The sequence below is a fragment of the Streptomyces sp. NPDC093225 genome, from assembly GCF_044753805.1.
In the GTDB taxonomy this organism is placed as follows: Bacteria; Actinomycetota; Actinomycetes; order Streptomycetales; family Streptomycetaceae; genus Streptomyces.
This window is the reverse complement of sequence record NZ_JBIVNX010000024.1, coordinates 1-56584: the sequence shown is the minus strand read 5'-3', so window position 1 is coordinate 56584 and position 56584 is coordinate 1. Positions and strand designations below refer to the sequence as shown.

Annotated in this window: 53 protein-coding genes, 1 pseudogene and 1 riboswitch (1 of these 55 cut by a window edge); of the genes and pseudogenes, 16 read left to right on the top strand and 38 right to left on the bottom strand. The window is 72.8% G+C overall.

From position 1 onward, the window contains the following. A protein-coding gene (locus tag ACIQCH_RS22125; RefSeq protein ID WP_402583303.1) for a gamma-aminobutyraldehyde dehydrogenase crosses the window boundary here: on the bottom strand, positions 1–286 show its beginning. 1229 nt of this gene lie to the left of the window's left edge; 286 of the gene's 1515 nt are visible here — the first part of the coding sequence; the start codon lies at positions 284–286; the stop codon falls past the left edge of the window. Positions 287–460: 174 nt separating this feature from the next. Here ACIQCH_RS22125 and ACIQCH_RS22120 point away from each other — a divergent pair, with 174 nt between their 5' ends. Continuing rightward, positions 461–1012 (top strand): NADAR family protein, encoded by a 552-nt coding sequence (locus ACIQCH_RS22120; RefSeq protein WP_402583301.1) that lies wholly within the window; start codon positions 461–463, stop codon positions 1010–1012. 472 nt (positions 1013–1484) lie between these two features. After that, positions 1485–3074, top strand: a complete 1590-nt coding sequence (locus ACIQCH_RS22115) for a TROVE domain-containing protein (RefSeq protein ID WP_402583299.1) — start codon at positions 1485–1487, stop codon at positions 3072–3074. Positions 3075–3129: 55 nt separating this feature from the next. Here ACIQCH_RS22115 and ACIQCH_RS22110 read toward each other — a convergent pair whose 3' ends face one another. Then, complete coding sequence (locus tag ACIQCH_RS22110) at positions 3130–3978, bottom strand: DUF4190 domain-containing protein (RefSeq protein ID WP_402583297.1); 849 nt, start codon at positions 3976–3978, stop codon at positions 3130–3132. A 110-nt stretch (positions 3979–4088) separates the two neighbouring features. On the opposite strand from ACIQCH_RS22110, the gene ACIQCH_RS22105 reads away from it, so the two are divergent. The 5 genes from ACIQCH_RS22105 (at position 4089) to ACIQCH_RS22085 (ending at position 9211) form a co-directional block, all read left to right on the top strand. After that, complete coding sequence (locus ACIQCH_RS22105; RefSeq protein ID WP_402583296.1) at positions 4089–5114, top strand: adenosine deaminase; 1026 nt, start codon at positions 4089–4091, stop codon at positions 5112–5114. 29 nt (positions 5115–5143) lie between these two features. Further along, the gene (locus ACIQCH_RS22100) at positions 5144–5869 is read left to right on the top strand and encodes a glycerophosphodiester phosphodiesterase (RefSeq protein WP_402583295.1); all 726 of its coding nucleotides are present in this window, start codon (positions 5144–5146) and stop codon (positions 5867–5869) included. Between the two features lie 53 nt (positions 5870–5922). Next, positions 5923–7131, top strand: a complete 1209-nt coding sequence (locus tag ACIQCH_RS22095; protein ID WP_402583394.1) for a sensor histidine kinase — start codon at positions 5923–5925, stop codon at positions 7129–7131. Next, positions 7128–7814 carry a response regulator gene (locus tag ACIQCH_RS22090; protein WP_402583294.1) on the top strand — a complete coding sequence of 229 codons (687 nt, stop codon included), beginning with the start codon at positions 7128–7130 and terminating at the stop codon, positions 7812–7814. Before ACIQCH_RS22095 ends, ACIQCH_RS22090 begins: the two co-directional genes overlap by 4 nt. 170 nt (positions 7815–7984) lie before the next feature. Continuing rightward, positions 7985–9211, top strand: a complete 1227-nt coding sequence (locus ACIQCH_RS22085; RefSeq protein WP_402583293.1) for a serine hydrolase domain-containing protein — start codon at positions 7985–7987, stop codon at positions 9209–9211. Here ACIQCH_RS22085 and ACIQCH_RS22080 read toward each other — a convergent pair. From ACIQCH_RS22080 to ACIQCH_RS22070, 3 genes are all read right to left on the bottom strand, one after another. Then, positions 9201–9722 carry a hypothetical protein gene (locus ACIQCH_RS22080; RefSeq protein ID WP_402583291.1) on the bottom strand — a complete coding sequence of 174 codons (522 nt, stop codon included), beginning with the start codon at positions 9720–9722 and terminating at the stop codon, positions 9201–9203. The two genes, ACIQCH_RS22085 and ACIQCH_RS22080, sit on opposite strands and share 11 nt — an antisense overlap. Before the next feature lie 100 nt (positions 9723–9822). Beyond that, the gene (locus ACIQCH_RS22075) at positions 9823–10986 is read right to left on the bottom strand and encodes a spermidine/putrescine ABC transporter substrate-binding protein (RefSeq protein ID WP_402583392.1); all 1164 of its coding nucleotides are present in this window, start codon (positions 10984–10986) and stop codon (positions 9823–9825) included. 152 nt (positions 10987–11138) lie between these two features. Next, entirely contained in the window at positions 11139–12578 is a 1440-nt protein-coding gene (locus tag ACIQCH_RS22070) for a gamma-aminobutyraldehyde dehydrogenase (RefSeq protein WP_402583289.1), read from the bottom strand. A 169-nt stretch (positions 12579–12747) separates the two neighbouring features. On the opposite strand from ACIQCH_RS22070, the gene ACIQCH_RS22065 reads away from it, so the two are divergent. The 6 genes from ACIQCH_RS22065 to ACIQCH_RS22040 all read left to right on the top strand — a co-directional run bounded on the left by ACIQCH_RS22065 (position 12748) and on the right by ACIQCH_RS22040 (position 18829). Continuing rightward, positions 12748–13251 carry an Lrp/AsnC family transcriptional regulator gene (locus ACIQCH_RS22065; RefSeq protein WP_030195238.1) on the top strand — a complete coding sequence of 168 codons (504 nt, stop codon included), beginning with the start codon at positions 12748–12750 and terminating at the stop codon, positions 13249–13251. Next, complete coding sequence (locus ACIQCH_RS22060; RefSeq protein WP_030195235.1) at positions 13236–14615, top strand: aspartate aminotransferase family protein; 1380 nt, start codon at positions 13236–13238, stop codon at positions 14613–14615. Before ACIQCH_RS22065 ends, ACIQCH_RS22060 begins: the two co-directional genes overlap by 16 nt. 249 nt (positions 14616–14864) lie before the next feature. Continuing rightward, complete coding sequence (locus ACIQCH_RS22055) at positions 14865–15647, top strand: ABC transporter ATP-binding protein (protein ID WP_402583286.1); 783 nt, start codon at positions 14865–14867, stop codon at positions 15645–15647. Next, on the top strand, positions 15629–16693 hold the full coding sequence (locus ACIQCH_RS22050) for a hypothetical protein (RefSeq protein ID WP_402583285.1): 1065 nt from the start codon (positions 15629–15631) through the stop codon (positions 16691–16693). Before ACIQCH_RS22055 ends, ACIQCH_RS22050 begins: the two co-directional genes overlap by 19 nt. Positions 16694–16719: 26 nt before the next feature. Then, positions 16720–17814, top strand: a complete 1095-nt coding sequence (locus tag ACIQCH_RS22045; protein WP_402583283.1) for an LOG family protein — start codon at positions 16720–16722, stop codon at positions 17812–17814. Between the two features lie 88 nt (positions 17815–17902). Beyond that, complete coding sequence (locus ACIQCH_RS22040; protein ID WP_402583281.1) at positions 17903–18829, top strand: hypothetical protein; 927 nt, start codon at positions 17903–17905, stop codon at positions 18827–18829. 21 nt (positions 18830–18850) lie between these two features. On the opposite strand, the gene ACIQCH_RS22035 is transcribed toward ACIQCH_RS22040, so the two are convergent. The 9 genes from ACIQCH_RS22035 to rpsB all read right to left on the bottom strand — a co-directional run bounded on the left by ACIQCH_RS22035 (position 18851) and on the right by rpsB (position 28565). Then, positions 18851–19882 carry an ABC transporter ATP-binding protein gene (locus tag ACIQCH_RS22035; RefSeq protein WP_402583279.1) on the bottom strand — a complete coding sequence of 344 codons (1032 nt, stop codon included), beginning with the start codon at positions 19880–19882 and terminating at the stop codon, positions 18851–18853. Further along, a complete protein-coding gene (locus ACIQCH_RS22030; RefSeq protein WP_402583390.1) occupies positions 19882–21495 on the bottom strand; it encodes an ABC transporter permease in 1614 nt (537 codons plus the stop codon). Before ACIQCH_RS22030 ends, ACIQCH_RS22035 begins: the two co-directional genes overlap by 1 nt. A 92-nt stretch (positions 21496–21587) precedes the next feature. After that, positions 21588–22694 (bottom strand): thiamine ABC transporter substrate binding subunit, encoded by a 1107-nt coding sequence (locus tag ACIQCH_RS22025; protein ID WP_402583277.1) that lies wholly within the window; start codon positions 22692–22694, stop codon positions 21588–21590. 77 nt (positions 22695–22771) lie between these two features. Beyond that, positions 22772–22881: riboswitch (TPP riboswitch) on the bottom strand. Positions 22882–22901: 20 nt separating this feature from the next. Continuing rightward, the gene (rlmN, locus tag ACIQCH_RS22020) at positions 22902–24014 is read right to left on the bottom strand and encodes a 23S rRNA (adenine(2503)-C(2))-methyltransferase RlmN (protein ID WP_030195201.1); all 1113 of its coding nucleotides are present in this window, start codon (positions 24012–24014) and stop codon (positions 22902–22904) included. Positions 24015–24088: 74 nt separating this feature from the next. Then, positions 24089–25165: a phosphatidate cytidylyltransferase gene (locus ACIQCH_RS22015; RefSeq protein ID WP_402583275.1), complete on the bottom strand. Its 1077-nt coding sequence runs from the start codon at positions 25163–25165 to the stop codon at positions 24089–24091. Next, a complete protein-coding gene (frr, locus tag ACIQCH_RS22010) occupies positions 25165–25722 on the bottom strand; it encodes a ribosome recycling factor (RefSeq protein WP_402583388.1) in 558 nt (185 codons plus the stop codon). Before frr ends, ACIQCH_RS22015 begins: the two co-directional genes overlap by 1 nt. Before the next feature lie 52 nt (positions 25723–25774). Beyond that, positions 25775–26557, bottom strand: coding sequence for a UMP kinase (gene pyrH / locus ACIQCH_RS22005; RefSeq protein WP_030195191.1), 783 nt, complete (start codon positions 26555–26557; stop codon positions 25775–25777). A 154-nt stretch (positions 26558–26711) separates the two neighbouring features. Then, positions 26712–27548 (bottom strand): translation elongation factor Ts, encoded by an 837-nt coding sequence (gene tsf, locus ACIQCH_RS22000; RefSeq protein ID WP_402583273.1) that lies wholly within the window; start codon positions 27546–27548, stop codon positions 26712–26714. Positions 27549–27680: 132 nt separating this feature from the next. Beyond that, on the bottom strand, positions 27681–28565 hold the full coding sequence (gene rpsB, locus ACIQCH_RS21995) for a 30S ribosomal protein S2 (protein WP_402583271.1): 885 nt from the start codon (positions 28563–28565) through the stop codon (positions 27681–27683). A 415-nt stretch (positions 28566–28980) separates the two neighbouring features. Here rpsB and ACIQCH_RS21990 point away from each other — a divergent pair, with 415 nt between their 5' ends. Then, complete coding sequence (locus tag ACIQCH_RS21990) at positions 28981–29823, top strand: murein hydrolase activator EnvC family protein (protein WP_402583269.1); 843 nt, start codon at positions 28981–28983, stop codon at positions 29821–29823. Here the strand turns inward: ACIQCH_RS21990 and ACIQCH_RS21985 are convergent. From ACIQCH_RS21985 to proS, 18 genes and pseudogenes are all read right to left on the bottom strand, one after another. Then, positions 29820–30359, bottom strand: a complete 540-nt coding sequence (locus tag ACIQCH_RS21985) for a TetR/AcrR family transcriptional regulator (protein ID WP_402583386.1) — start codon at positions 30357–30359, stop codon at positions 29820–29822. The genes ACIQCH_RS21990 and ACIQCH_RS21985 overlap by 4 nt on opposite strands. A gap of 81 nt (positions 30360–30440) precedes the next feature. Next, positions 30441–31277 carry an RNA polymerase sigma factor WhiG gene (gene whiG / locus ACIQCH_RS21980; protein WP_402583267.1) on the bottom strand — a complete coding sequence of 279 codons (837 nt, stop codon included), beginning with the start codon at positions 31275–31277 and terminating at the stop codon, positions 30441–30443. Positions 31278–31492: 215 nt separating this feature from the next. After that, positions 31493–32731, bottom strand: coding sequence for a DNA-processing protein DprA (dprA, locus tag ACIQCH_RS21975; RefSeq protein WP_402583265.1), 1239 nt, complete (start codon positions 32729–32731; stop codon positions 31493–31495). After that, a complete protein-coding gene (locus ACIQCH_RS21970) occupies positions 32728–34356 on the bottom strand; it encodes a YifB family Mg chelatase-like AAA ATPase (RefSeq protein ID WP_402583264.1) in 1629 nt (542 codons plus the stop codon). The genes dprA and ACIQCH_RS21970 overlap by 4 nt, the downstream gene beginning before the upstream one ends. A 1-nt stretch (position 34357) precedes the next feature. Then, positions 34358–34729 carry a YraN family protein gene (locus ACIQCH_RS21965; RefSeq protein WP_402583263.1) on the bottom strand — a complete coding sequence of 124 codons (372 nt, stop codon included), beginning with the start codon at positions 34727–34729 and terminating at the stop codon, positions 34358–34360. A gap of 107 nt (positions 34730–34836) precedes the next feature. Further along, positions 34837–35145 (bottom strand): DUF2469 domain-containing protein, encoded by a 309-nt coding sequence (locus ACIQCH_RS21960; RefSeq protein WP_005311352.1) that lies wholly within the window; start codon positions 35143–35145, stop codon positions 34837–34839. A 55-nt stretch (positions 35146–35200) separates the two neighbouring features. After that, positions 35201–35743 (bottom strand): NUDIX hydrolase, encoded by a 543-nt coding sequence (locus ACIQCH_RS21955; protein ID WP_402583261.1) that lies wholly within the window; start codon positions 35741–35743, stop codon positions 35201–35203. Beyond that, positions 35733–36500, bottom strand: a complete 768-nt coding sequence (gene lepB, locus ACIQCH_RS21950; RefSeq protein ID WP_402583259.1) for a signal peptidase I — start codon at positions 36498–36500, stop codon at positions 35733–35735. Before lepB (ACIQCH_RS21950) ends, ACIQCH_RS21955 begins: the two co-directional genes overlap by 11 nt. Before the next feature lie 44 nt (positions 36501–36544). Next, a complete protein-coding gene (gene lepB / locus ACIQCH_RS21945; protein WP_402583384.1) occupies positions 36545–37447 on the bottom strand; it encodes a signal peptidase I in 903 nt (300 codons plus the stop codon). Further along, a pseudogene (gene lepB, locus ACIQCH_RS21940) lies at positions 37356–38437 on the bottom strand (signal peptidase I). Before lepB (ACIQCH_RS21940) ends, lepB (ACIQCH_RS21945) begins: the two are co-directional and overlap by 92 nt. Before the next feature lie 175 nt (positions 38438–38612). Next, entirely contained in the window at positions 38613–39344 is a 732-nt protein-coding gene (gene lepB, locus ACIQCH_RS21935) for a signal peptidase I (RefSeq protein ID WP_402583257.1), read from the bottom strand. Positions 39345–39388: 44 nt separating this feature from the next. Next, positions 39389–39739 (bottom strand): 50S ribosomal protein L19, encoded by a 351-nt coding sequence (gene rplS / locus ACIQCH_RS21930; protein WP_030195152.1) that lies wholly within the window; start codon positions 39737–39739, stop codon positions 39389–39391. 134 nt (positions 39740–39873) lie between these two features. Next, positions 39874–40695 carry a tRNA (guanosine(37)-N1)-methyltransferase TrmD gene (gene trmD, locus ACIQCH_RS21925; RefSeq protein WP_402583254.1) on the bottom strand — a complete coding sequence of 274 codons (822 nt, stop codon included), beginning with the start codon at positions 40693–40695 and terminating at the stop codon, positions 39874–39876. Continuing rightward, positions 40695–41261 (bottom strand): ribosome maturation factor RimM, encoded by a 567-nt coding sequence (rimM, locus tag ACIQCH_RS21920; RefSeq protein ID WP_402583252.1) that lies wholly within the window; start codon positions 41259–41261, stop codon positions 40695–40697. The genes trmD and rimM overlap by 1 nt, the downstream gene beginning before the upstream one ends. Before the next feature lie 146 nt (positions 41262–41407). Next, complete coding sequence (locus tag ACIQCH_RS21915) at positions 41408–41647, bottom strand: RNA-binding protein (protein WP_030011889.1); 240 nt, start codon at positions 41645–41647, stop codon at positions 41408–41410. A 2-nt stretch (positions 41648–41649) separates the two neighbouring features. After that, entirely contained in the window at positions 41650–42090 is a 441-nt protein-coding gene (gene rpsP / locus ACIQCH_RS21910) for a 30S ribosomal protein S16 (RefSeq protein WP_402583251.1), read from the bottom strand. Positions 42091–42328: 238 nt separating this feature from the next. After that, complete coding sequence (locus ACIQCH_RS21905) at positions 42329–42925, bottom strand: hypothetical protein (protein WP_402583249.1); 597 nt, start codon at positions 42923–42925, stop codon at positions 42329–42331. Positions 42926–43235: 310 nt separating this feature from the next. Further along, a complete protein-coding gene (gene proS / locus ACIQCH_RS21900; RefSeq protein WP_402583247.1) occupies positions 43236–44648 on the bottom strand; it encodes a proline--tRNA ligase in 1413 nt (470 codons plus the stop codon). A 134-nt stretch (positions 44649–44782) separates the two neighbouring features. On the opposite strand from proS, the gene ACIQCH_RS21895 reads away from it, so the two are divergent. Beyond that, on the top strand, positions 44783–45451 hold the full coding sequence (locus tag ACIQCH_RS21895) for a methyltransferase type 11 (protein WP_402583246.1): 669 nt from the start codon (positions 44783–44785) through the stop codon (positions 45449–45451). Positions 45452–45546: 95 nt separating this feature from the next. Here ACIQCH_RS21895 and ftsH read toward each other — a convergent pair whose 3' ends face one another. The 6 genes from ftsH to ACIQCH_RS21865 all read right to left on the bottom strand — a co-directional run bounded on the left by ftsH (position 45547) and on the right by ACIQCH_RS21865 (position 55353). Further along, positions 45547–47472, bottom strand: coding sequence for an ATP-dependent zinc metalloprotease FtsH (gene ftsH / locus ACIQCH_RS21890; RefSeq protein ID WP_402583244.1), 1926 nt, complete (start codon positions 47470–47472; stop codon positions 45547–45549). A 146-nt stretch (positions 47473–47618) separates the two neighbouring features. Beyond that, entirely contained in the window at positions 47619–49175 is a 1557-nt protein-coding gene (ffh, locus tag ACIQCH_RS21885) for a signal recognition particle protein (protein WP_402583242.1), read from the bottom strand. 159 nt (positions 49176–49334) lie between these two features. After that, entirely contained in the window at positions 49335–51770 is a 2436-nt protein-coding gene (locus ACIQCH_RS21880; protein WP_402583240.1) for a [protein-PII] uridylyltransferase, read from the bottom strand. Between the two features lie 46 nt (positions 51771–51816). After that, positions 51817–52155 carry a P-II family nitrogen regulator gene (locus tag ACIQCH_RS21875; RefSeq protein WP_402583238.1) on the bottom strand — a complete coding sequence of 113 codons (339 nt, stop codon included), beginning with the start codon at positions 52153–52155 and terminating at the stop codon, positions 51817–51819. Next, positions 52152–53498 carry an ammonium transporter gene (locus ACIQCH_RS21870; RefSeq protein WP_402583236.1) on the bottom strand — a complete coding sequence of 449 codons (1347 nt, stop codon included), beginning with the start codon at positions 53496–53498 and terminating at the stop codon, positions 52152–52154. The genes ACIQCH_RS21875 and ACIQCH_RS21870 overlap by 4 nt, the downstream gene beginning before the upstream one ends. A gap of 385 nt (positions 53499–53883) precedes the next feature. Next, positions 53884–55353 carry a hypothetical protein gene (locus ACIQCH_RS21865; RefSeq protein ID WP_402583234.1) on the bottom strand — a complete coding sequence of 490 codons (1470 nt, stop codon included), beginning with the start codon at positions 55351–55353 and terminating at the stop codon, positions 53884–53886. A gap of 383 nt (positions 55354–55736) precedes the next feature. Between ACIQCH_RS21865 and ACIQCH_RS21860 the strand changes: the two genes are divergently transcribed. Continuing rightward, complete coding sequence (locus ACIQCH_RS21860; RefSeq protein ID WP_402583232.1) at positions 55737–56405, top strand: bifunctional DNA primase/polymerase; 669 nt, start codon at positions 55737–55739, stop codon at positions 56403–56405. Positions 56406–56584: the final 179 nt, after the last annotated feature.

Genomic DNA, 56584 nt, shown 5'->3' with positions numbered 1-56584 from the left:
CGTACGCGAAGTCCTCGGCCTGCGCGGCGAGCACGGCGGCGAAGCGGTGCAGGGCGTCCGAGCGCTCGCCGGGGGTGGCGGCGGCCCAGGCCGGGAAGGCGGCCTTGGCGGCGGCGACGGCCGCGTCGACGTCCGCCGTGGACGCCAGCTCGTAGGTGAGGACCTCTTCTCCGGTGGCGGGGTTCACCACCGTGTGTGAGTGTCCGGAGGTACCGGACCGGAGACGGCCGCCGATGTACTGCGCGCCGTCGGCGAATCGGTCCTTAACCTGGAAGCGGTTGCCCATCACGCTCTCCGTAGCTCCAGCTCGAATTGAGTGCCGATCCTGACAGAGGCTTTTCCGTCCAACAAGTGATTCCGTCGTTTCCTTTTGGTTACGCGACGGAATCGGTCGACCATGTGTCGCGTCGGGGAGGAAATCCCGTACGAAGTGTCAGTGGCGAGTGTCAGACTCGCGTGCATGGAGAAGATCGACAAGTTGATCGAGCAGGTCAACCGGGGTGAGCCGGTGAAGTACCTGGCGTTCTGGGGACACCGGCCGCGGCCTGACGGCACGCTCGGCCCGAGCTGTCTGTCGCAGTGGTGGTCGGCTCCGTTCACGGTGGGTGACATCGGGTACGCGACCGCCGAGCACTGGATGATGGCCGAGAAGGCACGTCTGTTCGACGACGCCGACGCGCTGGCCGCGGTGCTCGCCTCGCGCACGCCGGCGGAGGCGAAGCAGCAGGGACGGCTGGTGCGCGGCTTCGACGACGCCGTCTGGAAGCGCGAGCGGTACCGGATCGTGGTCGAGGGCAGCGTGCACAAGTTCGGCTCCGACCCGGCGCTGCGGTCCTTCCTGCTGGGGACGGGCGGCCGGGTGCTGGTCGAGGCGAGCCCGATGGACCGGATCTGGGGCATCGGGCTGGGCGTGAACTCGCCGGACGCCCTGGTGCCGGCCCGCTGGCGCGGGCTGAACCTGTTGGGGTTCGCCCTGATGGAGGCGCGCGAGCAGCTGCGCACGGCGGCCTGAGGCACCGCCCGTCGCCGCCGAAATCCCGTGGCCCCCTCGGCCACGGGGCCCTAGGGTGAGGAACGTCCAGGTGCGCAGGCAGGACCTCCTTCGCCGGTTGCGGGTTCGAGTCCCGTCACCGCCCTCGCGGGCGGTGTAGCTCAATCGGTAGAGCAGTGGTCACACCGGTTCCGCCGCTCCGTCCTCTGGACCTCGCTCACGCACCTCCCGGTGCGCCCGGCTGCGGTTCCTTCTTTCGCAGAGAAACCCACACCGCCGCCACTTCTGATCTCGGGAGGCCGTGTGGGGGACGCCCGGTGCGCAGGCGACGGCTCCTTCGGACCGGGAGGTCGCGGGTTCGAATCCCGTCCGGCCACGGTCGGTGGAGCAGTTCGGAAGCTCGCCCGGCTATGCGCCGTCGCCGACCTCCGACCTCGGGCGTCCCCCGCGCGTCCGCCTCCCGCCGTCGTCACCGAATTCGGGGGGATTCACCATGTCGCGCTTCAACCTGCGCCGTGACAGGGCGGCCGCCGCGCACTCCGGCCCCGTCCGCACCACCGGCGCGGTCACCCGCAACCACCAGGGCGGCTCCGGCCACCTCCGCGACGCCCGCTCGGAGCTGTTCCTGCTGGCCGTGGCCAACTTCGTCACCCAGCGGACCTTCTACGAGGCCGGCGACGCCCGGGACGACCGGTACGCGGCGCTCGTGCGCGAGCTCGCGGTCACGGACCCGGAGTGGACCGCGGGCCTGCTCGGCTGGCTGCGCGCGGACGCCGGGATGCGGACCGCGTCCCTGGTCGGCGCCGCCGAGTACGTACGGGCCAGGCTGGCGGCCGGGAGCACCGGCGGGCCCGCCAACCGGCGGGTGGTCGACTCCGTCCTCCAGCGCCCCGACGAGCCCGGCGAGTTCCTCGCGTACTGGACCGGGCGGTACGGGCGGGCGCTCCCGCAGCCCGTCAAGCGGGGCGTCGCCGACGCGGTGCGCCGCCTCTACCACCCGCGCGGCCTGCTCAAGTACGACACGGCCGGCAAGGGCTTCCGCTTCGGCGACGTCCTGAACCTGACCCACGCCGCGCCGGACCCGGCCGCGCCGTGGCAGGGCGAGCTGTTCCGGTACGCGCTGGACCGCCGGCACCACCCGGAGACGGCCGTGCCGCCGGCCTCCTCCCCCGTACTGGTCGCGCACCGGGCGCTGACGGCGCTCCCGGTGGCCGAGCGGCGGGCGGCGGTGACCGGACCCGGCGGTGCCGAGCGGCTGGCCGCCGCGGGCATGACGTGGGAAGCGCTGGCCGGCTGGCTCCAGGGCCCGCTCGACGCCGCCGTCTGGGAGGCGGTGATCCCGTCCATGGGGGCGATGGCCCTGGTGCGCAACCTGCGCAACTTCGACCGGGCGGGCGTCTCGGACGAGGTCGCTGCGCGGGTGGGCGCGACGCTGTCCGATCCGGCGGTGGTGGCCGCCTCCCGGCAGTTCCCGTTCCGGTACCTCGCCGCGCACCGGCACGTGCCGTCGCTGCGCTGGGCCCACCCGCTGGAGCTCGCGCTCGGCCACTCGCTGGCGAACGTACCGGCGCTGCCCGGGCGGACCCTGGTCCTGGTGGACCGGTCCGGGTCCATGTGGGCGCCGCTGTCGGACCGGTCGGAGCTCGACCGGGCCGACGCCGCCGCGGTCTTCGGCACGGCGGTCGCGGTGCGGGCCGAGGCGGCGGACCTCGTGGAGTTCGGCACCACCAGCGCGGCCGTGCCGTTCCGGCCGGGCGAGTCGGTGCTGCGGGTGCTGGACCGCTTCCGCCATCTCGGCGGTACGGACACCACGGAGGCCGTGCGCCGGCACTACCGGGGGCACGACCGGGTCCTGATCGTCACCGACGAGCAGGCCTCGTACCACTCCCACGGGGACCCGACCGCGCAGGTGCCGCCCGACGTGCCGGTCTACACCTGGAACCTGGCGGGCTACCGGACCGGGCACGGGCCGTCCGGCGGGCCGAGCCGGCACACGTTCGGCGGGCTGACGGACGCGGCCTTCCGGATGGTTCCGCTGTTGGAGGGCGCGGCGAAGGCCGACTGGCCGTGGGCGACCGGCTGACGGCCTGACCGGCTGACCGGGACGGGGCCAGCCGACCGGAACCGCCGGCTCCGGGTCAGACGCGGGCGGGGAGGTCCTCCGGCGCCTCGACGACCAGACCGGTCTCGTAGGCCGGGGGGACCTCCTCGTGCTCGAAGTAGCCGTCGTCACCGTGGCTGCTGCCCCCGAACACCGCCCCGGCGATGATCACCACGAACACGACCGCGCCCAGCACGATCCCGACGGATCCCAGGATGATGCCGGCCAGTGCCTGGCCGGGGTTGGCCGCCTCGCCGCGCTTGGCCCGGCCGCGGCCGAGGACGCCGAAGACGACGGCGACGACGCCGATCAGGACGGCGAAGATGCTGGAGCAGAAGGCGACGACGGAGAGGATCCCGAGCGCCAGCGCCGCGATCCCGAACCCGTTGCGCGGCTCCGGCCGGCCCCAGCCGCCCATGTAGCCGGGGTGGCCGGCGTAACCGGGGTACCCGGGGTAGGCGGCGTAGCCGGGCTGTCCCGGGTACTCGGCGTAGGCGGGCTGCCCCGGGTACCCGGGCTGTCCCAGGTGCTCGGGCTGCCCCGGGTAGCCGTAGGCGGGACCGCCGGGCTCGGCGCCCGGGCCCGGTGCCCCGTAGGCCGGCGCACCGTACGCGGGACCGCCGGGCGGGGCGGCCGGGTGCGGTGCCGCGTACGCCGTGCCGCCACCGGGCGCGGCGAACCCCGCCCGCCCGTGCGCCACCGGCGCCGGGGGCACGGGCCCGGCCGGCGTCCCCGTCTTCTCCAGACTCGGGCGCACCGCGTCCGCGGGCGCGTCCCGCGGCACGACGGTCGGCGCGGCGGCGTCCTCCGGCGGCGCCCACGGGTCGCGCCGGGCGACCCGCGGGGCGGGCCCCGCCTGCCCCTGGTACGGCTCCGGCTCGGTCATGGCCATCCCCCCTCGCTTTCGGCGCCATGCTACGGGCCCCCGCCGACACCCCGGCAGCTGCCTACGATGAACCCCGACCGCCCGCACCCGTCGTCACCCCGGAGGACCCCGTGCCCGATCTCCACCCGTTCATCGCTGGGCTGCCCAAGGCGGAACTCCACGTGCACCACGTCGGCTCCGCCTCGCCCCGGATCGTCGCCGAGCTCGCCGCGCGCCACCCCGACTCCAAGGTGCCCACCGATCCCGAGGCGCTGGCCGACTACTTCACGTTCACCGACTTCGCCCACTTCATCGAGGTCTACCTCTCGGTCGTCGACCTCATCCGCACGCCCGAGGACGTCCGGCTGCTCACCTTCGAGGTGGCCCGCGACATGGCCCGCCAGAACATCCGCTACGCCGAGCTGACCATCACCCCCTACAGCTCCACGCGCCGCGGCATCGACGAGCGCGCGTTCATGGACGCGATCGAGGACGCCCGCAAGGCGGCCGAGGCCGAGCTGGGCGTCGTGCTGCGCTGGTGCTTCGACATCCCGGGCGAGGCGGGCCTGGAGGCCGCCGCCGAGACCGCGCGCCTGGCGGTCGACCTGCGCCCCGAGGGCCTGGTCTCCTTCGGTCTGGGCGGCCCCGAGATCGGCGTACCGCGCCCGCAGTTCAAGCCCTACTTCGACCGCGCCATCGACGCCGGCCTGCACAGCGTCCCGCACGCCGGCGAGACCACCGGCCCGCAGACCATCTGGGACGCCCTGGTCGACCTGCGCGCCGAGCGCATCGGCCACGGCACCAGCGCTCCCCAGGACCCGGCGCTGCTCGCCCACCTGGCCGAGCACCGGATCGCGCTGGAGGTCTGCCCGACCTCCAACATCGCCACGCGGGCGGTCGCCGACCTCGACCGGCACCCCATCAAGGAGATGGTGCAGGCGGGCGTGCTCGTCACCATCAACAGCGACGACCCGCCGATGTTCGGCACCGACCTGAACAACGAGTACGCGGTCGCCGCGCGCCTGCTGGAGCTGGACGAGAAGGGCCTGGCGGGCCTCGCCAAGAACGCCGTCGAGGCCTCCTTCCTCGACCCGGCGGGCAAGGCGCGGCTGGCCGAGGAGATCGACGCCTACACCAACGCGTGGCTGGCCCGCTGACCCGCCCACGGGGACGGACAATGGGCGGCATGCGCACCGCAGCCGCCCCCCGCACCGTGCACGCCGTCGGCCACCGCGGCGACCCGCACCGCGTCCGCGAGAACACGCTGGACTCGCTGCGCTCCGCCTTCGCGCGGGGTGCCGACGCGGTCGAGGTCGACGTCCGGCTCACCGCCGACGGCGTGCCGGTGCTGCTCCACGACGAGTCCTTCCGCCGGCTGTGGAAGGACGACCGGTCGCTGGTCGCCCTGACCGCCGACGAGGTGTACGCGCTCTCGGCGGGCGGGGTGCCCACGCTGCGCGAGGCGCTGGAGGCCACCGCGGGCGCGGGCCGCGTCATGATCGACCTGCCGGGTGCGAGCGCCGGTACGGTCCGGGCCGTGGTGCAGGTGGTGCGCGACTGCGGGGCCCGGGAGCGTACGTACTACTGCGCGGGGCCGGCCACGATGCTGAAGGTCCGGGCCGCCGACCCGGGCGCGGAGATCGCCATGACGTGGACCTCCCTGTGCCCGCCGCGCCGCTCACTGGTGGAGGCGCTGGCCCCGCGCTGGCTCAACTACCGCTTCGGGGTCCTGAGCCGGGAACTGGTCGACGCGCTGCACGCCGACGGCCTGCTGGTCTCCGCGTGGACCGCGGACACCAAGCGCACCATGCGCCGGCTCCTCGACCTGGGCGTCGACTCCGTCACCACCAACCGTGTGGACGCCCTCGTGGCGGTCCGCGCCGCCGCCGGCGCGCGCGGCCCGGCAGACTGAGGGGCCGTACGGGAGGGGGCGACCGGCCCCGGCGATCGAGGGGGACGGCCGTGCTGCGGGGCGGGAACGGGACGGCGGGCGCGGTGTTGCGCGCGGGGGCGGAGCTGGGCGCGCGGGTGCGCGCGGCGCGGCCGTGGGTGCTGGACCTGGGGCTGACGCTGCTGGTGCAGCTGGCGGTGACGATGCCGTTCGTGCTGCCGCGCGAGCCGGGACTGCCGCCGGTGACCTGGGAGGCGTACGCGCTGACCACGGCCGGGGTGGTGCCGCTGGCGTGGCGGCGGCGGTGGCCGGTGGCCGTACTGACGGCGCACCTGGTCACGGGCACGCTGTACCAGCAGCTGCTGGACGGCCCGGGGCAACCGCTGCCGTACGCGGGACTGATCGCGTTCTACACGGTCGCGGTGCAGTGTCCGGCACGGGTGCGGGCGGCGGTTTCGGTCGTGGCGCTGGCGGTACTGCTGTACGCGGTGGGCCAGAACACGGGGACGGCCCGGGAGCTGTTCTTCGCCGTCTTCTGCGCGGGCGCCGCGTACGCCCTGGGCCGGCTGCAGTTCACCCGGCACGCGTACACGGCGGCGGTGGAGGACCGGGCGGCGCAGCTGGAGCGGGCCAACCGGATCGAGGCGGAGCAGGCCGCGGCCCGGGAGCGGGCCCGGATCGCGCGGGAGATGCACGACATCCTGTCGCACGCGGTCAGCATCATGATCGTTCAGGCGGAGGCGGGCCCGGTGGCGGTACGGCGGGCGCCGGAGCGGGCCGAGGCGGCGTTCGACGCGATCTCGGAGACGGGTCGCGACGCGATGGTGCAGCTGCGCCGGATGCTGGGGGTGCTCCGGGAGGAGGGACCGGCGCTGCGGGAGCCGCAGCCGGGGGTGGCCGGGCTGCCGGCGCTGGTCGAACGGGTGCGCGGCGGCGGGCCCGACGTCGGGTACGAGCAGCGAGGTGCGGTGCGGGACCTGCCGGCCTCGGTCGACACGACGGCGTACCGGATCGTGCAGGAGGCGCTCACGAACGTGGTCAAGCACGCCGGGGCGACGCGGGTGGAGGTGGCTCTGGAGTACGGGGAGCGGGAGCTGCGGATCACCGTCGCGGACGACGGGCGGGGTCCCTCCGGAGCGGGATCGGGGGGACACGGGCTGGTCGGGATCCGGGAACGGGCGGCCGCGCACGGGGGCACGGCGGTCATGGGGCCGGGCGGCCCGCTCGGCGGCTACGAGGTGCGCGCCTGCCTTGTACTGTCGCCGCTGGAGGTGGGGAGTTGACGATCCGTGTGGTGGTGGCCGACGACCAGGAGCTGGTGCGCAGCGGCTTCGCGATGATCCTGGACGTCCAGGAGGACATCGAGGTGGTCGCCGAGGTGGGGGACGGGGCCGCGGCGGTGGCGGCGGTGCGCCGGCACTCCCCCGACGTGGCGCTGCTGGACATCCGGATGCCGGGCACCGACGGGATCGAGGCGTGCCGCGCGATCTGCGCGGAGACGGCGTGCCGGACGGTGATGCTGACGACCTTCGACGCGGACGAGTACGTGTACGAGGCCCTGCACGCGGGGGCGAGCGGGTTCCTGTTGAAGGACGTGCGGCGGGACGACCTGGTGCACGCGGTGCGGGTGGTCGCGGCCGGGGAGTCGCTGCTGGCGCCGTCGGTGGCACGGCGGCTGATCGAGGAGTACACGGCGGTGACGGCCCGTCCGGCGCCGGAGGCCGCGCCGCCCGCGGCCGCCGAGCGGCTGGGGGCGCTGACGGCCCGGGAGCGGGAGACCCTGCTGCTCCTGGGGCGGGGGCTGTCGAACGCGGAGATAGCGGCGGCGCTGGTGGTGAGCGAGCACACCGTGAAGACGCATGTGGGGCGGGTGCTGGCGAAGCTGGGGCTGCGGGACCGGATCCAGGCGGTGATCTGCGCGTACGAGACGGGGCTGATCGCGGCGGGTAGTCCCCCGGCGGAGTGAGGCGAGGGCGGGCGGATCCCTCGCGGGAGCGATTCGTAGGACCGGTGAGGATGGCTCTCGGGCGGGATTCGCGGGACGGGGTCTGACCTGCAGTGTTGTGGGTGTCGCCGGGACTGCCGGCGGCGGCCGGCCGACCGGGCCGGTGCTCACGACGCACGGGGGAGCCCGCCATGAACGCACGCACGGCCCGCACGGTGATCGCCACTGCTCTGGTCCTCGGGATCGCGGCCGGCCCGGCCGCCGCCGCGGCGGACGGCGGCCCGGTACGGACGGCCACCGCCGCCACCGCGACCGCCACCACCACCGCGGACGGTGCGCCCGCGGACCCGGTCGTGGCCGCGCCGCCGAACGCCCGGGCCCTGCGCGAGGCCCTTTCGGGTCTGCCGGGCGCGGCCGCGACGGCGGCGCTGGTCAGGGTGGGGGGCACGAGCGGCAGCTGGCGCGGCAGCGCCGGGGTCGCGGACGTGCGCACCGGGCGCAGGGCCCTGGAGCAGGGCCGGTTCCGGGCGGGTTCGGTGACGAAGGTGTTCACCTCGGCCGTGGTGCTGCAGTTGGCGGCCGAGGGCCGGGTCGACCTGAACCGTCCGGTGACGGACTACCTGCCGGGCCTGCTGCCGGACAGCTTCACCAAGCCGGTGACGGTGCGCCACCTGCTCAACTACACCAGCGGGATCCGGCCGGCCGACGGGCCCGGGGACGCGTTCGAGGACCAGTGGGCGGCCCGCTTCGACCACCGGGACCCGCGGGAGCTCATCGCCGACGCGGTCGCCAAGGGGCCCGAGTTCGATCCCGGGACGGCCCAGCACTACCTGAACATCGACTACACGATCCTCGGCGTGCTCATAGAGAAGGTGACGGGCACGTCCTACGCGGAGGCGGTGGGCACGCGGATCCTCAAGCCGCTCGGCCTGCGCCACACCTCGTTCCCCGGCGACGACCCGCGCATCCACGGCCCGCACAACCACGGCTACCAGGCGGTCGGCCGCCCGGACGGATCGACGGAGCTGCGGGACGTCACCGAGTGGGGGCAGACCGGCGAGAAGGCGGCCGGGGACATCATCTCGACCACGGCCGACCTGGAGCGTTTCACGTTCGCCCTCTTCCGCGGCCGGGTGGTGCCCGAGCCGCAGCTGGAAGAGATGTTCACGGTCCCCGACGTGAAGGACTTCGCCACGGGCGGGCCCGCCCGGCTGACCGCGGGCCTGTCCCGCATCGTCCTGCCCGACGGCACCGTGGCCTGGGGCAAGACCGGCGGCCGCTACGGCTACAACACGGCGATGGGCGGCACCCGCGACCTGTCCCGCACCCTCGTCTACTCCGTCAACTCCACCGACGCCAAGGGCGAGTCCATGAACCCGGTGGCCCTGCGCATCCTGATGGCGGCCTTCACGAAGTGACACCGCTGCCGCCCGCTTGCCCGCCCGCGAGGGCGGGCGCGGCGAGCGGGACGTCGAGGGCGCCGAGCCGCTTGATCATGCGGTGCACGACCAGCAGCGGGATCACCCCGAACACGCCGAACGACATGTCGATCAGGGACCAGCCGAAGGGGATCCCCCGCACCGGTCCGCAGATCAGGGCCAGCGGGATGATCCCGGCACAGGCGATCATCCCGAACTCGACCACCCAGATGTTGCGCACCGGGTCCCGGTAGGGGCCGTAGAAGGCGACGGCGATGACGAGGTGCGCGAAGGCGAGCCAGTCGGTGCCGTACAGCAGGAACGGGTAAGAAGAGTCGGCCTCCTCCAGCCCCGCGCGGACCCGGTGGATCCACTCCGACCCGACCAGACCGTCCAGCACCCGCACCTCGCTCACCAGCGGGAACGCGGTGGCCCCACTGAGCACGAGGCACACGATGAACACGACAAGCCATATGCGTATCCGGCGCACGAGGGCGCTCCGCTCGCTCATGACGGGGAGCATACGCCCGCGTTTCTGAACACGTTCAATCGGGTCTGGTGGTGCCGGGGAAAGAGGGGGTGAGGGCCTCCCGGGAAGCCCTCGGGGGCCCTCAGAGGCCGACGATGCCGTTCCAGCGGCGGGCGAGGCGGGGGCGCTCCTCCGGGCCGATGTCGCGGGCCACCACGAGGCGCTTGCGCATGCCGGCGTCGGGGAAGATCAGCGGGTCCTCGGCCAGTTCGGCGGTCTCCTTGTCGTCGGAGTCGGCCAGGACGGCCTGGGCAGCCGGGACGGGGCAGACGTAGTTCACGTAGGCGGCGAGCTCGGCCGCGATCTCGGGGTCGTAGTAGTGGTCGATCAGCGCCTCGGCGTTGGCCTTGTGACGGGCCAGGTTGGGCACGACCATGCTCTCCGCCCACAGCTCGGCCCCCTCCTCGGGCACGACGAACTCGATGTCGGGATTGTCGGCCTTCAGCTGGATGGCGTCACCCGAGTACGCCTGGCAGGCCAGCACGTCACCCTTGCTCAGGTCGGAGGTGTAGTCGTTGCCCGTGAAGCGGCGGATGTGCTTGCTCCGCACCATCCTCTCGATCCGGTCGCACACCCGGTCGAAGTCGGTCTCGGTCCAGCGGGTGGTGTCGACGCCGTCGCCCTGCATGAGGAGGGCGAAGGATTCGTCGAGCCCGGAGAAGAGCGTGACCTTGCCCGCCAGGTCGGGGCGCCACAGGTCGGCCACCGACCTGATCTCCCGGCCGAGCTTGCGCCGGTTGTACGCGATCCCGGTGATGCCGCTCTGCCAGGGCACGGTGTGCATCCTGCCCGCGTCGAACGAGGGGCTGCGCAGCAGCGGGTCGAGGTACTTGGCCACGTTCGGCTGGGCGGCCCGGTCCATCTTCTGGGCCCAGCCGAGGCCGACGAACCGCGCAGCCATCCAGTCACTGACGACGACCACGTCGTGGCCGGTCTCCTGGCGGTTCATCAGGGCCGGGCTGACCTTGCCGAAGAACTCGTCGTTGTCGTTGATCTCCTCGGTGTACCGCACGGCGATGCCGGTGCGCTTCGAGAAGGACTCCAATGTGGGCCGCCGGGCCGCGTCCGCCTCGTCCGTGTCGATGTACATCGGCCAGTTGGAGAAGCTGACGGACTTCTCGCGGGCGGAGCGGTCGGGCGCCGAGCGCTTGCCCTCCGCCACGTACGCGGCCGGGACACCGCAGCCGGTGAGGGCGGCCAGCAGGCCCGCCGCTCCGAGTCCGCGCAGCGCCGCGCGGCGGGAGATACCGAGTTCAGGCATGGGCCAAGCCTCGGGGAAGCCGAAAGGGGCGAGCAATAGACAGTGTGTCTAACGCCCGCCCCTTCAGGACCCACGGTTGATCACTCCTGGCGGCCGACCGCCGCCGGAGTTCCCGGCGCCGCGTGCGGCGCCGGGGATCAGCCCTCGATCGAGGTCATCACGTGCTTGATGCGCGTGTAGTCCTCGAAGCCGTAGGCGGAGAGGTCCTTGCCGTAGCCGGACTTCTTGTAGCCGCCGTGGGGCATCTCGGCGACCAGCGGGATGTGGGTGTTGATCCACACGCAGCCGAAGTCGAGCTTCTTGGACATGCGCATCGCGCGGGCGTGGTCCTTGGTCCACACGGAGGAGGCGAGGGCGTACTCGACGCCGTTCGCGTACTCCAGGGCCTGGGACTCGTCCGAGAAGGACTGGACCGTGATGACCGGTCCGAAGACCTCGTTCTGGACGATCTCGTCGTCCTGCTTGAGGCCCGAGACGACGGTGGGGGCGTAGAAGTAGCCCTTGTCGCCGACCTGGTGGCCGCCGGCCTCGACCTTGGCGTGGGCGGGCAGGCGCTCGATGAAGCCCGAGACCTGCTTGAGCTGGTTCGGGTTGTTCAGCGGGCCGTACAGCACGTCCTCGTCGTCCGGCTGACCGGTCTTGGTGTCCTGGGCGGCCTTGGCCAGCGCGGCGACGAACTCGTCGTGCACGGCGGCCTGGACGAGCACGCGGGTGGCGGCGGTGCAGTCCTGGCCGGCGTTGAAGAAGCCCGCCACCGCGATGTCCTCGACGGCCTTGGCGATGTCGGCGTCGTCGAAGACGACGACCGGGGCCTTGCCGCCCAGCTCCAGGTGGACGCGCTTGAGGTCCTTCGAGGCGCTCTCCGCGACCGACATGCCGGCGCGCACGGAGCCGGTGATGGAGGCCATCGCCGGGGTGGAGTGCTCGACCATGGCGCGGCCGGTCTCGCGGTCACCGCAGATGACGTTGAAGACGCCCTTGGGCAGGACGGAGTCGATGATCTCGGCGAGCAGGACCGTCGAGGCCGGGGTGGTGTCCGAGGGCTTGAGCACCACGGTGTTGCCCGCGGCGATGGCCGGGGCGAACTTCCACACGGCCATCATCATCGGGTAGTTCCACGGCGCGACCTGGGCGCAGACGCCGACCGGCTCGCGGCGGATGATCGAGGTCATGCCGTCCATGTACTCGCCGGCCGAGCGGCCCTCGAGCATGCGGGCGGCACCCGCGAAGAAGCGGATCTGGTCGACCATCGGAGGAAGCTCCTCGCTGGCCGTCAGGCCCAGCGGCTTGCCGGTGTTCTCCGACTCGGCGGCGACCAGCTCGTCGGCGCGGGCCTCGATCGCGTCCGCGATCTTCAGCAGGGCCTTCTGGCGCTCGGACGGGGTGGTGTCGCGCCAGCCCGGGAAGGCGGCCTCGGCGGCGGCCATGGCGGCGTCGACGTCGGCCTGGCCGGACAGCGGGGCGGTCGCGTAGACCTCGCCGGTGGCGGGGTTGACCACCTCGGTGGTCCGCCCGTCGGCGGCATCCCTGAACTCCCCGCCGATGTAGTTGCGCAGACGACGCAGTTCGGTGGTCACTACAGCCACTCTCCTGATCACATGTCCAATGGTTGAGACAAGCCCCAAGCCTAGCCTCTTGGGCGACGCTTTCGACAGGGCCACGCGCCACAAGCTACGAAATCAGTGAGATCTAGAGGCGAAGACAACGGATTTCATTGATTCCGGGTTGCGGAACTGTCGACTCCTCGTGCACAGTGAGGTCGTGGTCAGTCGAAACCCAGATTCCAGGAACCGGCACCCGTCGCCGTCGATCGATGCTGTCTCCCTGGCGATCATCGAGCAACTGCAGGAAGACGGGCGCCGCCCCTACGCGGCGATCGGCAAGGCCGTGGGCCTTTCCGAGGCGGCCGTCCGCCAACGCGTCCAGAAGCTGCTGGACCAGGGCGTCATGCAGATCGTGGCCGTCACGGACCCGCTCACCGTGGGCCTGCGGCGCCAGGCCATGGTCGGCATCAACGTCGAGGGCGACCTCGACCCCGTGGCCGACGCACTGACCGCGATGGCCGAGTGCGAGTACGTGGTGATGACCGCGGGCTCGTTCGACCTGATGGTGGAGATCGTCTGCGAGGACGACGACCACCTGTTGGAAACGATCAACAAGCGGATCCGCACGCTCCCCGGGGTGCGGTCCACCGAAAGCTTCGTATACCTGAAGCTGAAGAAGCAGACCTACATGTGGGGAACCAGATAACCGTGACCCAGGACCTGTCCAAGACCGCGTACGACCACCTGTGGATGCACTTCACCCGCATGTCCTCGTACGAGAAGAACCCCGTCCCCACCATCGTTCGCGGTGAGGGCGCCTACATCTACGACGACAAGGGCAAGCGCTACCTGGACGGTCTCGCCGGACTGTTCGTGGTCAACGCCGGTCACGGCCGCAAGGAGCTGGCCGAGGTCGCCTACAAGCAGGCGCAGGAGCTCGCGTTCTTCCCCGTGTGGTCGTACGCGCACCCCAAGGCCGTCGAGCTCGCGGAGCGGCTGGCCGGCTACGCGCCGGGCGACCTGAACAAGGTCTTCTTCACCACCGGTGGCGGCGAGGCGGTCGAGACCGCCTGGAAGCTCGCCAAGCAGTACTTCAAGCTCAAGGGCAAGCCGACCAAGTACAAGGTCATCTCCCGCGCGGTCGCCTACCACGGCACCCCGCAGGGCGCCCTGTCCATCACCGGCCTGCCGGCCCTGAAGGCCCCCTTCGAGCCGCTGGTCCCGGGCGCCCACAAGGTGCCGAACACCAACATCTACCGCGCCCCGATCCACGGCGACGACCCCGAGGCCTTCGGCCGCTGGGCCGCCGACCAGATCGAGCAGCAGATCCTCTTCGAGGGCCCCGACACCGTCGCGGCCGTCTTCCTGGAGCCGGTGCAGAACGCCGGCGGCTGCTTCCCGCCGCCGCCCGGCTACTTCCAGCGCGTCCGCGAGATCTGCGACCAGTACGACGTCCTGCTCGTCTCGGACGAGGTCATCTGCGCCTTCGGCCGCCTGGGCACGATGTTCGCCTGCGACAAGTTCGGCTACGTGCCGGACATGATCACCTGCGCGAAGGGCATGACCTCGGGCTACTCCCCGATCGGTGCCTGCATCGTCTCGGACCGCATCGCGGAGCCCTTCTACAAGGGTGACAACACCTTCCTGCACGGCTACACCTTCGGTGGCCACCCGGTGTCGTCGGCGGTGGCCCTGGCCAACCTCGACATCTTCGACAAGGAAGGCCTCAACCAGCACGTGCTGGACAACGAGTCCGCCTTCCTCAAGACGCTGCAGAAGCTGCACGACCTGCCGATCGTCGGCGACGTCCGCGGCAACGGCTTCTTCTACGGCATCGAGCTCGTGAAGGACAAGAACACCAAGGAGTCCTTCAACGACGACGAGATCGAGCGCGTGCTCTACGGCTTCCTCTCCAAGGCGCTGTACGACGCCGGCCTCTACTGCCGCGCCGACGACCGCGGCGACCCGGTCGTCCAGCTGGCCCCGCCGCTGATCTCGACCCAGGAGCAGTTCGACGAGATCGAGCAGATCCTGCGGTCGGTGTTCACCGAGGCGTGGACCAAGCTGTAACAAGCCCGCCGCGGCTCGCCCCAGGCACCCGTCCCGCCTGCCGGGCCCAGCCGGGACACATGGCCCGGATCCTCCGTTCGAGTGAGAACGCGAGGGTCCGGGCCATGTGTCGTCCGGACCCCGTCACCGTCGCCCCTGCGGTGCCCAGTGACCTGTCGGCCCGTCGTTTCGTTCCCCCGGACGGAGGAAACGGGAAAACGGGAAATGCGGCATCAAGATCCGCAGTCGACGCGAACCGAGGTGTACGCCATGGTGGCCCCGCCGGACAACGACGTGCTGTGGGCACGGTCCCTGCACTGCTCCCCCCGGGGGTCCACCCGGACGGGCTCGGTGGTGGGCGCGCCCGCGCTCACCGGCGTCTCCCTCGGCGTCCGCGAGGGCGAGATCCTCGCCGTCACCGGCCCGCGCGGCAGCGGCAAGACCACCTTGCTGCGCTGCCTGTCCGGACAGCTGCGCCCGGACGAGGGCGAGGTCTGGTTCAACAGCCTCCCCGTCCACACCATGAGCCCGCTGGCCCGCGAGCGGCTGCGCCGCGACCGGTTCGGCTGGATCGGACCCGAGCCCCGGCTCGTACCCGAGCTGAACGTGTGGGAGAACGCGGCCCTGCCCCTCCTCGTCGGCGGCGCCCCGCACCGCACGGCCAAGCGCGCCGCCCTGGAGTGGCTCGACCGCCTCGACATCGGCGACCAGGCCCGCAAGCGCCCCCGGGCACTCGACCGCGCCCGTGCCCAGCGCGTCGCCCTGGCCCGCGCCCTCGTCACCCTGCCCTCCGTGGTCTTCGCCGACGAGCCGACCGCCCCGTTGCACCGCGCCGACCGCGCCCTGCTGCTGCGCACGCTCACCGCGGCCGCCCGCTCGCACGACATCACCGTGGTCCTCGCCACCCACGAGGCCGAGACCGCCGCCCTGGCCGACCGCACGCTCGGCCTCCTCGACGGCCACCTCGCCGGCGCCGTCCCCCCGCCGGCCTCCGGGGCCGCACCCCGCCCCGGCGAGGCGGAAGGCCGCGACTCGTGCTCAGTCTCCGCCTAGCCCGCGGCGGCCGGCCCCTCGTCCAGCTGCGCAGACTGCTGGTCGCGGCGGCCGCCGCCGGTACGGGTCTCCTGCTGCTGGCCGTGCTCGCCACCGCCGCGGCCCGACCGCAGGGCCAGCTGCCGCGATTGCTGTGGTGCGCGGTCCCGCTCGCCCTGACCGTGCAGCTCGCCGTCGCCGTGACCCGTACCGACCCGGCCGTCCGGCCCCGCGAGGACCTCGATGCCGTGGGGTTCGGCCCCGTCCGCCTGATCCGCGTCGCCGCGCTGTCCGCCGCCATCGCCTGCGCGCTGGGCAGTGCGCTCGCCCTCGCCCTCTTCCTCCACCTGCGCGGCGACCTGACCGGCCTCCCCTTCGACGGCGCCGCCGCCGACGCGCTCCGCGCCGGCCACCACCTCCCCGTGGCGGCCGCCCTCACCCTGCTCGCCCTGGCACCGCTCGCCGCCGCCGGCGCGACCGCCCTGTCGGTCCGCACCCGCACGACACGGGCCCCGCACGAGGGGCTGCCGTGGGGTGTCGCCGCCTTCGCCTGCGGGCTCGCCGTCCTGGCGTACGCCGGCGGCGGCACGGCGGGCCGGCTGCCCGGCTGGGCCCTGACGACCGTCGGCCTGGCGCTGGCCGGGCCGGCCCTCGTCCAGGGTTGCGGCGCGCTCCTCCAGTTCGTCCGCCCCGGCGCCGTACGCCTGCTCGCCGGGCGGGGCCTGCAGGAGGAGGCGGGGCGCGTCGGCCGGCCCCTCGGGGTGCTCGTCGCCGTCGCCGCCTGGGCCGTGGCCGCGGCCGCGGCGGACGGCGGGCCCGTACCGGTCGGACCGGCCGCCGGCGGCGCGGTGGCGCTGGCGGTCCTCTGCGCGCTCGGCGCACTCCTGACGGCGGCGGTCGAGTCGCGGCAGACCCGGGCGGCCACCCGCGAGACCCTCCTCGACCTGGGCACACCGGCCGCGGTGCTGCGCTCGGCGGCTCTGCTGCGGGCCGCGGTCCTGCCGGCGGTGTGCGGACCCGTGGTGTGGGGTGTGGCGGAGCTGACCCGGAGGGCACTGGCCGGGTAGCCGACCTCGGCCCTTAGGGTGACGGGATGTCCCATGACATCGAGATCGAGACCCTCGCCGAGTTCGACCAGGTCGTCGCCCGGGGTTCACTGAGCGGGTACCGGATCCAGTCGGTGAACCTGATGGAGCGCACCTTCGCCCTGCTGGCCGCCGACACCTCCGCCGCGGTGTTCCTCGGTTGCCCGATGGAACCGGACGCCTCCGCCAAGGTGCGGGCCGACGGTGCGCTGGTGTTCCCCCCGGTGCCCGACCTGCCGTTCGACCCGTACCGCGGGCTGCTCTACACGCCGGAGGAGCTCTTCGCCGGCCTCGACCGGGACGGCTACGACGCCACGCCCGACGCCCTTGCGTACGCCTGGTTCCAGCACAGCAGGGCCGACGGCGACGTCCTCTCGTCGATGCTCCGGTCGATCCACGACGACGCGATCTCCGACGCCCTCGACGAGCACCTCGCCGGTGCCCCGGTCGTGGGCGTGATGGGCGGCCACTCGATGGACCGCGGCGGCGCCGCGTACGCCGGCGCCGCCCGGCTGGGCCGGGCGCTGGCCCGGACCGGGCTGACCGTGGCGACCGGTGGCGGGCCGGGTGCGATGGAGGCCGCGAACCTGGGCGCGTACCTGGCCCCGTTCGATGACGGCGCGCTGCCCGAGGCGCTCGACCTGCTCGCCAAGGCCCCCTCCTTCACGCCCTCGGTCACCGACTGGGCGGAGGCGGCCTTCGCGGTGCGCGAGCGCTGGCCGGGCGGCGGGGACTCGATCGGCATCCCGACCTGGTTCTACGGGCACGAGCCGCCGAACGCCTTCGCCGGCGGAATCGCGAAGTACTTCGCCAACGCCACCCGCGAGGACGGACTGCTGGCCCGTTCCACCGCCGGAGTGGTGTACCTCCCGGGCGCGGCCGGCACTGTCCAGGAGATCTTCGACAACGCGACCCCCAACTACTACGGGTCGCGCGGCGAGCCGACCCCGATGGTGCTGGTCGACCGCGCCCACTGGACCGAGCACCTGCCGGCCTGGCCCCTGCTCCAGGCCCTGGCCCGCGACCGCGCCATGGAGACCCGCATCGCCCTGGTCGAGTCCGTCGACGAGGTCCCCGACGCCCTGGCCCGGCTCTCCTCGTGACCTGACCGGCCGGCCCAGGCAACCTCCGGACCCGAACCCACGTCTGCCAGGAGTACGCGAAACCTGCCAGACGTGAACGGAGCCCCTCGTGCTCATAGGCCTGCTGACCGCCATCGCGGCCTCGATCTGCTACGGCACCGGATCGGTCCTGCAAGCGGTGGGCTCCCGCCGGGCCGCCGGTGCCGAGCCGGACCCCACGGGTCTGACCCAGCACGGCGGCCCGAACCTGTCGTCCACCGCCAAGGCCGCGCTGACCTGGGAGTTCATCCTCGGCACGGTGCTGGACTTCGTCGGCTTCGGCCTGGGCGCCCTGGCAGCCCGGCTGCTGCCCCTCTTCCTGTCCCAGACCGTCATCAGCGCCAACCTGGTGATCACCGCGGTCCTGAGCGTGAAGCTGCTGGGCATCCGCCTCACCCGCAGGGAATGGGCCTCGATCGGCGTCGTGTGCGGGGCGCTCGTCATGCTCGCCACCGCTGCCGGCCACGAGGGCGGCCACCACGCCGCTTCCGCGACGCACTGGTGGCTGCTGGCCGTCACGGTCGCGCTGATGCTCGGCGGTACGGTCGCCGTACGCCTCCTGGGCCCCCGGGCCGCGATCCTGGCCGGCCTGCTGTCGGGCCTCGGCTTCGGCGCGCTCGGCGTCGGCGTCCGCATCCTCGACGGCGTCGACCCGTTCGACGTCACCACCGTCCTGACCGACCCGGCCCTGTACGCCATCGTCATCGCCGGGGTCGGCGGCATGTACCTGCACACGGTCGCCCTGCAGCTCGGATCGGTCAACGGGGCCACGGCCGCGCTGGTCGTCGGCGAGACGGTCCTCCCGGGCGCCATCGGCGTCCTCTGGCTGGGCGACGCCTCCCGCCCCGGCCTCGCCTGGCTCGCCGTCCTCGGCTTCCTCCTCGCCGTGGCCGGCGCGGTGGCCGTCGCCTGGTACGGCAACCACGACCCGGCCCCCACCACCCCCGCCCCGCTCCCGACCCCCACCCCGGCCCCACCGACCCCGGTCCGAGGCTGATCCGGACCACGGCCGCACGGACTACGCCTCGCGGAGGGCGACCACCTCGGAGGGATCGAAGGCGACCCCGGTCACGACCCCGACCTCGGGCGCGAGCAACAGGTCGCACTCGGCCTCCAGCACGGGCCCACCCGCCCGCGGCCGCAGCACGAGCGCCACGTGCGTACCGCGGAAGGTCCGCGACACGACCTCGCACGGCAGCCCCTCCGCAACCGGCACCAGCCGCACCCCGGTGGGCCGCACGAGCACCCGGAACTCACCCTCGCCGGTCCCCTCCGGCACCGGGATCTTGCCCCACGGCGTGTCGGCCGCGAGCCCGCTCACCGTCGCCGGCACCACGTTGTCGAAGCCGAGGAAGCGCGCCACGAACTCCGAGGCCGGCCGCTGCCAGACCTCCAGCGGGGTGCCGGCCTGCGCGATCCGGCCGTCCCGCATCACCACGACCCGGTCGGCGAGCGCGAAGGCCTCGCCCTGGTCGTGCGTGACGGCCAGCACCGTCGTACCGAGCCGGTGGAACAGCTCGCGCAGCTCCACCACGAGCCGCTCCCGCAGCCCCCGGTCGAGCTGCCCCAGCGGCTCGTCGAGCATCAGCAGCCGCGGCCGCGGCGCCAGCGCCCGGGCCAGCGCCACCCGCTGCTGCTCACCGCCCGACAGGGCCGCCACGGACCGTCGCCCCGCGCCCGGCAGCCCCACCAGCTCCAGCAGCTCCGCCACCCGGGCCTGCTGCTCCGCGCGCCCGGCCCCGCGCATCCGCAACCCGAAAGCCACGTTCCCGGCCACGTCCCGCTGCGGGAACAGCTGGTGGTCCTGGAACATCAGGCCCACCCCCCGCTTGTGCACCGGCACCCCGGCCTGGTCGGCCCCCGCGAGCCGGACCCGCCCGGCGGCGGCCGGCTGCAGGCCGGCCACCACCCGCAGCAGCGTGGACTTGCCGCTGCCGCTGGGCCCCAGTACGCACACGATCTCGTGCTCGGCCACGGACAGCTCGACGGCGTCGAGCACGGTCCGCGCTCCGAAGCGGACGGACACCCCGTCCAGTTCCAGCAGCGTCATCAGAAGTCCCCCGATCCGGACCGCTCGGGCCGCAGCCGCTCCAGGACGAGCAGCGACACGGCGCACACCACCATCAGAATCGTGCTCAGGGCCATCGCCTGCCCGTAGTTGAGCTCCCCTGCCCGCCCCAGCAGCCGCGCCACCGCCACGGGCAGCGTCGGCCGGTCGGGCCGGGCGATGAACACGGTCGCCCCGAACTCGCCGAGCGAGACGGCGAACGCGAACCCGGCCGCGATCAGCAGCGCCCGCCGCACCAGCGGCAGGTCCACCTCGCGCCAGGCCCGCAGCGGCGAGGCCCCGAGCACCGCGGCCGCCTCCCGCAGCCGGCCGTCCACGGCACGCAGCACCGGCAGCATCGTGCGCACCACGAACGGCACGCCGACCAGCGCCTGGGCCAGCGGCACCAGGATCCACGAGGTCCGCAGGTCCAGCGGCGGCTCGTCCAGCGTGATCAGGAAGCCGAACCCCACGGTCACCGCGGACACGCCCAGCGGCAGCATCAGCAGGGCGTCGAAGCCGCGCACCAGCCGCCCGCCGCGCCGGGTGAGGGCGGCCGCGGCCAGGCCCCCGACGCCCACGGCGATCGCGGTGGCGGCGAGGGCGTACTCCAGCGAGTTCCAGATCGCCTCCAGCGGCGGCACCAGGAACGTGCCCCCGTCGGCGGACCCGAGCTCCCGGTAGAAGTCGAGGCCGTACCCGCCAGGGGCGTCGAAGGACCGTTCCACCAGCACGCCCAGCGGTACGGCGATGAGCAGGGCGACGGACAGGAGCACGCAGCCCAGCAGCGCCCACTGCCCGGTCCCGCGCGGCCGGTGGGCCGTCCGGTCCGGGTCGACCAGCCGCAGCGCGGTCTCGCGTCGGCGCACGGTCCAGGAGTGCACACCGAGGATCACGCCCACCGCGGCGAACTGCACCAGGGTGAGCACCGCGGCCGTCGGCAGGTCCAGCAACTGCGCGGTCTGCCGGTAGACCTCGACCTCGAGGGTGGCGTACGCCGGACCGCCGAGGATCTGCACGACGCCGAAGGAGGTGAAGGTGAAGAGGAAGACCATCAGCGCGGCGGCCGCCACGGCCGGTGCCAGCGCGGGCAGCGTCACCCGCCGCCAGGCGGCGAACCGGCCGGCGCCGAGCACCCGGGCGGCCTCCTCCTGACGCGGGTCCAGTTGCGCCCACAGGCCGCCGACGGTACGGACGACCACGGCGTAATTGAAGAAGACGTGGGCGAGCAGGATCGCCCACACGGTCGTGTCCAGTCGTACGCCCCACAGCTCGTCCAACAGCCCGCCCCGACCCACCAGCGCCAGGAAGGCGGAGCCGACGACCACCGTCGGCAGGACGAACGGGACGGTCACCACGGCGCGCAGCACCTGCTTGCCGGGGAAGTCGAAGCGCGCGAACACGTACGCGCCGGGGAGCGCGAGCAGCAGCGTGAGCGCCGTGGACGCGAGCGCCTGCCAGGTGGTGAACCACAGCACGTCGACGATGTCGGGCCGGGTGATCACCTCGCCGATCCGGCCGAACTGCCAGCCGTCGTCGGTCTTGATCCCGCGGCCGACGATCGCCGCCACGGGGTAGGCGAAGAAGAGGCCGAAGAACGCCAGCGGCACGGCCATGAGGCCGAGCCGCACGGCGGCGGCACGGCCGGAGGGGCGCACGCGCTCCCTCCGGTCCGTGCCCGGGACCGTTCCCGTGCCTGCTCCGGGTCCTACTTCAGGACGAGCGAGGACCATGCCCGGACCCACTGCTCACGGTTCTTGGCGATCTGGTCCGGGGCGACGGTCCACGGCTTGTCGATCACCACCCCGTGCTTCGTGAAGACCTCCGGCAGCTTCGCGTCCTTGACGACGGGGTTGACGAACATCTGGAGCGGCATGTCCTCCTGGAACTTCTTGCTGATCAGGAAGTCCAGCAGCGCCTTGCCGCCCGCCTCGTTCTTCGCGCCCTTGAGCAGGCCCGCGAACTCGACCTGGCGGAAGCAGGTGCCGGTGGCGACACCGGTGGGCGCCACGGCCGGCTGCGGCTCCGAGAACAGCACCTCGGCCGGCGGGGAGGAGGCGTACGAGACGACCAGCGGCCGGTCGCCCTTGGCCTTCTTGCCCCCGGCGGAGCCGGAGAAGCGCTCGTTGTAGGCCTGCTCCCAGCCGTCGACGACCTCGACGCCGTTGGCCTTGAGCTTGCTCCAGTAGTCCTTCCAGCCCTCGTCGCCGTACTTGCCGACGGAGGCGAGCAGGAAGCCCAGGCCCGGGGAGGAGGTGGCCGCGTTCTCGGTGACCAGCAGGTTCTTGTACTCCGGCTTGACCAGGTCGTCGAGGCTCTGCGGCGGGGCGATCTTCTTGTCGGCGAAGTACTTCTTGTCGTAGTTGACGCAGATGTCGCCGGAGTCGATCGGGGTGACCCGGTGCTCCTTGTCGAGCTGGTACTGCTCGGGGACGCCGGCCAGGCCCTTGGCCTCGTACGGGGTGAACAGGCCGTTGTCGAGGGCGCGCGAGAGCAGCGTGTTGTCGACGCCGAAGAACACGTCGCCGCGCGGCGAGCCCTTGGTCAGGATCTCCTGGTTGAGGGCCGCGCCCGCGTCGCCGCTCTTGAGGACCTTGACGGTGTAGCCGGACTGCTTCTCGAACTCCTTCAGCACCGCGGGGGTGTAGGTGAAGGAGTCGTGGGAGACGACCGTGACGGTCTTGGACTGCGGTCCGGAGCTGGCCGAGCCGCCCTCGTCCTTGCCGTCGCCACCGCCACAGGCGGCCAGCGTGGACAAGCCGAGGGCCGCGACGAGCGCGGCGCCCGCCATCTTCTTGGTGTTCACGTGAAACATTCCTCCTGGAGTGACCAGGAGAAGACGCGGCCCTGCCCCGGCGCTCGTGGAGCGGACGCCGGAGCAGGGCGCAACAGCTCGAGTGGTGACCGAACTCCCTACCCGGAATGACCCGGGCGAGGTTCAGAGGGTCTGCGGCGTGACGGTGCCGCACTCTCAGCGCTGTGGCGCTCCCCTGTCGGAATATGCAGATGTACGGGAGTCAGACTACCGCTCGCTCGCGGCGAGCTGTCCGCACGCTCCGTCGATCTCCTGGCCACGGGTGTCGCGCACCGTGACCGGCACGCCGTGGGCGGCGATCGCCTCGACGAAGGCCCGCTCGTCCTCGGGGCGGGAGGCGGTCCACTTGGAACCCGGGGTCGGGTTGAGCGGGATGAGGTTGACGTGCACCCGCTTGCCCTTGAGGAGGCGGCCGAGGAGGTCGCCCCGCCAGGCCTGGTCGTTGATGTCGCGGATCAGGGCGTACTCGATGGAGACGCGGCGGCCGGACTTCTCGGCGTACGTCCAGGCCGCGTCGAGGACCTCGCGGACCTTCCAGCGGGTGTTCACGGGCACGAGGGTGTCGCGCAGCTCGTCGTCGGGGGCGTGCAGCGAGACGGCGAGCCGGCACTTGAAGCCCTCGTCGGCGAACCGGAGCATCGCCGGGACGAGGCCGACGGTGGAGACGGTGATGCCGCGCTGGGACAGGCCCAGGCCGTCGGGCTCGGGGTCGGTCAGCCGGCGGATGGCGCCGACGACGCGGTTGTAGTTCGCCAGCGGCTCGCCCATGCCCATGAAGACGATGTTCGACAGCCGGGCCGGGCCACCGGGGACCTCGCCGTCGCGCAGGGCGCGCATGCCGTCGACGATCTGGTGGACGATCTCGGCGGTGGACAGGTTGCGGTCCAGGCCCGCCTGGCCGGTGGCGCAGAACGGGCAGTTCATGCCGCAGCCCGCCTGGGACGAGATGCACATCGTGACCCGGTCGGGGTAGCGCATGAGGACGGACTCGACGAGCGTGCCGTCGTGCAGGCGCCATAGGGTCTTGCGGGTGGTGTCGTCGTCGCAGGAGATGTGCCGGACGACCGACATCAGGTCGGGCAGCAGGGCCTCGCGCAGCTTCTCGCGCGAGCCGGCCGGGATGTCGGTCCACTCGGCCGGGTCGTGCGCGTAGCGGGCGAAGTAGTGCTGGGAGAGCTGCTTGGCGCGGAACGGCTTCTCGCCGATCGCGGCGACCGCCTCCTTCCGCTCGGCCGGCGACATGTCGGCCAGGTGCCGGGGCGGCTTCTTCGCTCCCTTGGGCGCGACGAAGGTGAGCTCTCCGGGAGCGGGGCGGGCCATGGCAGGTACTCCTCGTACGACGAAAGGCGCGCCGCACGAGCGGCGCGCCTTTCCAGAGTAACCGGCCCCGGGCTTCAGCCCGTGCCGACGAACAGAGCCAGCAGCAGCCACACGACCGGCGCGGTCGGCAGCAGCGAGTCCAGCCGGTCCATGATGCCGCCGTGGCCCGGCAGCAGCGTGCCCATGTCCTTGATGCCCAGGTCCCGCTTGATCATGGACTCGCCCAGGTCGCCGAGGGTGGCGCTGACCGCGACCGCGAGGCCCAGGACCAGGCCCTGCCACCAGCTGCCGCCGTCGATCAGGTACTGCATGCACAGCGCGCCCGCGGCCATCGCGAAGGCCACCGCACCGGCCAGGCCCTCGCGGGTCTTGCCGGGGCTGATGCGGGGGGCCAGCTTGTGCTTGCCGAACCGCCAGCCGACCGCGTACGCACCCGTGTCGCTCACCACGGTGAGCAGCAGGAAGGTGATCACCCGCTGCGGGCCGTCGTCGGCGGTCAGCAGCAGCGCCACGAACGTGGCGAGGAAGGGCACGTAGAACGCGGCGAACACGCCCGCCGTGACGTCCTTGAGGTATCCCTCCGGAGGCTCCGTCATCCGCCACACGAGCACCGCGAGGGCGGTGAGGGCCATCGCGACCCAGGCGCCCTCGGCGCCGCGCACGTACCCGGCGACGACCATCGCCGCCCCACCGACCGCGAGCGGCACCAGCGGGGCTTTGATGGCCTTGCGCTCTTCGAGGCGGGAGGTGAGCTCCCACAGGCCGACGACCACGGCGACGGCGATGACCCCGACGAAGACGGCCTTGACGATGAACAGCGAGGCGACGATCACGGCGCCGAGGCCGACGCCGACCCCTATGGCGGCGCGCAGGTCCCGCCCGGCCCGCTTCTTCTGCGGGGGCTGGGGGGTGTCCTGCGGTGCCTGCGACGGCGGAGGCGGGGGGCTGGGCATGGGCTCCTGCGGCGGCGTCTCGTCGCGGAACAGGGGGCCGCTTCCCGGAGCGGCCCCCCTCTCGCGTGCTTCCCGGTCATCGAAGTCTGATCCGGCGGCGTCGGGCACGATGGGCATGGGCCGAGTCTGCTGGCCTACGTACACATCGTATGCGGGACCCGCCGGAACCGGCTCCGCCCCCCAGGGAGAGTCGTTCATCAGACCTCGAGGAGCTCGGCTTCCTTGTGCTTGAGCAGCTCGTCGACCTGCGCGACGTACTTCGCGGTGGTGTCGTCGAGCTCCTTCTCGGCGCGGCGGACCTCGTCCTCGCCGGTCTCCTTGTCCTTGACCAGCTTGTCGAGGGCTTCCTTGGCCTTGCGGCGCACGGAGCGGATGGAGACCTTCGAGTCCTCGGCCTTGCCCTTGGCGACCTTGATGTACTCGCGGCGGCGCTCCTCGGTCAGCTCGGGGAACACCACGCGAATGATGTTGCCGTCGTTGCTCGGGTTGACGCCGAGGTCGGAGTCGCGGATGGCCTGCTCGATGTTGCGCAGGGCGCTCTTGTCGAACGGGGTCACCACGGCCATGCGCGGCTCGGGCACCGAGAAGGACGCGAGCTGGTTGATGGGCGTGATGGCACCGTAGTAGTCCGCCACGATCTTGTTGAACATCGCCGGGTGCGCACGGCCGGTGCGGATCGCGGCGAAGTCCTCCTTGGCGACCACGACGGCCTTCTCCATCTTCTCCTCGGCCTCGAGGAGGATTTCTTCGATCACCACGTGCTCCTGCATGTCTTGAGTGGATGGTTCAGGCGGGGGGCGGGCCCGCTCAGGCCCGGTCGCCCTGGTCGCTCACGAGCGTGCCGATCTTCTCACCCTTGACGGCGCGCGCGATATTCCCCTCCGCGAGCAGCTCGAAGACGAGGATCGGCAGCTTGTTGTCACGGCACAGCGTGATGGCGGTGGCGTCGGCGACCTTGAGGTCACGGGTGATGACCTCGCCGTACTCGAGCGCGTCGAACTTGACCGCGTCCGGGTTCGCCTTGGGGTCCGAGTCGTAGACGCCGTCCACGCCGTTCTTGCCCATGAGCAGGGCCTCGGCGTCGATCTCGAGGGCACGCTGGGCGGCCGTGGTGTCGGTGGAGAAGTAGGGCATGCCCATACCGGCGCCGAAGATCACGACGCGGCCCTTCTCCAGGTGGCGCACGGCGCGCAGCGGGATGTACGGCTCGGCGACCTGGCCCATGGTGATGGCCGTCTGGACGCGCGAGTCGATGCCCTCCTTCTCCAGGAAGTCCTGGAGGGCCAGGCAGTTCATGACCGTGCCGAGCATGCCCATGTAGTCGGAGCGGGCACGGTCCATGCCGCGCTGCTGCAGCTCGGCGCCGCGGAAGAAGTTGCCGCCGCCGATGACCACGGCGATCTCGGCGCCGTCCCGGACGACGCCCGCGATCTCGCGAGCGATCGCGTGCACGACGTCGGGGTCGACGCCCAGGCCCCCGCCGCCGGAGAAGGCCTCACCCGACAGCTTCAGGAGGAAGCGGCCGCGGCCCTTCTTGTCGTGGTCGCTCTTGTCGTCGGAAGCGGTGTGGGTGTCCACGCCCTGATTCATGGAGATCTCCTCGTGCACATACGAAGAAGGCCATTGCCGGGGTCCTTGCGGTTCCCTGTGCGGCAATGGCCTCCTCGTCAGATCTGCGGTCGTCCCGCGCGAACGGGCGACTGCTTCAGACCCTACCGGGGTCCGGGGTCCGTGGGTTACGGACTCAGATGCCGACCTTGATGCGGGCGAAGCGCTTCAGGGTGACACCGGCGTCCTTGAGGACCTGCTCGACGGACTTCTTGTTGTCGAGCGCGTACGCCTGGCCGAGCAGCGTGGCGTCCTTGAAGAAGCCGTTGAGGCGACCCTCGACGATCTTCGGCAGGGCGGCCTCGGGCTTGCCCTCGGCGCGGGTGGTCTCCTCGGCGACGCGGCGCTCGGTCTCGACGACCTCGGCCGGCACGTCCTCCTTGGCGAGGTACTTCGGCGCGAACGCGGCGATGTGCTGCGCGATGCCCTTGGCCAGGTCGGCGTCGGCCTTGTCCAGCTCGACCAGGACACCGATCTGCGGCGGCAGGTCGGGCATGGTGCGGTGCATGTAGGAGAAGACGAAGCCGTCGGCGAACTGCGCGAAGCGGTCCAGGACGATCTTCTCGCCGAGGTTGGCGTTGGCCTCGTCGACGAAGGCCTGGACGGTCTTGCCGGCCTCGATCTCGGACGCGAGCAGCGCCTCGATGTCCGCCGGGGACGTGGCGGCCACGTGCTTGGCCAGGTCGGCGGCGACGGACTGGAACTTGTCACCCTTGGCGACGAAGTCCGTCTCGCACTTCAGCTCGACCAGGACACCGGAGGTGTTGTCGTCGGCGATGAGGGACACGACGGCACCGTTCTCGGCAGAGCGGCCCTCGCGCTTGGCGACGCCCTTCTGGCCCTTGATGCGCAGCGCCTCGACGGCCTTGTCGACGCTGCCGTCGGCCTCGTCCAGGGCCTTCTTGCAGTCCATCATGCCGGCGCCGGTGAGCTCGCGGAGCTTCTTGACGTCAGCGGCGGTGTAGTTCGCCATGAGTCTGTGATTCTCTCTCGAAGTCGTAGATCTACGGGTCAACGGCGGGGGAGGCGCTTGTGGCGCCCTCCCCCGCCGTCATCGTCCGTGCTGTGAGTGCCCGGCGCGTGAACGACGGGCTCCCTCAGTGGGTCAGGCCTGCTCGGCGTCGGCGGCCGGAGCCTCGGCAGCCGGGGCCTCGGCGGCCGGGGCCTCAGCGGCGGGGGCCTCGGCGGCGGCCGGAGCCTCGTCCGCCTTCTTCTCGCCCTCGAGCAGGTCGCGCTCCCACTCGGCGAGCGGCTCGCCGACGGTCTTGTCGCCCGGCTTCGAGTCACCGGCGGCAGCGCCGGAACGGGCGATGAGGCCCTCGGCGACGGCGTCGGCGATCACGCGGGTGAGCAGGGTGACGGAGCGGATCGCGTCGTCGTTGCCCGGGATCTTGTAGTCGACCTCGTCGGGGTCACAGTTGGTGTCGAGGATCGCGACGACCGGGATGTGGAGCTTGCGCGCCTCACCGACGGCGATGTGCTCCTTCTTGGTGTCGACGATCCAGACGGCGCTCGGCACCTTCTGCATCTCGCGGATACCACCGAGGGTCTTCTCCAGCTTGGCCTTCTCGCGGGAGAGGACCAGGAGCTCCTTCTTGGTGAGGCCGGAGGCGGCCACGTCCTCGAAGTCGATCGCCTCGAGCTCCTTCAGACGCTGAAGGCGCTTGTAGACGGTGGAGAAGTTGGTGAGCATGCCGCCCAGCCAGCGCTGGTTCACGTACGGCATGCCGACGCGGGTCGCCTGCTCGGCGATGGCCTCCTGGGCCTGCTTCTTCGTGCCGACGAACATGATGGAGCCGCCGTGGGCGACGGTCTCCTTGACGAACTCGTAGGCGCGGTCGATGTACGACAGCGACTGGAGCAGGTCGATGATGTAGATGCCGTTGCGCTCGGTGAAGATGAAGCGCTTCATCTTCGGGTTCCAGCGACGGGTCTGGTGACCGAAGTGGACGCCGCTCTCCAGCAGCTCCCGCATCGTGACGACGGCCATGGCCGTACTCCTTGAGGTACTCGGTTACCGCAGCCGCCGGACGACGGCCGCGCCTGACGCCCCGACGCGCCGTGCCACGAAGGACCGAGGAGCGCGGCCACCGGTCGTGATCGACCAGGTGGCGGGGCGTGCGAAGTCGACCCGGTGACCCGGATCGCCACAAGAAGTGTACGGGACCGGCGCCCGTGCCGGGTGCCGCCCCCTGTCCCCCGCGGGGTGGACGCCCGGGTCCCGGGGTCCCGACGGCCCACCGGTGCGGCCGCCGGCCGTGCCCGCGCAGGCACCGGCCGCGCGTGCCGTCGAGCGGGCGCGGCGCGCAACCATGCGCACCCTGCCGGGTGACGCCGTTCGTCCACAACCGCCCGCTCGTCCACAGCCCCGCCCGACCGCCGCCCGGCCGCGGCACCCTCGCGCCATGACGACCTTCCTGCTCGCCCTGCTCCTGGCCCTGCTCCCGCCGCCGGCCGCGCGGTCCGTCCCGCCGCCCGGGCCCCAGGTCCCGGCGCGGTACGCCGCCGCGCCGGCCGCCCGTCCACCGGACCCCTCCGCCGGGCCGGGCCCGTCGGCGCGGCCGACGGACCGCCCCGCCCCCGAGGGGCCCTCCGCCCCCCGTCGGCCGACCGCCTGCGCCGGTGGGCCCGACGCCGTGGAGCGCGCCGGCCCGGGCGGGGCGGACCGTCGTACGGAGCGGGACCGGCGCACGGGGCCGGGGCGGGCCGCGGCCGCGGCCGGGGAACCGGCACCGGCCGGGCGGCCACCTGCGCACACGGCGCCGGGGAGGGAGCGGCCGCTGCCGGCGCCGTTGCGGTTGCTGCGGTGGTGGGTCCCGCCGCCGGGTCCGTACGCGGCGGGGCACCGCGGGGTGGACCTCGCCGCCGCCCCGGGCACCGAGGTGCGGGCGGTCGCCGACGGCCGCGTGTATTACGCCGGACGGGTGGCGGGGCGCGGCGTGCTGTCCCTCACCCTCACGGGCACCGCGCTGCGCACCACGTACGAGCCGGTGTGCCCGCTCGTCGCGACGGGCGAGCCCGTGGTCCGCGGCCAGGTCGTGGCCCGCACCGAGCCGAACGCGCACTGCGCGCAGCCGTGCCTCCACTGGGGCCTGCGCGCGGGCGAGGACTACCTCGACCCGCTCTCGCTGCTCCCCCGCCCGACCCCGCGCCTGCTCCCGCTGACCGGGACGGCGGCCACGGCCGCACGGCACGGGGGCTCCGGGCACGACCGAGGCCCGCGTCGTCCGGTCGAAGAGACGGCCTAGCGACCGGTGCCCCGGAGGGCGAGGGCCACGGCGGCCTCGGTGATCTCGGCGGGATCCTCGGCGGCACCGAGCTCGATGCGGCGGACGGCGGCGTCGACGATGCCCTGGAGGAGGGTGGCGGTGAGCCGGGGGCTGGCGTGGCCGAGGGCGGCCAGGGCCTCGACGATCATGGCGATCAGGCCCCCGTGGGCGGCGCGGATCTTCTCGCGGGCGCCGGCATCGAGCTCGCTGGCCGAAATGGCCACGACCGCGCGGTGGCGGCGGTCGCCGACCAGGGCCAGCTGCCGGCGGACGTAGGCCTCGATCTTCGCCTCGGGCGTCCCGGCGGCCTGCATGGCCGCCTCGATCTCGGCGGCCCAGACGGGGAAGTCGACCGCGCACAGCTCCTCGACCACCGCCGCCCGCGAGCGGAAGTACTCGTACACCGAGGAGCGGGCCAGACCGGTGCGCTGGGCGAGGGCGGGGAACGTCAGGGCATCGGTGCCCCCCTCGGACAACAGGGAGCGTGCGGCGTCCAGCAGTGCGGCGCGCTGCATCGTGCGGTGCTCGGCCACGGAGGCCGCTCGGATCCTGGGCACCCGTCCACTGTACGGAGGCCCCGCAAGGCCTCCGCAAGCTCAACGGCCGACGTCCGCCAGTTTGGCCCGCAACTGCAGCACCGACTTGGTGTGGATCTGGCTCACCCGGCTCTCGGTGACCCCCAGGACGTTCCCGATCTCCGCCAGGGTGAGGCCCTCGTAGTAGTACAGGGTCACCACGGTCTTCTCCCGTTCGGGCAGCGTGTTGATGGCGCGGGCGAGCAGGCGGCGCAGTTCCCGGTCCTCGGCGACCTCGACCGGGTTGTCCGCGGCGGTGTCCTCCAGGGTGTCCATCAGGGAGAGCCGGTCCCCGCCCTCGCCGCCGACGTGCAGGAGCTCCTCGAGGGCCACCACGTTCGCGAGCGACAACTGGCTGAAAACTGCATGCAGTTCCTCCACCCCGATGTCCATCTCCGCCGCCACCTCGACCTCGGTCGGAGTGCGCCGCAGCTGGGCTTCCAGGGTGGCATAGGCCCGCTCGACGGCACGGGCCTTCTGGCGGACGGAACGGGGGATCCAGTCCAGGGCGCGGAGTTCGTCGATCATCGCGCCCCGGATCCGGGTGATCGCGTACGTCTCGAACTTGATGGACCGTTCGATGTCGAACTTCTCGATGGCGTCGATGAGTCCGAAGACTCCGGAGGAGACGAAGTCGGCCTGCTCGACGTTGGGCGGCAGCCCGACGCTCACCCGGCCCGCCACGTACTTCACCAGCGGCGAGTAGTGCAGGATCAGCTGCTCCCGCAGGCGCTCGTCGCCGGTGTCCTTGTACGACCGCCACAGCTCGTCCAGCGAGGAGGGCGGGGCGGCCCGCACGCTGCCGCGGGCAGCGGGTGGCACCGCAGCGCGGTCAGACCCGGAGGTGTGCTGGGGCATGCGTCGCCTTGAGCCGTTCTGCTGTCGGGATCCTTGGGAACGTGGCGTGACTGGAGTGTCGCGGTGCGCGAAGAGTACGGGATCGCGCGTCGGTGCCGAGGCCGGCCGGACGGCACCGACGGGGCCGGGCCCGCGCTCTGCGCGCGGGCCCCCCGACTGGCTCCGGGCGGGCGGCACATCTCATCGGCTTCACCCTTTCACCGGATCGCCCCAGGTCAAGGACCGCCTCGCCGGGTGGACCCGGATAGGGGGCGAGGGTCATCCGCGGGAGTGGCGAGGCGCCAGTCATCGCCATGCCGTTCGACGAACCCCAGAGAGTGAAGTTCGTACAGTCTGCCGATGACTTCATCGGTGCTCGTGGCCGCGGCGAGGGCCAGCTCGGGCGGGCGGACCGGGCGGCCCGCGGGGATCGCCTCGAGGACGCGGGCGGTGCCGGGCGGGAGCAGGTCGCGCGGGAGCACCGGGCCGCGCCGGCAGGGGGCGAGTTCGCCCATCTCCCCGACCAGTTCGACGACCTCGGGGGCGTCGGTGACCAGCTCCGCCCCGCCGCGCAGCAGTTCGTGCACCCCGTCCGAGAGCCCGCTGGTGGCGGGCCCCGGCACGCCCATCACGGCGCGCCCCAGCCGTTGCGCGGCGCGCGCGGTGGCGAGCGAGCCGCTGCGGTGGGCGGCCTCGACGACGACCGTGCCGCGGGTGAGCGCAGCGATGACCCGGTTGCGGAGCACGAAGCGGCTCGGGGTGGGATGGCTGCCGGGCGGCAACTCACCCACGACCAGACCCTGTTCGGCGATGCGGCGCAGCAGCCCGAGGTGGCCCCGCGGGTAGCCGGTGTCGACGCCGCAGGCGAGCACGGCGGCGGTGCCGCCACCGGCCCCCAGGGCGCCCCGGTGGGCCGCGCCGTCGATGCCGTAGGCCGCTCCGGAGACCACCACCCAGCCGCGCTCGGCGAGACCGGCGCCCAGGGTGGCGGCCATGTGCGTCCCGTACGGGGTGCAGGCCCGGGCTCCCACCACGGCGACCGAGCGCAGGGCCCACATGCGCAGGTGCGGCCGGCCGCGCAGCCAGAGGCCGACGGGCCGGGCGTCGCCGAGGTCGTCGAGCTGGCTGGGCCACTCCGGGTCGGCCGGGACGACGAACCGGCCGCCCGCCTCGGCGACCGCCGCCAGGTCCCGCTCGGGGTCGGCCGCGGCGGCCCGTCTGCGGTAGCCGCTGATGCGGTCGGGACCCACTCCGGTGAGGGTGCCCTCCTCGTACGTCGGCGCCCGCAGGATCCGCAGCAGTCCGGACGCCCCGTACCGCGCGATCCAGCGCCCGCCGTGCTCGTCGCCGGGTTCGAGGATCCGGGTCAGGGCGGCCCGGGCCAGCCGCTCGGCGGCCGTGTCCGGCTCCTGCCCCGCGCGCCCGGGCTCCGGGCCCGTCGGGACGGCGGCGGCGGGGGCTTCGGGCGCGCTCATGCGAGTTCTCCCATCAGGTGCGGGACGCCCCGGGAGACGCCGGTACGGAGCTCCAGCGCCACGGCGACGTCGAGGGCGTCGGGGCGGTCCCGGCCGCGCAGGTCGGCCACGGTCCACGCCACCCGGAGCACGCGGTCAAGGCCGCGGGCGGTGAGCAGGCCCCGCTCCAGGTCCCGCTCGGCGGGTCCGAGCGCTCCGGGGGTCACCTGCCAGCGGGTGCGCAGCTCGTGCCCGGGCACCTCCGCATTGGTGTTCCAGGGGGTGCCGGCGAGCCGGGCGGCGGCGCGCGTCCTGGCCGCCCGGACCCGCTCGGCCACGGCCGCGGTGGTCTCGCCCCGGCCGCCCGGGCCGAGGAGGTCGGACCGGGAGACCGGTTCGACGTCCACGCGGAGGTCGACCCGGTCCAGCAGCGGCCCGGAGAGCCGGGCCTGGTAGCGGCGGACGACGGAGGCGGGGCACTCGCAGCCGGCCCCCGGCCCGGTGTGCCGACCGCAGGGGCACGGGTTGGCGGCCAGCACCATCAGGAAGCGGGCCGGCAGCCGCACGACCCCGGCCGCCCGGGCGATGACCACCTGGCCGGACTCCAGCGGCTGGCGGAGGGCGTCGAGGGCCTTGGGGCTGAACTCGGGGGCCTCGTCCAGGAAGAGGATCCCGCCGTGGGCGAGGGAGACCGCGCCCGGCCGGGGCAGTCCGGTCCCGCCGCCGACCAGGGACTGCATGGTGGCCGAGTGGTGCGGGGCGCAGTAGGGGGCGGTGGCGATCAGCGGTTCGCCGGGCGGCAGCAGTCCGGCGACCGAGTGGACGGCGGTGACCTCCAGCGACTCCTGGCGGGTGAGCGGGGGCAGGAGGCCCGGCAGGCGCTCGGCGAGCATGGTCTTGCCCGCGCCGGGCGGTCCGTTGAGGAACAGGTGGTGGCCGCCGGCCGCGGCCACCTCGAGCGCCCGCCGCGCAGTCCGCTGGCCCGCCACGTCGGCGAGGTCGGGCAGGCCCTCGCCGGAGCGGGCGGGCGCCCGGTCCAGCCCGGTGCCGAGTCCGGCACCGGGTACGAGCAGCCCGGCGAGCAGCGGGTCGGGGCGGCCGGGCTCGGCGGCGGGTTCCTCCGCCGGCACCTCGCCGCCGGTGAGGACGGCGATGAGCTGGCGCAGGGTGCGCACGCCGAGCACCGACACGTCGGGGACGAGCGCGGCCTCGGCGGCGCACTGCTCGGGCACCACCACCTGCCGGTACCCGGCCTCGGCGGCGGCGAGCACGGCGGGCAGGACGCCGCGCACCGGTCGGACCCGGCCGTCCAGCCCGAGCTCCCCGATGAGCACCAGGTCGGCGATGGCGCGGGGGTCGACCAGTTCGGCCGCGCCGAGGACCGCCGTGGCGACGGCGAGGTCGAACCCCGAGCCGCTCTTGGGCACGTCGGCGGGGCTGAGCCCGACGGTGAGCTTCTTCTGCGGCCAGCCGGCGCCCGCGTTGGTCACGGCCGCCCTGACCCGGTCCCGGCTCTCGACCAGCGTCTTGTCCGGCAGCCCCACCAACGTGAAGGCCGCCACGCCCGGTTCGAGGTCGGCCTGCACCTCCACCACGACCCCGTCGACGCCGACCAGCGCGACGGAACAGGTCCGTGCGAAGCCCATCTCAGGCCACCCCCCGGACGTGCTCCACGACGGGTGCCCCGCGCCGGGGCAGGACGACACCGACCAGGTCGATGCGCACCCCGCCGGCGGGCGGTCCCCCGTGGTCGGCGAGCCAGCGGCCGGCCAGCCGTCTGAGCCGGTCCGCCTTGGCCGCCCGGACCGCGGCCATCGGGTGTTCGAAGGATCCCGCCCTGCGGGTCTTCACCTCACAGACCACCAGCGCGTCCCCGTCCCGCGCGACGATGTCGATCTCGCCGCCGCGGCACCGCCAGTTCCGCGCGATCACCGTCATGCCGGCTTCGGACAGCCGCCGTGCGGCGAGCTCCTCGCCGTACCGGCCCAGGGCCATGCGGGCGTACCCCGTTGCGTTCATTCGGCACCACCTCCGGCACCGAATGTCCCGCAGCCGCCCCCACCGAGCGGATCTTGGTGGATAACCCCGGCCCTGTGGACAACTCCGTCACCCCTGCGGGTGAGGGATCAGCTCCCGGGCAGTTCGAGGTCGCTCTTGTTGAGCTCCTCGATGTTCACGTCCTTGAACGTCAGCACCCGCACCTGCTTCACGAAGCGGGCCGGTCGGTACATGTCCCAGACCCAGGCATCGGCCATCGAGACCTCGAAGAACACCTCGCCCTGGACCGAGTGCACCTGCATCTCGTAGTCGTTGGTGAGGTAGAAACGACGCTCGGTCTCAATGACGTATTTGAACAGCCCGACGACGTCGCGGTACTCCCGGTAGAGCTTCAGCTCCATCTCGGTCTCGTACTTCTCGAGGTCCTCGGCGCTCATGGCATGTTCCCCTTCAGCCGTGCGTCCCCCTATTGTGCGCCAGTCGGGTCAGCCCCTAAACGATTTCCGGGGCCAGCACCACCGGAGCACCCGGAGGACCCTCGTCGAGCAGTGTGCGCAGCAGCTCGGCGAGCCTGGTCGGGTACACCGTCTCACGGGCCGCCGACAGTTCCTCGGAAGTCCACCATCTCGCTCCGGCCACGCTGCGCCGTTCCAGCTCGGTGAGGCCTTCCATGACCGTCTCCGTCTGCTCCGTGCGGGCCAGGAAGTACCACTCGTCCTGCTCCCAGCGCCGCCCGTCGAAGGGGAACTCGCAGTACCGCCGCCACAGCACGGGCCCGAGTTCCACGCGCGTGATCCCGGTCTCCTCGGCCAGCTCCCGCAGGGCGGCCTGCTCCCGGCTCTCGCCGCCCTCGAGTCCGCCGCCGGGCGTGAACCACCAGCTGTCGTCCGGGTCGGCCGGCTCGAAACCGTGCAGGAGCAGGATCCGGTCGTCGGGGTCGAGCAGGATCACCCGCGCGACCTGCCGCGGCGCCCCGGAACCGCCGTGCTCCTCCGGGCCCGCCGGGCCTGCGGAGCCCGCCGCCTCAGCGGACACCGGCCCGCTCCCGCTCGGCACCGCCCGCACCGCTCCTGGTACCGCCGCCGCGCCGCGCCGCGAGCTTCGCGACCGGTCCGTACGCCGCCCCGCCCAGCACCAGCACCGCGCCGGCCACGATCGCCGCGAGGAGGGCCTTGAGGGGCCCGGGCTCGGACACCCCGCCCGGCATGGCCGCGAAGGCCGCGGGCCGCTCCAGCATCCGCTGCTCGGACCAGGCCACGGCGTCCACCCTGGCCGTCACGGCCGAGCGCGGCACCGTGCCCTGGCCGGCCTCCTGGAGGTGCGCCCGGGAGTCCAGCGAGGCCCCCCGCCGGTCGCCGAGGAGGAACAGCTTCCCCTCGGGCACCTTCACCTCGAACGGCAGGTCGGAGGCCATGCCGTGCTTGATGTCGAGGTAGGGCTCGTCCACCTGCTCGCCGTTGACCGTGAGCTTCCCGCCCTGGCCGCAGCACTTGACGGTGTCGCCGCCGACCCCGACGACGCGCTTGACCATCGGCGCGTTGCTCCACAGGGAATCGGTGAAGATCACGACGTCGCCGCGGCGCACCTGGTCGCCGTCCACCCGCTGCGCCAGCACCCGGTCCCCGGGCTTCACCGTCGGCACCATCGAGTCGGTCGGCACCGTGTACGGCTGGTAGAGCAGCGCCCCGACGGCGAATCCGCCGAGGAAGAGCACAAAGCCGACGGCCACGGCCAGCCCGGACAAGACATTGCCCAGGCCGCCGCGGCCGTCCTTGCGTCCGTTACCGCCCATCCCAGCGCCCCCACCTTCGGAGTCCGTCGATCTGGGACGGCACCCTACCCGTCGGTACCGACCTGCGTAAGCCGCCGCCTGCGCCAGAGCACGAGCGGAAGGGCCGCCGCGACGCCCAGGCCGACCGGCGCGGCGCCCATGGCGGCCGACAGACCGGGCTGGTCGAAGGTGTCCGGGATCGGCAGGGTGGCCCAACGGGTCACCGGCCACGCGACCACGACGGCACGGCCCACGACCTTGCTGTTGGGCACGAAGCCCTTGGTCTTGTCCTCCATGTGGTACCGCGAGTCGTACGAGTTCTGGCGGTGGTCGCCCATCACCCAGATGTGGCCCTTCGGCACCGTGACGTCGAACGGCTTGTCGTCGCACGGGGTGTTGCCGGGGAAGATGTACGGCTCGTCGAGGGCCTTGCCGTTGACCTTGACCGGGCCGCCCTTCGCGCAGGAGACGTGGTCGCCGCCGACGCCGATGACCCGCTTGATCAGGTCCTTCTCGTCGGCCGAGGGCATGAGGCCGATCTTGCTCAGGAACTCCTGGACCAGGTTGGGCTGCGGCGTGGGCTCGCCCTCCAGCCACTTGTTCGGGTCGTGGAACACGACGACCTCGCCGCGCTGCGGCTCCGAGCCGAACCACGGGGTCAGCTTGTCCACCAGGACCCGGTCGCCCCGCTGCAGCGTGTTCTGCATCGAGTCGGAGGGGATCGAGAACGCCTGGACCAGGAAGGTCTTGATCAGCAGCGCGAGGACCAGGGCGATGCCGACGAGGAGCGGCAGCTCCTTCCAGAAGGAGCGCTGCTTGCGCGCGGTGCCTTCGGCCGTGCCGTCACCGTCTCCGTCGCCGGTCCGGTCGTGACCGTCACCGTCGGCGGGTCGACCGCTGTCGCCGTCCACGGCAACCTCCTGCCGTTCCTCGGGTTCCTCGCGTCCGGACCGTGCGCCGACCGCCACATCCCCCACGTCCACTCCTCACTCCTGATAAAGCACGCGCGCCCGCGACCGATGCGCCGAGAGCGCTCCACTCCCTTAACGAGCGGGAGTTCCGCAGGGGTCGGGAGGTGACCAGTTTTCCAGGCGTTCCTGTGGACCACGCCCTGATCCGGGGTGTGGATCATGCTGTGATCCCGAGGGGACACCCTATGCGACCCGGCGGCCCCGGCGGCGCCCGCGCCGCGCGGGTTCCGGCACCTGTCGGAAGGTGGCCGGCACTTCCAGCTTGCGCCAGTGGTCGAAGGGCCAGGCGATCACCACGGCCCGCCCCAGGACGCCCTCCTGCGGGATCGTCCCGTGGAAGGGCTCGTCGAGGTGGAAGCGCGAGTCGGCGGAGTTGGCGCGGTGGTCGCCCATCACGAACAGCCGTCCCTGCGGGACCTTCACCTCGAAAGTCACCTCCGAGGGTGAATTCCCGGGGTTCACGTACGGCTCGTCCAGCGCGGTGCCGTTGACGGTGACCCGACCGCGCGCGTCGCAGCACTTGACGGTGTCCCCGCCGACCGCGATCACCCGCTTGATCAGGTCCTGCTCGTCGGCGGAGGGCAGCAGGCCGATGAACGTCAGTGCCTGCTTGATCTGTTTGACGCCCACCGGGTCGGGCTCCACCCGCCGGGTCTCGCCGCGCAGCCAGCCGCCCGGGTCCTTGAAGACCACGACCTCGCCCCGCTCGGGCTCGGCCCCGAACCAGGGCGTGAGCTTGTCGACCAGGACCCGGTCGCCGATCCGGATCGTCTGCTCCATCGAGCCGGACGGGATCACGAAGGCCTGCACCAGGAAGGTCTTGAGCAGCAGGGCGATCAGCAGGGCGACCACCACCAGCAGCGGGACCTCGCCCGCCGTCCTGGTACGGCGCCGCCGCTTGATCCGGCGGGCCAGTCGGCGCCGCTCGGCCCGGCCCGGCCCGGAGGGCGCCAGGGGCACCGAGGTGCCGGCCCCCGCCGCCGCCAGCCCGGCGGTCCGTCCCGCGCCCGTGGGCGTACGACCGCCCGCGCGGCCCGCCGCCCGGCCACCCGCGGGACCGCCCGTACGGTCGTCCGCGCGGCCGCCCGTGCGGCTGCCGGCCCGCGCCGCGGCACGGGTCCCCGGCCGGGGGTCACCGGCCGCGCCGCGCGGCCGCCCGCGGCTACCCATGCCCCCCGCCGGTTCTCACGACGCCCCAGTGCGTGAAGGGCCAGCCGATCCAGTCGGCCCGCCCGATGACCTTGTCGACCGGCACCATGCCGCCGCCCGGGTCCCCGAGGTGGTCCCGCGAGTCGCGCGACTGCGAGCGGTGGTCTCCCATGACGAACAGCGTCCCCAACGGGACGGCGATGCGAAACGGAACCCGGGAGGGCGCGTCGCCGGGATAGAGGTAGTCCTCCTCGACCGGAACGCCGTTGACCTTCACGCGGCCGCGCGCATCGCAGCAGACCACGTCGTCCCCGCCCACTCCCACCACCCGCTTCACGAAGTCGGTGTCCGCCGGCTCGGCGAGCCCGAGGGCCGCGGCCGCCCCGTGCACCAGGTCGCCCACCGGATTGCCCGGGGCGGGCTCCTGCACGAAGGAACCGGTGCCGTCGAAGACCACCACGTCACCACGCCGCGGCTGGTTGCCGAAACGGTACGCCAGCTTGTTGACGAGCACCCGGTCCCCCACCCGGAGCGTCGGCTGCATCGACCGGCTCGGGATGAGGAAGGGCTGGACGACGAAATTGCTCACCAGCAGGAGGGCGGCCGTGCAGACCACCCCGAGGAGCGCGGCGCGGCCCACGGTCAGCCGCCGGAAAAACGCGAAGCGCGGCCGCTCCCCCGCCGTCCCGTCGCCGGGATCGGAGGAGGAGCTGCCGCGCTGCGTGAGTCGTGCTTCGGTGTCCATCGGGGGCGAGCCTATCCGGCCGCCCCGGAGCACCGGAGCCGAGCTCAGTTGTCGCGCTTCTCCTTGATCTTCGCGGCCTTGCCGCGGAGCTCACGGAGGTAGTACAGCTTGGCGCGGCGCACGTCACCACGGGTGACGAGCTCGATCTTCTCGAAGATCGGGGAGTGCACCGGGAAGGTGCGCTCGACGCCGACGCTGAAGGAGACCTTGCGGACCGTGAAGGTCTCGCTGACGCCCGAGCCCTGGCGGCGGATGACGACGCCCTTGAACTGCTGGATACGGGAGCGGTTGCCCTCGATGACGCGGACGTGCACGTTGACCGTGTCACCCGGGCGGAAGGCCGGGACGTCGGAGCGCAGCGCGGCGGCGTTGACCTGGTCGAGCAGGTTCGACATGGTTTTTTCGTCTGCTTTCTTCGCACGACGCCACAGGCCGCCGGGCGGGAGTTCGTAGAGAGTCGGTAGCCGTTCCACCCGGTCCGCGGCGGTCCCCCTGTGGCAGGAGCACGGTGCAGGCGTACAGCAGCCGCCTATTCTTCCACGGCGTGTGCCCGGCGCCAAAATCGGCCGTCGGGGGCGGGCTCCCAGCCCAGGATGCTCAGGGCCTCGCGGTCCTTCTTGTCGAAGGCGGCGGCCGGGGTGCGCTCGACCAGGTCCGGCCGGTTGACCACGGTCCGCGCGAAGGCCTGGTCCCGGCGCCACCGCGCGATCTTGCCGTGGTGGCCGCTCAGCAGCACCTCGGGGATGCCGCGGCCGCGCCACTGCGGCGGCTTGGTGTAGACGGGGCCCTCGAGGAGGTTGGCCATCTCGCCGGGCGCGAAGGAGTCGTCGCGGTGGGACTCGGCGTTGCCCAGGACGCCCGGCAGCAGCCGGGCCACGGCCTCGGTGACCACCAGGACCGCGGCCTCGCCGCCGGCGAGCACGTAGTCGCCGATGGAGACCTCGTAGACCGGCATGCGGGTGGCGTACTCGTCCATCACGCGCCGGTCGATGCCCTCGTAGCGGGCCGGCGTGAAGATCAGCCAGGGGCGCTCGGAGAGCTCGACGGCGAGCTCCTGGGTGAACGGCCGGCCGCTCGGGGTGGGGACGACCATCACGGGGCCGTGCGCCCCGGTCTCGTACCCGTCGGCGAGGACCGAGTCGAGGGCGTCGCCCCAGGGCTCGGTCTTCATGACCATGCCGGGGCCGCCGCCGTACGGGGTGTCGTCGACCGTGTTGTGGCGGTCGTACGTCCAGCCGCGCAGGTCGTGGACGTGTACGTCGAGCTGTCCGCGCGCCCGGGCCTTGCCGACCAGCGAGACGTTCAGGGGCTCGAGGTACTCCGGGAAGATCGTGACGACGTCGAGCCGCATCAGGACGCGTCCTCGGCGGAGTCGCCCTCGGCGTCACGCGCGGAGGCGATCACCGCGCGGTCGTCGATCAGGCCGGGCGGGGGGTTGATGACGGCGCGCTGGCCCTCCAGGTCGATCTCGGTGACGATCTCCTCCACGAACGGGATCATCACCTCGGTGCCGTCGGGCCGCTCGACGATGAAGAGGTCCTGCGAGGGCAGGTGCGAGATCTCGGTGATGCGGCCGATCTCGGTGCCGTCGGCGAGGACGACGTCGAGGTCCATGAGCTGGTGGTCGTAGAACTCGTCCTCCTCCTCCGGCAGCTCGTCGGGGTCGACGTCCGCGATGAGGAGGGTGTTGCGCAGGTTCTCGGCCGCGGTGCGGTCGACCACGCCCTCGAAGCGAAGCAGGAGGCGGCCGCTGTGCACCCGCCCGGTCGCGATGGTGAGCGGTCCGGCGGACGCGGGCTCGGTCTGGAGCACGGCCCCGGGGCTGAGCCGCAGTTCCGGCTCGTCGGTCCGCACCTCGACGGTGACCTCACCCTTGATGCCGTGGGCGCGGCCGATCCGCGCGACTACCAGCTGCACGCTTGTCTCTCCTGTTCAGACGGCCCGTGGGAACCGGGCCGGGACCCCGTACGGCCGGGGGCCGGACCCCCTGCGTCCCGGGACAGACGACGACGGGCCGGGGCGGGCTGCACGCCCTCCCCGGCCCGTGCCGGTGACTCTACTGATCAGCGGACCTGGTCCACGTCGACGAGGTCGACGCGGATGCCCCGTCCGCCGATGGCGCCCACGACGGTGCGCAGGGCCCGTGCGGTGCGGCCGTTGCGGCCGATCACCTTGCCGAGGTCGTCGGGATGGACCCGGACCTCGAGGACCTGCCCGCGGCGCAGGTTGCGCGAAGCGACCTGTACCTCGTCGGGGTTGTCGACGATGCCCTTCACGAGGTGCTCGAGAGCCTCCTCGAGCATGATCAGGCCTCGGTCGACTCGGTGGACGCGGCCTCGGCCTCGTCCGCCTTCTTCTCGGTCTTCTTCGACTTCTGGGTGATGGCCTCACCCTTCACGTCGTCACCCTCGAGGCCCTTGGCGAACGCCTCGAACGCGGCGCGCTTGTCGGCCTTCGGCTCGGCGACGAGCATCGGGGCCGGAGCCGGCAGGCCCTTGAACTTCTGCCAGTCGCCGGTGACCTTCAGGATGGCCATCACGGGCTCGGTCGGCTGGGCGCCGACGGACAGCCAGTACTGCGCGCGCTCCGAGTCGACCTCGATGCGCGACGGGTTGTACGTGGGGTGGTACAGACCGATCTCCTCGATCGCACGACCATCGCGGCGGGTGCGCGAGTCGGCGACGACGATGCGGTAGTGCGGCTGGCGAATCTTGCCGAGGCGCTTGAGCTTGATCTTGACTGCCACTGGAGTGGTGTCTCCTGGTCTTGACGTGGTTGGGCACAACGGGATGCCACGTGGGGTTGCGGTACTCGGGTGCCCGATGGACGCGTCAGCCGGAGGAGAGAGGGGTCCTATGCGGCTGTCGAGTACAGCTAGCCATTGTGCCACACGTGTACCGCGCGCCCGTCATCGAGGCCTGGGCGGCCAGGGCCGACGGCGTGGCCGTGCCTGCCCGGGACCGGCGCCGGGCGCCGGTCCGGCGTCAGGACGCCGCCGCGACCGCGACCTCGGGGATCCGGAACGGCTTCATGCAGCCGCCGCACACGATGGGCGCCTGGGCGAGCACCGACGGCACGACCCGGACGTTGCGCCCGCACTCGCAGACCGCCTTGACGCGCACGCCGCCGCCCGAGGAGCCGTGCCGCGCGGCCGGCCCGCGGAAGGAGCGCTTGGTGTCGGCGGCGGTGGCCGCGGTGTGCGCCTTCAGGGCGCGCTGGAGCCGCTCGATGGTCGGCCGGTAACGCCTCTTCGCCTCGGGGTTGAGCGTGACCAGCGAGAAGCCGCTACTGGCGTGCGGCTCGTCGGAGTGGTCCAGGCCCATCTCCTCGGCGATCGCGAGGAATCTGCGGTTGTGGTACCGCCCGGCGCGCGAGGTGTCACGCACCCCGCGGGCGGCTGCGATGCCGTGGACTGCCTCGTGCAGCAGTCGCTCGAAGGAGAGCTCGGCGCCGCAGGCGGACGAGGACTCTCCGATCAGGGACTCGGGCGCGGCAAGGTCGGGCAGCTCGGGGTGGTACCGCTGAATGTCGGCCCACGCCTGTGCCAGCTCTGCGGCGAGAACAGGTGGTGTCGTGCTCACGTCGTGACAACGACGCGGGGTGCCCCGGTGTTCCGATTCCGGGCCATTCCAAATTTTTTGCACGTACCAGTCAGTTCAGTCTCATGCGTCCCGACGAGGACGGGTACGCAGAACTCCGGAGGAGTCGGTACGTAAGGGAGTCCCCCCGGTCGGAACCGGAGGGACCCGCCCACGGGAGATCGGACGGGCGGGCGGCCCGTCCACCGCAGGATCAGCCGCCCGGGGGAGCCGGATCCGAACGCGGATACGGAAGGATCACTCCGAGATGCGTACGCGGCCGTGCGCGACCGCGTACGCCCTCGGCGCGCGATCAGTAGGAGCGCGCGACGATCGCCAGGGTGCCCGGGGCGTCGTCCGACTCCGGGACCGACCCGTCCTCGGCCACCAGGCAGCGCACCGTCACGGCCTGCTCGCCCAGCTTGGCCTCGCCCTCGGGGCCGAGGTCGGCCCACGGGATGCGCGCCCAGCCGCCGGCCACCGCGGCCTCGGCGGCCTCGTCGATGGTCGACACGTCGGTGGTGCGGGCGATGCGGCGCTCGCGGGACTCGCGCAGCAGCTGCGCCTGGTCCTCCTCCAGCACCTTCGGCAGCATGTCGGCCAGCGCGTCGATCTGCACGGCCTCCTTGCCGCCCGGGATCCGGCGGGCCAGCATGGCCGTGCCGTTCTCCAGGTCGCGGGGGCCGATCTCGACGCGCACCGGCACGCCCTTGAGCTCCCAGTCCACCGCGCGGCGGCCGAACGGGATGTCGGTGCGGTCGTCCACGTGGACGCGGATCCCGACGGCCTTCAGGCGGTCGCCCAGCTCGCGGACCTTCGCCACGGCCTCGTCGCCCTTGATGGCCATGACGACGACCTGGACGTGCGCCAGCTTCGGCGGCACCCGCAGGCCGTTGTCGTCGCCGTGCGACATGATCAGACCACCGACCATGCGGGTCGAGACGCCCCACGAGGTCTGCCAGACGAACTCCTGCTTGCTGTCCTTGGACAGGTACTGGGTGTTGAACGCCTTGGCGAAGTTCTGGCCGAGCTCGTGGCTCGTGCCCATCTGCAGCGCCTTGCCGTCGCCCATCATGCCCTCGAGGGTGAGGGTGTTGATGGCGCCGGCGAAGCGCTCCTTGGGGGTCTTGCGGCCGAGCACCACGTCGATGCCGAGCACGTTGACCATGAAGTCGCCGTACACGTCGCGGTGGATGCGGGCGGCGTACTCGCGGGCGTCCTCGTACGTGGCGTGGGCCGTGTGGCCCTCCTGCCACAGGAACTCGCTCGTACGGAGGAACACGCGCGGACGCATCTCCCAGCGCACCACGTTCGCCCACTGGTTGATCAGCAGGGGCAGGTCGCGGTAGCTCTGGACCCACTTCGAGAAGTAGTCGTTGATGATCGTCTCGGAGGTCGGGCGGACCACGATCGGCTCCTCGAGCTGCTTGCCGCCACCGTGCGTGACGACCGCCAGCTCGGGGGCGAAGCCCTCGACGTGCTCGGCCTCCTTGGTCAGGTAGGCCTGGGGGATGAACATCGGGAAGTAGGCGTTCTGGGCACCCGCTTCCTTGATGCGCGCGTCCATCTCCTGCTGCATCCGCTCCCACAGGCCGTAGCCGTACGGCCGGATGACCATGGTGCCGCGCACCGGGCCGTTGTCGGCCAGCTCGGCCTTGTTGATCAGGTCCTGGTACCAGCGGGGGAAGTCCTCCGCCTGCGGGGTGAGAACGGGTGCCTTTGCCATGGCGCGAATGGTACGGCGCGCGGGCGGTCGAGCGTGAATCGGGTCCGCGCGGCCTATGGACGAGGACCGCCGAACGCGCTTGCCTTGTCAACGGGGGCAGAGCGGGGGCATGGAAGGACGGGAGCGCTTTTGCCATGACACCGACGCTGGTCGCCCGGGACTGGGCGGAGATCCAGGAGCGGATGCTGGTGCCGCTGTACGAGGCGGTGTACGACCGGCTCGACGTGGCCTCCGGGACGCGGCTGCTCGGGCTCGACTGCGGCGCGGGGCTCGCCCTGCTGCTGGCCGCGGCCCGGGGCGCGGCGGTCTTCGGCGTGGAGGCCGACCCGGACCGGCTCGCGCTCGCGCGGGAGCGCGGGCTGGCCGCCGGCCGGGCGCCGACGGGCGGCTCGTACGACGTGGTGACCGACTTCGCCGTGGACGGCTCCGGGGACCTGGCGGCCGTCCTGCCGCTGGTGCGCCGGGGCGGTGCGGTGGTGCTGGCGGGCTGGGGTCCGCCGGAGCGGTGCGCGACGGCGGCGGTGCTCGGCGGGGCGTGGGTGCCGCCCGCGCGCGACGCGCTGGAGCTGCGGGCGTACGCGGCGGGGCTGGTGCCGGACGGCTCGGGGCGGGTGTTCTGCCCGTTCGGGTACGCGGACGTGGACTCGGCGGTGCGGGGGCTGCTCTCGGCGGGCCTGTGCGACGCCGGCGACCCGGACACCGTGGAGAAGGAACTGGCGGAGGCCCTGCACCCGTACGTGCACGCGGACGGGACGGTGTGGCTGCCGAACCTGTTCCGGTACGTGGTGGCGCGGGTGCCCTAGACGCGGATGCTCCAGGCGCGGCGCCCCAGGCGCAGGTGCCCCTGGGCGGCGCCCCTGGCGGGACGCCCCCGGTGGGACGCCCCCCGGAGGGCGGCTCAGTCGGCGGACTTCGCCAGGCGGGGGATGCCGGCGGCGGCGTAGGCGGCCTGCTCGTCGAGGCTCTCGTGGCGCATCAGGGCCTCGGCGAGGGCGTCGAGCTTGTCGCGGTGCTCGCGCAGCAGGCGGCAGGCGTCCTCGTAGCACTCGTCCACGATCCGCCGCATCTCGCCGTCGACCGCGTCGAGGGTGGCGGGCGCGGCGGAGAGCCCGTACGCCTGCTGGGCGTCGGAGGGGATGGCGGTCAGCCGTCCGACGCGGTCGCTCATGCCCCAGCGGCCGACCATCCCGCGGGCGATGTTGGTGACCTGTTCGAGGTCGTTCTCGGCCCCGGTGGTGACGACCTCGTAGACGACCTGCTCGGCCGCCATACCGCCGAGCGCGCCGATGATCCTGCCGCGCAGGTACTCCTCGGTGTACGCGTACCGGTCGGACTCCGGCGTCGAGAGGGTGACGCCGAGCGCGCGCCCGCGCGGCACGATGGTGATCTTCCGTACCGGATCGGCACCGGGTTGGAGCATGCCCAGCAGTGCGTGCCCGCTCTCGTGGTAGGCGGTGCGGCGGCGTTCCTCCTCCGGCATGACCAGCGGCCGCTCGGCGCCGAGCTGCACCTTCTCCAGGGCGTCGGAGAGGTCCGACTGGGTGACGGCGCCCTGCTTGCGCTTGACCGCGAGCAGGGCGGCCTCGTTGGCGAGGTTGGCCAGCTCCGCGCCGGTCATCCCGGGCGTCGTACGGGCCACCTGGGCGAGGTCGACGGCGCGGTCGAGCGGGATCTCCCGGGTGTGGATCTTCAGGATCGCCTCGCGTCCGCCGCGGTCCGGCGGGGAGACCATGACGGTGCGGTCGAAGCGGCCGGGCCGGGTCAGGGCCGGGTCGAGCACGTCGGCACGGTTGGTCGCGGCGATGACGACGACCCCTTCGGACCCGGAGAAGCCGTCCATCTCGGTGAGGATCTGGTTGAGCGTCTGCTCGCGCTCGTCGTGGCCGCCCATGGCCGCCCCGCCGCCGCGGGCCCGGCCGATGGTGTCGATCTCGTCGATGAAGATGATCGCCGGGGCCACCTTGCGGGCCTCGGTGAACAGCTCGCGGACCCGGCTGGCGCCGACGCCCACGATCATCTCGATGAACTCGGAGGCCGAGGCCGAGAAGAAGGGCACCCCGGCCTCGCCCGCGACGGCCCGCGCGAGCAGGGTCTTGCCGGTGCCGGGCGGGCCGGCCAGCAGCACGCCGCCGGGCATCCGGGCGCCCATGCGCCGGTAGGCCTCGGGGTTCTTGAGGAAGTCCACGACCTCGCTGAGCTCGTGCTCCACCTCGTCGATTCCGGCCACGTCGTCGAAGGTGGTGCGCTTGCCCTCCTCCAGTTCGACGGGTTTCGGGGGCGCCTTGCGGCCGAACGGGCCGCCGGCGCCGCCCATGGCCGCGCCCATGCGCCGGGCGACGAGCACCCACAGGCCGATGAGCAGCAGCATCGGGGCGAGGGAGATCAGGAGGTTGTAGAGGAAGCTGCGGTGCTCGACGACCGGGGAGGCGGTGACGGTGACGCCCTTGGAGGTGAGGCTCTGCCACAGGTCGTCGTCGGCGAAGACGGGGCGCTGGGTGGTGAACTTGGTGTAGTCGCCGTCGCCGCCGGGGATGGGCTGCTCGTTCTTGAGCTGGCCCTCGATGGCGTCGCCCTTGGAGTAGATCTTCGAGACGTTGCCGGCGGCGACCTGCTTGCTGAACTCGGTGTACGAGATGGTCGGCTCGTTCTCCTCGCCGACGAAGGACAGCACCAGGTTGGTGATGAGGTAGACGATCAGGGCGGTGAGGACCAGCCCGCGCCAGCCGCCGGGCATGCGCCTCTTCGGGGGCGGGGGCGGAGCGCCCTCGGAGCGCCAGGGGGTGTCGGCCCGCGAGCGCGGCGGCACGGGGGTCGGGCTGGGCACGTCGGACCACCTCCTGCGTCGTGGGATCCGACATTACGGGAGGTACCGGGCGGACGCGCGGGGGGTGCGCTGCCCGGCTGACGGCCCGCACGTACGGGAAAGGCCCCCGCGTCCGGGACGCGGGGGCCTTCGCCGGGGGGCGTGGGTCAGCCCATGAACTTCTTGAACTCGTCCGGCAGCTCGAAGTCCTGACCGGGCTGGCCCGCGGGCAGGCCGAACGGGTTGCCGGGGGCGTCCTGGCCGGCCTGGTCGCGGCGCGCCTGGGCGGCGGCCTCCTCGGCCCTGCGCTTCATCGGGTTGCCGCTCTGGCGCTTGCCCTTGGCCTGCTTCTGCTGCTTCTTCTGGCGGCCGGGGCCACCGCCCATGCCCGGGATGCCGGGCATGCCGGGCATGCCACCGCCCTGGGCCATGCGGGACATCATCTTGCGGGCCTCGAAGAACCGCTCGACGAGGTTCTTGACGGCGCTGACCTCGACGCCGGAGCCCTTGGCGATACGGGCGCGGCGGGAGCCGTTGATGATCGTCGGGTCCTGGCGCTCGGCCGGGGTCATCGACTTGATGATCGCGGCGGTGCGGTCGACGTCGCGCTCGTCGATGTTGTTGATCTGCTCCTTGATCTGGCCCATGCCCGGGAGCATGCCGAGGAGCTTGGAGATGGAGCCCATCTTGCGGACCTGCTCCATCTGCGACAGGAAGTCGTCGAGCGTGAACTCCTTGGGGCCCTTGGCGAGCTTGGCCGCCATCTTCTCGGCCTCGGCCTGCGAGAAGGTCTGCTCGGCCTTCTCGATGAGGCTGAGCATGTCGCCCATGCCGAGGATGCGGGACGCCATGCGGTCCGGGTGGAACGCGTCGAAGTCGTCCAGCTTCTCGCCGTTGGAGGCGAACATGATCTGCTTGCCGGTGACGTGCGCGATCGAGAGCGCGGCACCACCGCGGGCGTCGCCGTCGAGCTTCGAGAGCACGACGCCGTCGAAGCCGACGCCGTCGCGGAAGGCCTCGGCGGTGTTGACCGCGTCCTGACCGATCATGGCGTCGACGACGAAGAGGACCTCGTCGGGAGAGACGGCGTCGCGGATGTCCGCGGCCTGCTGCATCATCTCCTGGTCGATGCCGAGGCGGCCGGCGGTGTCGACGATGACGACGTCGTGCTGCTTCGTCTTCGCGTGGTCGATGGAGTCCCTGGCGACCTGGACCGGGTCGCCGACGCCGTTGCCGGGCTGCGGGCCGTAGAAGCCGACGCCGGCGCGCTCGGCGACGACACCGAGCTGGGTGACGGCGTTGGGGCGCTGGAGGTCGCAGGCGACGAGCAGCGGGGTGTGGCCCTGGCTCTTGAGCCAGAAGCCGAGCTTTCCGGCGAGGGTGGTCTTACCGGCACCCTGGAGGCCGGCCAGCATGATGACGGTGGGCGGCTGCTTGGCGAAGCGGAGCCGGCGGGTCTCGCCACCGAGGATGCCGACGAGCTCCTCGTTGACGATCTTGATGACCTGCTGGGCCGGGTTCAGGGCCTGCGAGACCTCGGAGCCGAGGGCGCGCTCCTTGACCTGCTTGATGAAGGCCCGGACCACGGGCAGGGCGACGTCGGCCTCGAGGAGGGCGATACGGATCTCCCGTGCCGTGGCGTCGATGTCGGCCTCGGACAGGCGGCCCTTGCCCCTGAGGGACTTGAATGTGGCTGCGAGGCGGTCGGAGAGCGTATCGAACACGGTGGTCGCGAATCCTCGGGTCGTCGGGAGCGGTCGTCCCCCAGGGTATCCGGCGCGTCCACTCCCCCGGGCCCCCCGGCCCGATCCCGGTTTCCGAGGCGCCCTCAAACGCCGGGCGGGCCGGGAGGCGGGGGTGGCCGGGGGCAGGGGCGGCCGGGGTCAGGACAGGGCGGATTCGACCGTGTGGGCCAGGGCGGCGGCCTCGTCCGGGGGGAGGGGGGCGCCCTTGGCGTCGGTGACGTACAGCGTGTCGACGGCGTTGGCGCCCAGGGTGGACACGTGGGCGCTGCGGACGCGGACGCCACCGCCCTCGAGGGCCAGCCCGATGCGGTGCAGGAGGCCGACCGCGTCGGGCGCCCGGACCTCCAGGACGGTGGCCTGGGAGGAGACCCCCGGCACGACCGCGACCCGCGGGGGCGGCGGGAGCATCCCGCGCCGCCGCCGGTACGCGGCCTCCCGCTCGGCCAGCTTCGCCGGGACGTCCAGCGAGCCGTCGAGCGCCCGGACCAGGTCGGCCCGCAGCCGCGCGGCCTGCGGCAGCGAGCCGTACTCGGCCGCCACCCGCCAGCGCAGGGCCAGGACCTCCCCCAGCGCGTCCGGCAGCTCCACCGTCCGCAGGTCGGCCGCGCGCACGGTGAGCCGGTGCAGAGCGAGGACGCCCGCGGCCGCGGGGAGCACCCCCGGCTGGTCGGGGACGGCGATCAGCAGCTCGACCCCCACCTCGTCCGGCTCCTCGCTGCGGGTCTCGGCACGGGTCCGCAGCGCGAGCACCGGCCCGCCCGTGCGTACCGCCTCCACCGCCAGCCGCTCCTGCTCGGCGCTCGGCGCATCCGCGTCGGGAGCGGCCGCGGGGGCGCCGGAGAGCACCGCGGCCACGCGCTTGACCAGGTCCGCGACGAGGGATCCGCGCCAGGACGACCAGGCGGCCGGGCCGGTGGCGAGCGCGTCGGCCTCGGTGAGCGCGTGCAGCAGTTCGAGGGCGCCCGCGGAGCCCACGGCATCGGCGACGGTCCGTACGGTCACGGGGTCGTCGAGGTCGCGCCGGGTGGCGGTGTCGATGAGCAGCAGGTGGTGGCGGACGAGGGTGGCGACCACGGCCGCGTCGTCCTTGTCGAAGCCCATGCGGGCGGCCGCGTCGCGGGCGATGGTCTCGCCGACCACGGAGTGGTCGCCCGGCCAGCCCTTGCCGATGTCGTGCAGCAGCGCGGCGACGAGCAGGAGGTCCGGGCGCCCGACGCGGCGGGTGAGGGCGGCGGCCCGGACGGCGGTCTCGACGAGGTGGCGGTCCACGGTCCAGGTGTGGACGGGGTTGCGCTGCGGCCGGAAGCGGACCCGGTCCCAGTCCGGCAGCAGCCGCGTGATCAGCCCCTCCGCCTCCAGGGCCTCCCAGACGGCCACCATCGGCTCGCCGGCGCCCAGCAGGGTCACCAGTTGCTCCCGGGCCTCGGCGGGCCACGGCACGGGCAGGGCCCTGGCCTGCGCGGCGAGGCGGCGCACGGCGTGCGGCGAGACCGGCAGTCCGGCCTGGGCGGCGGCGGCCGCGAACCGCAGCGGCAGGACGGCGTCGCGCTCCGGCTTGGCGGCGAGGGCGAGCACGGCCTCGCCGTCCTGTTCGACGACGCCCTCGGCGAGCGGGGCGCGCTCGGTGGCGGGGCCCCGGGTGCCGAGCAGGCCGCGCAGCCGCGGCCGGGCGGACCGGGCGCGCAGCACCCGGCCCACCTCGCGCCAGGTGACGTCGCCGGCGTAGCCGATGACGCCGGCGGCCTCGTAGACGCTGCGCAGCAGCGCGTCGGCGCCCGGCAGGTCGAGGGCGGCGGCGACCTGGTCCTGTTCCTGGAGGGCGAGCCGGTCGGTGGCGCGGCCGGTGATCAGGTGCAGGGCGTCGCGGGTGTCGAGCAGGACGCGGCGGGCCTCGGCCAGGCCCTCGCGGGGCGCGTCGGCGAGCCAGGAGGCGGCCACGGCGCGCAGGGCGGTGGCGTCGCGGAGCCCGCCGCGGGCCTCCTTGAGGTCGGGTTCGAGGAGGAAGCGCAGCTCACCGGCGCGCTCGGCCCGGTCGCGGCACAGGGCGTGCAGTTCGGGCAGGCGCTTGGGGGCCTGGTTGCGCCAGTCGGCGAGGACGGTGGTGCGCAGGCCCGCGAGGAGTCCGAGGTCGCCGGCGACCGGGCGGGCGTCGAGCAGCCCCAGGTGGACCTTGAGGTCCTCGGCGGCCGTCTTGCGGGCCTGGGCGGGGGTGCGCACGGAGTGGTCGAGGGCGAGGCCGAGGTCCCAGACGGGGTACCAGAGGCGGTCGGCCAGGGCGGCGAGGTCACCGGGGGCGGCCTTGCCGTCGTGCAGGAGCAGCAGGTCGAGGTCGCTGCGGGGGGAGAGTTCGGCGCGGCCGTAGCCGCCGACGGCGACCAGGACGGCGCCGCGCACGCCGGTGTCGCGGGCGGCCGCGGCGAAGAGCCCGGTCAGCCACTGGTCGGTCAGCCGGGCCAGGGCGGAACGGCGCGACGGCCCGGGCTGCGACTCCTGCTGGAGGAGTCGCAGCCGGGCCGCCGCGTAGCCGCCGTGTCCGGGGTCCGCCTGTTCGGTCGTGTCGTCGAGGCTCGTCACCCTGGGGCTCCGTTCGTGCAGCTCTGCGGTGTGCGGAGGGACGGCTCTACAGCGCGTCCGCGCCGCGCTCGCCGGTCCGTACCCGGACGACCGAGTCGACCGGGACGATCCAGACCTTGCCGTCACCGATCTTGCCGGTGCGGGCGGCCTTGACGATGACGTCGGCGACCGAGTCGGCGTCGTCGTCGTCCGCGACGACCTCGATGCGGATCTTGGGGACGAGGTCGACGGTGTACTCGGCGCCGCGGTAGACCTCCGTGTGGCCGCGCTGGCGTCCGTAGCCGCTGGCCTCGGTGACCGTCAGGCCCTCGATGCCGTAGGCCTGGAGGGCTTCCTTGATCTCGTCGAGCTTGTGCGGCTTGACGATCGCGGTGATGAGCTTCATGCGTCCACCTTCTTGGCGGCCAGGGGGGCGGGGGCGGGGGCTGCGGTGGACCGGCCGGCCGCTCCCCCGCCGGCGCCGCTGAAGTCGTACGCGGTCTCGGCGTGTTCGACCTGGTCGATGCCGGACACCTCGTCGTCCTCGGTGACGCGCATCCCGATGGTCTTGTCGAGCAGGAAGGCGAGCAGCGCGGACGCGACCAGAGAGTAGGCCAGGACGGCGAAGACGCCGATCGCCTGCTTGCCGAGCTGCTCGAGGCCGCCTCCGTAGAAGAGGCCCTTGGCGTCGGACTGGACGCCGCCGGTGGCGAAGAAGCCGACGAGGAGGGAGCCGACGACGCCGCCGACCATGTGGACGCCGACGACGTCGAGGGAGTCGTCGTAGCCGAACCGGTACTTCAGGCCCACGGCCATCGCGCACAGCAGGCCGGCGATGGCGCCGATGGCGATCGCGCCGAGCGGGGAGCAGGAGCCGCCGGAGGGGGTGATGGCGACCAGGCCCGCGACCGCGCCGGAGGCGGCACCGAGGGTGGTGAAGGAGCCGTGCCGGACCTTCTCGTACGCCAGCCAGGCGAGCATGGCGGCGGCGGTGGCGACCTGGGTGTTGACGAACATCACGGCGCCCACGCCGTCGTCGTTGCCGAGCCAGGATCCGGCGTTGAAGCCGAACCAGCCGAACCACAGCAGGCCCGCGCCGAGCATGACCAGGGGGAGGCTGTGCGGGCGCATGGGGTCCTTCTTGAAGCCCACCCGCTTGCCGATGACGAGGATGACGCCCAGGGCCGCGGCGCCGGCGTTGATGTGGACGGCCGTGCCGCCCGCGAAGTCGATGACGCCCATCTCGAACAGCCAGCCGCCGGCACCCCACACCCAGTGGGCGACGGGGAAGTAGACGAGGCTGACCCACAGGCCGGTGAAGAGCACCCAGGCGCTGAACTTGACGCGGTCGGCGAGGGCGCCGCTGATGAGGGCGGGGGTGATGACCGCGAACATGAGCTGGAAGACGGCGAAGACGTAGACGGGGATGGTGTAGCCGTCCCACAGCTCGGTCAGGCCGATGCCGGACAGGCCCACGTAGTCGGAGCTCCAGCCGATCAGGGAGCCGGAGTCGGTGCCGAAGGCGAGGCTGAAGCCGTAGAGCACCCAGAGGATCGTGACGATCCCGAGGCTGATGAAGCTCATCATCAGCATGTTGAGGCTGCTCTTGACGCGGACCATGCCGCCGTAGAAGAAGGCGAGGCCCGGGGTCATCAGCATGACCAGGGCGGAGCAGATGAGCATGAACCCGGTGTTCGCGGCAGACAGCTGGGGGGCGTCTGCGGCAAGGGTCGTGATGGCTGGTGCCATCGGCGTCTCCTCGTCGTCGTACGTTCGCGTGCGGGCGACCGTGGGTGGAACCTGAGCGGCGCAAGGGGGCCTGGTGGACCGGGTCCGTAGGCCCTGCCCTCCGGCTGGCTGGCTGGCTGGCTGGCCGGTTATGGCCCAGAGATTCGCGCGCGCCGGTTTCCGGCGTTGCCGCTCGATGTTTCGCGGGGGTGACGAAGGAGACGGACGTGTTACGCCCCCATGAACGGGTGCCGGGGAGGCGGGCCGGGACGTGGACCGGCCGCGGCAGGGCCCGGTGACCTGGCGATGGGGGAGCCGAGTCGGGTGTAACGGGGTGCCTGCCGCGGCCGGGGTTCGGTGGGGCGGGGGCCGTCCGGCCGGTGCCGGGGCGGGCCCGCCCGCGCTGTCAGACGGCCTCCGCGGATTCGGGGAGCTGGACGGAGAGCCGGTCGGTGAGCCGGGCGATCTCTGCGACGTCGCCGTATTCGCGCGCCGCGGTGTCCACGGTCTTGCGCAGCCGTGTGTTCACCCGTTCGGAGCGCACCTTTCTCGCCACGTCGAGCGCACGCTCGGCGTAGTTCGCGGCCTGTTCCGGGGCGCGCTGGAGCAGGTGGACGGTGGCCATGCCGACGAGGTTGAGGGCGTACGAGCGCTGGTGCTCGTCGTCCTTCCCGAAGAGCTCGACGGCCCGCTCCATCACGGGTTCGGCGAGGGAGGCGTACATGGGGCTGCGGCCCGCGACGTAGGCGAGGTCCCGGTAGGAGTGGGAGTTCTCGCCGTTGAGCTCGGCCTCGGAGAAGAAGCGGATCCAGTCGGGTTCGGGCTCGCCGCCCAGGCCCACGTCGGCGAAGGTGTCCTCGGCCATGCGCACGGCGCGCTTGCAGCGGCTGGGCTGGCCCATGTTGGCGTACGCCCGGGCCTCCATCGCATACAGCATGGCCTGGGTGCGGGGGGTGGCGCAGTCCCGGCTGCCGTACTGGGCGAGGTGGATGAGCTCGAGGGCGTCCTCGGGCCGGCCCAGGTGGATCATCTGCCGGCTCATGTTGGAGAGGATGTACGAGCCGAGCGGCTTGTCGCCGGCCTCCTTGGCGGCGTGCAGGGCGAGCACGAAGTACTTCTGGGCGGTGGGCTGGAGGCCGACGTCGTAGCTCATCCAGCCGGCCAGCTCGGCCAGTTCGGCGGCGACCTTGAACAGCCGCTTCATGGTCGGTGCGGGGTGCGGTTCCTGGAGCAGGTCGGTGACCTCGTGGAGCTGCCCGACGACGGCCTTGCGGCGCAGGCCGCCGCCGCACTGGGCGTCCCACTGCCGGAACATGGCCGTGGTGGCCTCCAGCAGGTCCAGCTCCGGCCCCGACAGCCTGGGCGGGCGGCCCGCCGGCCCGCTCTCGCGCGGTCCCGGGTCGGCGGCCGGGACGGGCACGAGCCAGCGCTGCATCGGCTCGATGAGGGCGGGGCCGGCGGAGAGTGCGAGCGAGGTGCCGAGGAAGCCCCGGCGGGCGAGCATCAGGTCGCTGCGCGAGAACTCGCTGAGGAGGGCGACGGTCTGGGGTCCCGCCCAGGGGAGGTCGACGCCGGAGACGGACGGCGACTGGTGGGCCGTGCGCAGGCCGAGGTCCTCGATGGCGACGACGCTGCCGAAGCGCTCGGAGAACAGCTCGGAGAGGATCCGCGGGATGGGCTCGCGGGGCTGCTCGCCGTCCAGCCAGCGGCGGACGCGGGAGGTGTCGGTGCTGATGTGGTGGGCACCGAGCGCGCGGGCGCGGCGGTTGACCTGCCGGGCGAGCTCGCCCTTGGACCAGCCGCTCCGGACGAACCAGGAGGTCAGCTGGTCGTTCGGGCGCTTCTCGGCTGTTCCGCTTGCGCCGTTCCCGCTCACTGGGACGCCCCCATCCATTCGGCCGCTTCGTACGAGACCCGTCTCGTACGCAACCCGCGTCGGCGTCGGACGGGTACGGGTTGCCTCCGGCATACCCACGGACGAGTCCGCCGTACGGGTCGTGCACTGAAAGTAATCCTACGATCACCCCTGCGGCGAGGTCGATTGCGGAAACGCCACCATTCGCCACCCCTTCGAATGAACTCGCCACCCGTCAACCGCGATTCACTGGACACCACACGCTTTCGATGGCAGTGCGTGGGCGAAACGGTGGCGGAACGGTGTACACCGGGGCGCGTCCGGCGGGGAGTGCGCCGGACGGCGGCGCGGCCCCGGGTGCGACGGCCTCGTAACCACCGGCGAGTTGACCCGTTGGAGGGGGCATGGGCTTCACGATCGGCGGCAGCCGTGGCACCAGGGAGTTCCGGTCCGGCTCGCGGCGGCGCGGCCGGACGTCGGAGTGCACAGCGGTGGCGGAGTACACCGGACTGTGGGGCTGGGACGTGGTCCCCGGCGTCCGCGCCTCGGCGGCCGGGGAGTGCTCCTGCGGGGACGCGCGGTGCGCGGCCCCCGGGGCGCATCCGCTGCCGCTCGCGGCGGAGGTCCCGGCGGGCGCGACCCTCGACGAGGTCACCGAGGCGTGGAGCGGCTTCCCGGGCGCGGCGGTGCTGCTCCCGGTGGGGCGGGCCTTCGACGTCATCGAGGTGGCGGAGGAGGCGGGCCGGCGCGCGCTGGTCCGGCTGGAGCGGATGGGGCTGCCGTTGGGACCGGTGGCGGTGACGCCGACCGGCCGGGCGCAGTTCTTCGTGGCGCCGGGGGCGGCGGCGGAGCTGCCGCAGCTGCTGTACCGGATGGGCTGGGACGACGCCGACCTGGACCTGCGGGCGCTCGGCGCGGGCACGTACGTCACCGCCCCGCCGTCGGACCACGCGGGCCTCGGCCCGGTCGGCTGGCTGCGGCCGCCGACCCTCGACACGGCGGGGCAGCCGCCGCAGGCACGACTGCTGCTGGGGACGCTGGCCTACATCTGCCATCGGGTGCATCGGTTCTAGGGGGCTCGAGCGGAGCGGGCGGGCCGCCGCTCCGGCGGAGCGGGCTTCGAGGGCGCATGCGGGGGCTTCGGGGGCTTCGGGGGCGGGTCGTGTGGTGTGTGGGTCCCCTCGGTGCTTGACCCGTCGTGGCCTGCAGGCCCTGCGGCAGGCCCACCCCGGAGGCTTCGGGGCTTCGCCCT

Excerpts from the sequence above, each read along its gene's own strand:
- ACIQCH_RS21985 (WP_402583386.1), bottom strand. The coding sequence starts at position 30,359 with ATGCAGCGCGCCGCACTGCTGGACGCCGCACGCTCCCTGTTGTCCGAG.
- ACIQCH_RS21895 (WP_402583246.1), top strand. The coding sequence starts at position 44,783 with ATGACACCGACGCTGGTCGCCCGGGACTGGGCGGAGATCCAGGAGCGG.
- proS (WP_402583247.1), bottom strand. The coding sequence starts at position 44,648 with ATGGCAAAGGCACCCGTTCTCACCCCGCAGGCGGAGGACTTCCCCCGC.
- ACIQCH_RS22035 (WP_402583279.1), bottom strand. The coding sequence starts at position 19,882 with ATGACGCTGCTGGAACTGGACGGGGTGTCCGTCCGCTTCGGAGCGCGG.
- ACIQCH_RS22085 (WP_402583293.1), top strand. The coding sequence starts at position 7,985 with ATGAACGCACGCACGGCCCGCACGGTGATCGCCACTGCTCTGGTCCTC.
- ACIQCH_RS22100 (WP_402583295.1), top strand. The coding sequence starts at position 5,144 with ATGCGCACCGCAGCCGCCCCCCGCACCGTGCACGCCGTCGGCCACCGC.
- ACIQCH_RS22030 (WP_402583390.1), bottom strand. The coding sequence starts at position 21,495 with ATGGCCGTGCCGCTGGCGTTCTTCGGCCTCTTCTTCGCCTACCCCGTG.
- ACIQCH_RS21960 (WP_005311352.1), bottom strand. The coding sequence starts at position 35,145 with ATGAGCGCCGAGGACCTCGAGAAGTACGAGACCGAGATGGAGCTGAAG.
- ACIQCH_RS22055 (WP_402583286.1), top strand. The coding sequence starts at position 14,865 with ATGGTGGCCCCGCCGGACAACGACGTGCTGTGGGCACGGTCCCTGCAC.
- ACIQCH_RS21965 (WP_402583263.1), bottom strand. The coding sequence starts at position 34,729 with ATGAACGCAACGGGGTACGCCCGCATGGCCCTGGGCCGGTACGGCGAG.
- ACIQCH_RS21915 (WP_030011889.1), bottom strand. The coding sequence starts at position 41,647 with ATGCTCGAGGAGGCTCTCGAGCACCTCGTGAAGGGCATCGTCGACAAC.
- lepB (WP_402583257.1), bottom strand. The coding sequence starts at position 39,344 with ATGGACACCGAAGCACGACTCACGCAGCGCGGCAGCTCCTCCTCCGAT.
- rlmN (WP_030195201.1), bottom strand. The coding sequence starts at position 24,014 with ATGGCCCGCCCCGCTCCCGGAGAGCTCACCTTCGTCGCGCCCAAGGGA.
- ACIQCH_RS22025 (WP_402583277.1), bottom strand. The coding sequence starts at position 22,694 with ATGTTTCACGTGAACACCAAGAAGATGGCGGGCGCCGCGCTCGTCGCG.
- ACIQCH_RS22080 (WP_402583291.1), bottom strand. The coding sequence starts at position 9,722 with ATGAGCGAGCGGAGCGCCCTCGTGCGCCGGATACGCATATGGCTTGTC.
- trmD (WP_402583254.1), bottom strand. The coding sequence starts at position 40,695 with ATGCGGCTCGACGTCGTCACGATCTTCCCGGAGTACCTCGAGCCCCTG.
- dprA (WP_402583265.1), bottom strand. The coding sequence starts at position 32,731 with ATGAGCGCGCCCGAAGCCCCCGCCGCCGCCGTCCCGACGGGCCCGGAG.
- ACIQCH_RS21860 (WP_402583232.1), top strand. The coding sequence starts at position 55,737 with ATGGGCTTCACGATCGGCGGCAGCCGTGGCACCAGGGAGTTCCGGTCC.
- ACIQCH_RS21875 (WP_402583238.1), bottom strand. The coding sequence starts at position 52,155 with ATGAAGCTCATCACCGCGATCGTCAAGCCGCACAAGCTCGACGAGATC.
- ACIQCH_RS22115 (WP_402583299.1), top strand. The coding sequence starts at position 1,485 with ATGTCGCGCTTCAACCTGCGCCGTGACAGGGCGGCCGCCGCGCACTCC.
- whiG (WP_402583267.1), bottom strand. The coding sequence starts at position 31,277 with ATGCCCCAGCACACCTCCGGGTCTGACCGCGCTGCGGTGCCACCCGCT.
- ACIQCH_RS21970 (WP_402583264.1), bottom strand. The coding sequence starts at position 34,356 with ATGGGCTTCGCACGGACCTGTTCCGTCGCGCTGGTCGGCGTCGACGGG.
- ACIQCH_RS21990 (WP_402583269.1), top strand. The coding sequence starts at position 28,981 with ATGACGACCTTCCTGCTCGCCCTGCTCCTGGCCCTGCTCCCGCCGCCG.
- rplS (WP_030195152.1), bottom strand. The coding sequence starts at position 39,739 with ATGTCGAACCTGCTCGACCAGGTCAACGCCGCCGCGCTGCGCTCCGAC.
- ACIQCH_RS22045 (WP_402583283.1), top strand. The coding sequence starts at position 16,720 with ATGTCCCATGACATCGAGATCGAGACCCTCGCCGAGTTCGACCAGGTC.
- rpsB (WP_402583271.1), bottom strand. The coding sequence starts at position 28,565 with ATGGCCGTCGTCACGATGCGGGAGCTGCTGGAGAGCGGCGTCCACTTC.
- ACIQCH_RS22120 (WP_402583301.1), top strand. The coding sequence starts at position 461 with ATGGAGAAGATCGACAAGTTGATCGAGCAGGTCAACCGGGGTGAGCCG.
- ACIQCH_RS21870 (WP_402583236.1), bottom strand. The coding sequence starts at position 53,498 with ATGGCACCAGCCATCACGACCCTTGCCGCAGACGCCCCCCAGCTGTCT.
- lepB (WP_402583259.1), bottom strand. The coding sequence starts at position 36,500 with ATGGGCGGTAACGGACGCAAGGACGGCCGCGGCGGCCTGGGCAATGTC.
- ACIQCH_RS22015 (WP_402583275.1), bottom strand. The coding sequence starts at position 25,165 with ATGAACGACTCTCCCTGGGGGGCGGAGCCGGTTCCGGCGGGTCCCGCA.
- pyrH (WP_030195191.1), bottom strand. The coding sequence starts at position 26,557 with ATGAATCAGGGCGTGGACACCCACACCGCTTCCGACGACAAGAGCGAC.
- tsf (WP_402583273.1), bottom strand. The coding sequence starts at position 27,548 with ATGGCGAACTACACCGCCGCTGACGTCAAGAAGCTCCGCGAGCTCACC.
- ACIQCH_RS22110 (WP_402583297.1), bottom strand. The coding sequence starts at position 3,978 with ATGACCGAGCCGGAGCCGTACCAGGGGCAGGCGGGGCCCGCCCCGCGG.